Annotated in this window: 51 protein-coding genes and 16 pseudogenes (1 of these 67 running past the window's edge); 34 read left to right on the forward strand and 33 right to left on the reverse strand. The window is 68.0% G+C overall.

The window, feature by feature from the left end; genetic code table 11:
* Positions 1-18: 18 nt before the first annotated feature.
* Together AAFF41_RS50395 and AAFF41_RS50400 are read right to left on the reverse strand one after the other, a co-directional pair.
* Positions 19-153 (reverse strand): annotated as a pseudogene (locus tag AAFF41_RS50395) (cob(I)yrinic acid a,c-diamide adenosyltransferase); the annotation flags it as partial.
* Positions 153-420: pseudogene (locus AAFF41_RS50400) on the reverse strand (vWA domain-containing protein); the annotation flags it as partial. The pseudogenes AAFF41_RS50400 and AAFF41_RS50395, both read right to left, overlap by 1 nt.
* A 575-nt stretch (positions 421-995) precedes the next feature.
* Here AAFF41_RS50400 and AAFF41_RS50405 point away from each other — a divergent pair.
* The 3 genes and pseudogenes from AAFF41_RS50405 to AAFF41_RS50415 all read left to right on the forward strand — a co-directional run.
* Positions 996-3,379 (forward strand): annotated as a pseudogene (locus AAFF41_RS50405) (helicase associated domain-containing protein).
* Between the two features lie 717 nt (positions 3,380-4,096).
* Positions 4,097-4,618: a hypothetical protein gene (locus tag AAFF41_RS50410; RefSeq protein ID WP_343326509.1), complete on the forward strand. Its 522-nt coding sequence runs from the start codon at positions 4,097-4,099 to the stop codon at positions 4,616-4,618.
* A gap of 34 nt (positions 4,619-4,652) precedes the next feature.
* A pseudogene (locus tag AAFF41_RS50415) lies at positions 4,653-5,172 on the forward strand (integrase core domain-containing protein); the annotation flags it as partial.
* An 81-nt stretch (positions 5,173-5,253) separates the two neighbouring features.
* On the opposite strand, the gene AAFF41_RS50420 reads toward AAFF41_RS50415, so the two are convergent.
* Positions 5,254-6,429, reverse strand: a complete 1,176-nt coding sequence (locus AAFF41_RS50420; protein ID WP_319753429.1) for an acyltransferase family protein — start codon at positions 6,427-6,429, stop codon at positions 5,254-5,256.
* A gap of 145 nt (positions 6,430-6,574) precedes the next feature.
* Here AAFF41_RS50420 and AAFF41_RS50425 point away from each other — a divergent pair, with 145 nt between their 5' ends.
* Positions 6,575-7,033 (forward strand): hypothetical protein, encoded by a 459-nt coding sequence (locus AAFF41_RS50425; RefSeq protein ID WP_319753430.1) that lies wholly within the window; start codon positions 6,575-6,577, stop codon positions 7,031-7,033.
* A 397-nt stretch (positions 7,034-7,430) separates the two neighbouring features.
* On the opposite strand, the pseudogene AAFF41_RS50430 reads toward AAFF41_RS50425, so the two are convergent.
* The 3 genes and pseudogenes from AAFF41_RS50430 to AAFF41_RS50435 form a co-directional block, all read right to left on the reverse strand.
* Positions 7,431-7,523, reverse strand: a pseudogene (locus tag AAFF41_RS50430) (telomere-protecting terminal protein Tpg); the annotation flags it as partial.
* Between the two features lie 22 nt (positions 7,524-7,545).
* Positions 7,546-7,776 (reverse strand): annotated as a pseudogene (locus tag AAFF41_RS52120) (IS3 family transposase); the annotation flags it as partial.
* A 214-nt stretch (positions 7,777-7,990) separates the two neighbouring features.
* Entirely contained in the window at positions 7,991-8,884 is an 894-nt protein-coding gene (locus AAFF41_RS50435; RefSeq protein ID WP_343326510.1) for a LysR family transcriptional regulator, read from the reverse strand.
* 102 nt (positions 8,885-8,986) lie between these two features.
* Between AAFF41_RS50435 and AAFF41_RS50440 the strand changes: the two genes are divergently transcribed.
* Genes AAFF41_RS50440 through AAFF41_RS50450 form a run of 3 tightly spaced genes read left to right on the forward strand, consistent with a single transcriptional unit; the run spans position 8,987 to position 10,528 of the window.
* Positions 8,987-10,075, forward strand: coding sequence for an alcohol dehydrogenase catalytic domain-containing protein (locus AAFF41_RS50440; protein WP_343326511.1), 1,089 nt, complete (start codon positions 8,987-8,989; stop codon positions 10,073-10,075).
* 8 nt (positions 10,076-10,083) lie between these two features.
* On the forward strand, positions 10,084-10,329 hold the full coding sequence (locus AAFF41_RS50445) for a hypothetical protein (RefSeq protein WP_319753433.1): 246 nt from the start codon (positions 10,084-10,086) through the stop codon (positions 10,327-10,329).
* Positions 10,322-10,528, forward strand: a complete 207-nt coding sequence (locus AAFF41_RS50450) for a hypothetical protein (protein ID WP_319753434.1) — start codon at positions 10,322-10,324, stop codon at positions 10,526-10,528. Before AAFF41_RS50445 ends, AAFF41_RS50450 begins: the two co-directional genes overlap by 8 nt.
* A gap of 132 nt (positions 10,529-10,660) precedes the next feature.
* Here the strand turns inward: AAFF41_RS50450 and AAFF41_RS50455 are convergent, their stop codons facing one another.
* Complete coding sequence (locus AAFF41_RS50455) at positions 10,661-11,638, reverse strand: GlxA family transcriptional regulator (protein ID WP_319753435.1); 978 nt, start codon at positions 11,636-11,638, stop codon at positions 10,661-10,663.
* Positions 11,639-11,775: 137 nt separating this feature from the next.
* Between AAFF41_RS50455 and AAFF41_RS50460 the strand changes: the two genes are divergently transcribed.
* From AAFF41_RS50460 to AAFF41_RS50490, 7 genes and pseudogenes are all read left to right on the forward strand, one after another.
* On the forward strand, positions 11,776-12,414 hold the full coding sequence (locus tag AAFF41_RS50460) for an HD domain-containing protein (protein ID WP_319753436.1): 639 nt from the start codon (positions 11,776-11,778) through the stop codon (positions 12,412-12,414).
* A 34-nt stretch (positions 12,415-12,448) separates the two neighbouring features.
* Positions 12,449-13,711, forward strand: a complete 1,263-nt coding sequence (locus tag AAFF41_RS50465; RefSeq protein ID WP_343326512.1) for an MFS transporter — start codon at positions 12,449-12,451, stop codon at positions 13,709-13,711.
* A gap of 165 nt (positions 13,712-13,876) precedes the next feature.
* Positions 13,877-14,767: an RNA polymerase sigma factor SigJ gene (sigJ, locus tag AAFF41_RS50470; RefSeq protein WP_343326513.1), complete on the forward strand. Its 891-nt coding sequence runs from the start codon at positions 13,877-13,879 to the stop codon at positions 14,765-14,767.
* Between the two features lie 387 nt (positions 14,768-15,154).
* Positions 15,155-15,628 carry a cupin domain-containing protein gene (locus tag AAFF41_RS50475; RefSeq protein ID WP_343326568.1) on the forward strand — a complete coding sequence of 158 codons (474 nt, stop codon included), beginning with the start codon at positions 15,155-15,157 and terminating at the stop codon, positions 15,626-15,628.
* A gap of 125 nt (positions 15,629-15,753) precedes the next feature.
* Positions 15,754-16,212 (forward strand): carboxymuconolactone decarboxylase family protein, encoded by a 459-nt coding sequence (locus tag AAFF41_RS50480; protein ID WP_319753439.1) that lies wholly within the window; start codon positions 15,754-15,756, stop codon positions 16,210-16,212.
* 300 nt (positions 16,213-16,512) lie between these two features.
* A pseudogene (locus AAFF41_RS50485) lies at positions 16,513-16,797 on the forward strand (transposase); the annotation flags it as partial.
* A 53-nt stretch (positions 16,798-16,850) separates the two neighbouring features.
* Complete coding sequence (locus tag AAFF41_RS50490) at positions 16,851-17,492, forward strand: IS5 family transposase (RefSeq protein ID WP_343326514.1); 642 nt, start codon at positions 16,851-16,853, stop codon at positions 17,490-17,492.
* Here AAFF41_RS50490 and AAFF41_RS50495 read toward each other — a convergent pair.
* A pseudogene (locus AAFF41_RS50495) lies at positions 17,449-17,984 on the reverse strand (hypothetical protein). The gene AAFF41_RS50490 and the pseudogene AAFF41_RS50495 sit on opposite strands and share 44 nt — an antisense overlap.
* A 283-nt stretch (positions 17,985-18,267) precedes the next feature.
* On the opposite strand from AAFF41_RS50495, the gene AAFF41_RS50500 reads away from it, so the two are divergent.
* From AAFF41_RS50500 to AAFF41_RS50520, 5 genes and pseudogenes are all read left to right on the forward strand, one after another.
* Positions 18,268-18,510, forward strand: coding sequence for a hypothetical protein (locus AAFF41_RS50500; protein WP_319753441.1), 243 nt, complete (start codon positions 18,268-18,270; stop codon positions 18,508-18,510).
* A 50-nt stretch (positions 18,511-18,560) separates the two neighbouring features.
* Complete coding sequence (locus AAFF41_RS52125; protein WP_425526278.1) at positions 18,561-18,932, forward strand: PAS domain-containing protein; 372 nt, start codon at positions 18,561-18,563, stop codon at positions 18,930-18,932.
* Positions 18,826-20,886 (forward strand): SpoIIE family protein phosphatase, encoded by a 2,061-nt coding sequence (locus tag AAFF41_RS50510; protein ID WP_425526279.1) that lies wholly within the window; start codon positions 18,826-18,828, stop codon positions 20,884-20,886. The genes AAFF41_RS52125 and AAFF41_RS50510 overlap by 107 nt, the downstream gene beginning before the upstream one ends.
* A 102-nt stretch (positions 20,887-20,988) precedes the next feature.
* Positions 20,989-22,953, forward strand: coding sequence for a SpoIIE family protein phosphatase (locus AAFF41_RS50515; RefSeq protein ID WP_343326517.1), 1,965 nt, complete (start codon positions 20,989-20,991; stop codon positions 22,951-22,953).
* A gap of 313 nt (positions 22,954-23,266) precedes the next feature.
* Positions 23,267-23,414: pseudogene (locus AAFF41_RS50520) on the forward strand (phosphate signaling complex protein PhoU); the annotation flags it as partial.
* A 134-nt stretch (positions 23,415-23,548) separates the two neighbouring features.
* On the opposite strand, the gene AAFF41_RS50525 reads toward AAFF41_RS50520, so the two are convergent.
* Together AAFF41_RS50525 and AAFF41_RS50530 are read right to left on the reverse strand one after the other, a co-directional pair.
* Positions 23,549-24,022, reverse strand: a complete 474-nt coding sequence (locus AAFF41_RS50525) for a carboxymuconolactone decarboxylase family protein (RefSeq protein ID WP_319753444.1) — start codon at positions 24,020-24,022, stop codon at positions 23,549-23,551.
* A 498-nt stretch (positions 24,023-24,520) separates the two neighbouring features.
* Complete coding sequence (locus AAFF41_RS50530) at positions 24,521-25,510, reverse strand: nitrilase-related carbon-nitrogen hydrolase (protein WP_319753445.1); 990 nt, start codon at positions 25,508-25,510, stop codon at positions 24,521-24,523.
* Positions 25,511-26,371: 861 nt separating this feature from the next.
* On the opposite strand from AAFF41_RS50530, the gene AAFF41_RS50535 reads away from it, so the two are divergent.
* The 3 genes from AAFF41_RS50535 (at position 26,372) to AAFF41_RS50545 (ending at position 28,743) form a co-directional block, all read left to right on the forward strand.
* Positions 26,372-26,887 (forward strand): allene oxide cyclase barrel-like domain-containing protein, encoded by a 516-nt coding sequence (locus AAFF41_RS50535; protein WP_319753446.1) that lies wholly within the window; start codon positions 26,372-26,374, stop codon positions 26,885-26,887.
* A gap of 97 nt (positions 26,888-26,984) precedes the next feature.
* Complete coding sequence (locus tag AAFF41_RS50540; RefSeq protein ID WP_101406431.1) at positions 26,985-27,458, forward strand: VOC family protein; 474 nt, start codon at positions 26,985-26,987, stop codon at positions 27,456-27,458.
* Positions 27,459-27,621: 163 nt separating this feature from the next.
* On the forward strand, positions 27,622-28,743 hold the full coding sequence (locus AAFF41_RS50545) for an alpha/beta fold hydrolase (RefSeq protein ID WP_343326518.1): 1,122 nt from the start codon (positions 27,622-27,624) through the stop codon (positions 28,741-28,743).
* A 301-nt stretch (positions 28,744-29,044) separates the two neighbouring features.
* Here AAFF41_RS50545 and AAFF41_RS50555 read toward each other — a convergent pair whose 3' ends face one another.
* Positions 29,045-29,497: a MarR family winged helix-turn-helix transcriptional regulator gene (locus AAFF41_RS50555; protein ID WP_319753449.1), complete on the reverse strand. Its 453-nt coding sequence runs from the start codon at positions 29,495-29,497 to the stop codon at positions 29,045-29,047.
* A gap of 1,038 nt (positions 29,498-30,535) precedes the next feature.
* On the opposite strand from AAFF41_RS50555, the gene AAFF41_RS50560 reads away from it, so the two are divergent.
* The gene (locus tag AAFF41_RS50560; RefSeq protein ID WP_319753450.1) at positions 30,536-30,952 is read left to right on the forward strand and encodes a hypothetical protein; all 417 of its coding nucleotides are present in this window, start codon (positions 30,536-30,538) and stop codon (positions 30,950-30,952) included.
* Positions 30,953-31,136: 184 nt separating this feature from the next.
* Here AAFF41_RS50560 and AAFF41_RS50565 read toward each other — a convergent pair.
* Positions 31,137-31,427 (reverse strand): annotated as a pseudogene (locus AAFF41_RS50565) (transposase); the annotation flags it as partial.
* Positions 31,428-32,367: 940 nt separating this feature from the next.
* Here AAFF41_RS50565 and AAFF41_RS50570 point away from each other — a divergent pair.
* Positions 32,368-33,288, forward strand: a complete 921-nt coding sequence (locus AAFF41_RS50570) for a hypothetical protein (RefSeq protein ID WP_319753451.1) — start codon at positions 32,368-32,370, stop codon at positions 33,286-33,288.
* A 187-nt stretch (positions 33,289-33,475) separates the two neighbouring features.
* Here AAFF41_RS50570 and AAFF41_RS50575 read toward each other — a convergent pair whose 3' ends face one another.
* Positions 33,476-33,715, reverse strand: a complete 240-nt coding sequence (locus tag AAFF41_RS50575; protein ID WP_343326519.1) for a MarR family transcriptional regulator — start codon at positions 33,713-33,715, stop codon at positions 33,476-33,478.
* Positions 33,716-33,814: 99 nt separating this feature from the next.
* Positions 33,815-34,044: pseudogene (locus AAFF41_RS50580) on the reverse strand (IS5-like element IS4811 family transposase); the annotation flags it as partial.
* Positions 34,045-34,220: 176 nt separating this feature from the next.
* Here AAFF41_RS50580 and AAFF41_RS50585 point away from each other — a divergent pair.
* Positions 34,221-34,580 carry a hypothetical protein gene (locus AAFF41_RS50585; RefSeq protein ID WP_319753453.1) on the forward strand — a complete coding sequence of 120 codons (360 nt, stop codon included), beginning with the start codon at positions 34,221-34,223 and terminating at the stop codon, positions 34,578-34,580.
* A gap of 107 nt (positions 34,581-34,687) precedes the next feature.
* Here the strand turns inward: AAFF41_RS50585 and AAFF41_RS50590 are convergent, their stop codons facing one another.
* The 4 genes from AAFF41_RS50590 to AAFF41_RS50605 all read right to left on the reverse strand — a co-directional run bounded on the left by AAFF41_RS50590 (position 34,688) and on the right by AAFF41_RS50605 (position 37,534).
* Positions 34,688-34,996, reverse strand: a complete 309-nt coding sequence (locus tag AAFF41_RS50590) for an SCO5918 family protein (protein ID WP_095851756.1) — start codon at positions 34,994-34,996, stop codon at positions 34,688-34,690.
* A gap of 49 nt (positions 34,997-35,045) precedes the next feature.
* Positions 35,046-35,453 (reverse strand): CBS domain-containing protein, encoded by a 408-nt coding sequence (locus AAFF41_RS50595; RefSeq protein ID WP_343326520.1) that lies wholly within the window; start codon positions 35,451-35,453, stop codon positions 35,046-35,048.
* Between the two features lie 45 nt (positions 35,454-35,498).
* Positions 35,499-36,992, reverse strand: a complete 1,494-nt coding sequence (locus tag AAFF41_RS50600) for a DEAD/DEAH box helicase (protein WP_319753455.1) — start codon at positions 36,990-36,992, stop codon at positions 35,499-35,501.
* A 338-nt stretch (positions 36,993-37,330) separates the two neighbouring features.
* Positions 37,331-37,534 carry a cold-shock protein gene (locus tag AAFF41_RS50605; RefSeq protein WP_003973099.1) on the reverse strand — a complete coding sequence of 68 codons (204 nt, stop codon included), beginning with the start codon at positions 37,532-37,534 and terminating at the stop codon, positions 37,331-37,333.
* 625 nt (positions 37,535-38,159) lie between these two features.
* Between AAFF41_RS50605 and AAFF41_RS50610 the strand changes: the two are divergent.
* Positions 38,160-38,378 (forward strand): annotated as a pseudogene (locus AAFF41_RS50610) (DUF2267 domain-containing protein); the annotation flags it as partial.
* Here AAFF41_RS50610 and AAFF41_RS50615 read toward each other — a convergent pair.
* The 4 genes and pseudogenes from AAFF41_RS50615 to AAFF41_RS50630 all read right to left on the reverse strand — a co-directional run.
* A complete protein-coding gene (locus AAFF41_RS50615; protein WP_319753456.1) occupies positions 38,326-38,460 on the reverse strand; it encodes a hypothetical protein in 135 nt (44 codons plus the stop codon). The pseudogene AAFF41_RS50610 and the gene AAFF41_RS50615 sit on opposite strands and share 53 nt — an antisense overlap.
* Positions 38,461-38,660: 200 nt before the next feature.
* Positions 38,661-39,329, reverse strand: a complete 669-nt coding sequence (locus tag AAFF41_RS50620) for a peptidase E (RefSeq protein WP_319753457.1) — start codon at positions 39,327-39,329, stop codon at positions 38,661-38,663.
* Positions 39,330-39,672: 343 nt separating this feature from the next.
* Positions 39,673-39,843, reverse strand: coding sequence for a hypothetical protein (locus AAFF41_RS50625; RefSeq protein ID WP_054229772.1), 171 nt, complete (start codon positions 39,841-39,843; stop codon positions 39,673-39,675).
* A 136-nt stretch (positions 39,844-39,979) separates the two neighbouring features.
* Positions 39,980-40,458: pseudogene (locus AAFF41_RS50630) on the reverse strand (transcriptional regulator); the annotation flags it as partial.
* A 952-nt stretch (positions 40,459-41,410) separates the two neighbouring features.
* Between AAFF41_RS50630 and AAFF41_RS50635 the strand changes: the two are divergent.
* Entirely contained in the window at positions 41,411-41,893 is a 483-nt protein-coding gene (locus AAFF41_RS50635) for a hypothetical protein (protein WP_343326521.1), read from the forward strand.
* A 144-nt stretch (positions 41,894-42,037) separates the two neighbouring features.
* On the opposite strand, the gene AAFF41_RS50640 is transcribed toward AAFF41_RS50635, so the two are convergent.
* The 4 genes and pseudogenes from AAFF41_RS50640 to AAFF41_RS50650 all read right to left on the reverse strand — a co-directional run bounded on the left by AAFF41_RS50640 (position 42,038) and on the right by AAFF41_RS50650 (position 43,939).
* Positions 42,038-42,712, reverse strand: a complete 675-nt coding sequence (locus AAFF41_RS50640) for an IS630 family transposase (RefSeq protein WP_343326569.1) — start codon at positions 42,710-42,712, stop codon at positions 42,038-42,040.
* Positions 42,624-43,022: a helix-turn-helix domain-containing protein gene (locus tag AAFF41_RS50645; protein ID WP_319753461.1), complete on the reverse strand. Its 399-nt coding sequence runs from the start codon at positions 43,020-43,022 to the stop codon at positions 42,624-42,626. The genes AAFF41_RS50640 and AAFF41_RS50645 overlap by 89 nt, the downstream gene beginning before the upstream one ends.
* Before the next feature lie 105 nt (positions 43,023-43,127).
* Positions 43,128-43,280 (reverse strand): annotated as a pseudogene (locus tag AAFF41_RS52130) (IS630 family transposase); the annotation flags it as partial.
* A 92-nt stretch (positions 43,281-43,372) separates the two neighbouring features.
* A complete protein-coding gene (locus AAFF41_RS50650; RefSeq protein WP_319753462.1) occupies positions 43,373-43,939 on the reverse strand; it encodes a GNAT family N-acetyltransferase in 567 nt (188 codons plus the stop codon).
* A 541-nt stretch (positions 43,940-44,480) separates the two neighbouring features.
* On the opposite strand from AAFF41_RS50650, the gene AAFF41_RS50655 reads away from it, so the two are divergent.
* Complete coding sequence (locus AAFF41_RS50655) at positions 44,481-44,981, forward strand: allene oxide cyclase barrel-like domain-containing protein (protein ID WP_319753463.1); 501 nt, start codon at positions 44,481-44,483, stop codon at positions 44,979-44,981.
* Here the strand turns inward: AAFF41_RS50655 and AAFF41_RS52135 are convergent.
* Positions 44,959-45,324 carry a helix-turn-helix transcriptional regulator gene (locus tag AAFF41_RS52135; protein ID WP_415926030.1) on the reverse strand — a complete coding sequence of 122 codons (366 nt, stop codon included), beginning with the start codon at positions 45,322-45,324 and terminating at the stop codon, positions 44,959-44,961. The two genes, AAFF41_RS50655 and AAFF41_RS52135, sit on opposite strands and share 23 nt — an antisense overlap.
* 295 nt (positions 45,325-45,619) lie before the next feature.
* Here AAFF41_RS52135 and AAFF41_RS50665 point away from each other — a divergent pair, with 295 nt between their 5' ends.
* On the forward strand, positions 45,620-46,354 hold the full coding sequence (locus AAFF41_RS50665) for a hypothetical protein (protein WP_319753464.1): 735 nt from the start codon (positions 45,620-45,622) through the stop codon (positions 46,352-46,354).
* 205 nt (positions 46,355-46,559) lie between these two features.
* Here the strand turns inward: AAFF41_RS50665 and AAFF41_RS50670 are convergent, their stop codons facing one another.
* From AAFF41_RS50670 to AAFF41_RS50680, 3 genes are all read right to left on the reverse strand, one after another.
* Positions 46,560-46,937 carry an HIT family protein gene (locus AAFF41_RS50670; protein ID WP_319753465.1) on the reverse strand — a complete coding sequence of 126 codons (378 nt, stop codon included), beginning with the start codon at positions 46,935-46,937 and terminating at the stop codon, positions 46,560-46,562.
* A gap of 197 nt (positions 46,938-47,134) precedes the next feature.
* Positions 47,135-48,178, reverse strand: coding sequence for a sensor histidine kinase (locus tag AAFF41_RS50675; protein WP_343326522.1), 1,044 nt, complete (start codon positions 48,176-48,178; stop codon positions 47,135-47,137).
* On the reverse strand, positions 48,175-48,849 hold the full coding sequence (locus tag AAFF41_RS50680) for a LuxR C-terminal-related transcriptional regulator (RefSeq protein WP_343326523.1): 675 nt from the start codon (positions 48,847-48,849) through the stop codon (positions 48,175-48,177). Before AAFF41_RS50680 ends, AAFF41_RS50675 begins: the two co-directional genes overlap by 4 nt.
* Positions 48,850-49,066: 217 nt before the next feature.
* On the opposite strand from AAFF41_RS50680, the gene AAFF41_RS50685 reads away from it, so the two are divergent.
* The 4 genes and pseudogenes from AAFF41_RS50685 to AAFF41_RS50700 all read left to right on the forward strand — a co-directional run.
* Entirely contained in the window at positions 49,067-49,852 is a 786-nt protein-coding gene (locus AAFF41_RS50685; protein ID WP_343326524.1) for an alpha/beta fold hydrolase, read from the forward strand.
* A complete protein-coding gene (locus AAFF41_RS50690) occupies positions 49,849-50,127 on the forward strand; it encodes an alpha/beta fold hydrolase (RefSeq protein ID WP_343326525.1) in 279 nt (92 codons plus the stop codon). Before AAFF41_RS50685 ends, AAFF41_RS50690 begins: the two co-directional genes overlap by 4 nt.
* A 291-nt stretch (positions 50,128-50,418) precedes the next feature.
* On the forward strand, positions 50,419-51,240 hold the full coding sequence (locus AAFF41_RS50695; RefSeq protein WP_343326526.1) for a maleylpyruvate isomerase family mycothiol-dependent enzyme: 822 nt from the start codon (positions 50,419-50,421) through the stop codon (positions 51,238-51,240).
* A gap of 76 nt (positions 51,241-51,316) precedes the next feature.
* Positions 51,317-51,846, forward strand: a pseudogene (locus tag AAFF41_RS50700) (DDE-type integrase/transposase/recombinase); the annotation flags it as partial.
* A 217-nt stretch (positions 51,847-52,063) separates the two neighbouring features.
* Here the strand turns inward: AAFF41_RS50700 and AAFF41_RS50705 are convergent.
* From AAFF41_RS50705 to AAFF41_RS50715, 3 genes and pseudogenes are all read right to left on the reverse strand, one after another.
* Positions 52,064-52,630, reverse strand: a complete 567-nt coding sequence (locus AAFF41_RS50705) for an HAAS signaling domain-containing protein (RefSeq protein WP_343326527.1) — start codon at positions 52,628-52,630, stop codon at positions 52,064-52,066.
* Positions 52,627-52,960, reverse strand: a pseudogene (locus AAFF41_RS50710) (PadR family transcriptional regulator). Before AAFF41_RS50710 ends, AAFF41_RS50705 begins: the two are co-directional and overlap by 4 nt.
* Positions 52,961-53,229: 269 nt before the next feature.
* The gene (locus tag AAFF41_RS50715) at positions 53,230-53,652 is read right to left on the reverse strand and encodes an AfsR/SARP family transcriptional regulator (protein ID WP_343326528.1); all 423 of its coding nucleotides are present in this window, start codon (positions 53,650-53,652) and stop codon (positions 53,230-53,232) included.
* A 728-nt stretch (positions 53,653-54,380) separates the two neighbouring features.
* Between AAFF41_RS50715 and AAFF41_RS52140 the strand changes: the two genes are divergently transcribed.
* Positions 54,381-54,503, forward strand: the 5' end (the start) of a protein-coding gene (locus tag AAFF41_RS52140; RefSeq protein ID WP_487007387.1) for a GAF domain-containing protein. It continues 396 nt past the right edge of the window; 123 of the gene's 519 nt are visible here — the first part of the coding sequence; it begins with the start codon at positions 54,381-54,383; its stop codon lies off the right edge, out of view.

Genomic DNA, 54,503 nt, shown 5'->3' on the forward strand with positions numbered 1-54,503 from the left:
TCCTCCCGATCAGCACCTGCGCAGCGCCAGCCCGAAGGCGGCGGTGGACTTGCCCTTCCCGATCCCCGTGTGCACCACGACCAGCGGCCGGTTGCGGCGCTGACGCGTCGTCAGTCCGTCCTCGGGTACGACACTCGGCTGCCCCTGTGGCATTACGCGGCCCTCCTCGAAGTCCCCTGGACATCGCGCACGAGCCCGGCGATCGCGTCGGCCCGCAACTCGTCCAACGTCACCGCCGTGCCGCCCAGTTCGCCCGCGAGCCGCCCCGCGAGTCCGAGCCGCACGGGGTCCCGCCTCGCAGTCGACGACCACGGAGGCGACCTGGTCGGCCGCGAACAGCCGCGCCGCCCGTTCGGCGAGCGCGACGGGCTCAGGGCCACCGGTGGCCCGCCCGTCGGTCACCACGACGACCAACGGCCGCCCGGAGCGGGCCACTGCCGCAAGCCGGGGCATAGAGTCCGAATTGCGCAAGCGCAATTTGGAATTCCCGCGTAAACGCGGGAATAGAATTCCGTAAACGGAATTCTGATGGAATGTCAATTCGCGCAAGCGCGAATTGAGGGAGTCCCGCAAGCGGGCCTCCTGGGGCTGGCTACAAGGGGTGGTGCATCAACGCTGGGGTCTGTGTAGCGACTAGGGATCCCAAGCTACCACCCCCACAACCGATGTGACGGAACGTCAGTCTGACGGGTGCCGGCCCACCGCGGTGACGGGCTCCGCTGCGCTCCACCCGAACCCCTCCCCCACCCTCAAGTGCCCGTCGAAAAAGTCGAGCAGTCCGATGACACTCCGTCAGCATGCACACCAAACGAACGCGACAGGGCGAGAATCGGTCACGTGTCACCCTGGGGTCGGAGCTTAATGTGAGAGTGATGCATCATGGTGATGTACTGTGTAGAATCTGGGATCAGACAGCATCACCCCGGAACCCTTCTCCGCTCCGGACTTCCCTTTCTTGTTGCGCGCCAACATTCCGCGAAAAGGAGCACACGGGAATGGCCTTGAAACTGCGTGACCACCAGATCGAGGCCGTTGCCGCCATTGTGCGCGGACTCGACATCCCGCCGGGCGGCATTCCCTCCAATGGCCTGCGCGGGCAGGTGCACGCCGCGTGCGGCACGGGAAAGACCATCATTGCTGCCGCGTCGGCAAAGCGGCTTGTGCCCAAGGGCCGCGTTCTCGTCCTGGTGCCGACACTGGACCTTCTGTCCCAGACGGTGCAGGCGTGGCACGCGGCCGGGCACACGGGGCCGGCGGTTGCGGTGTGTTCGCTCCAGGACGATCCGGAGCTGCGGGGCTTCGGGTGCGCTCCACCACGAACCCTGTGCAGCTGGCGCTGTGGCACGGCTCCGGACCGGTGACCATCTACGCGACGTACGCCAGCCTCGGTGTCCTGGCGGAGGCGTTCGAGGGCGTCTACGGGCAGCAGTTGGCGCCGGTGGACCTCGCGGTGGTGGATGAGGCGCACCGGACTTCTGGGTCGATGGGCAAGGCGTGGGCGGACATCCATGACCAGAGCGTCATCCCGGCACACCGGCGGCTGTACCTGACGGCGACGCCGCGGATCTGGCAGGAGCGGCTCAACCGGGAGGTTGCCGAGGGAGTGCGCGATCCGCTACCGCGGGAGATGGCGGCTTCCATGGACGACGAGAACGTCTTCGGGCCCGTCCTGTACAAACTGTCGCTCGCATCGGCCGTGTCCCGCGGGCTGCTTGCCCGGTACCAGATCATCGTCCTGGAGCTCCAAGACCCCCTCGTCACCCCGGAACGGCTGATGGGCGAGGACCGGCACACCGAAGAAGTACGCGGGCAACGCCTCGGAGCCTTGCAGGCCGCGCTCCTGCACACCATGAGCCAGCACGGGCTCCAGACCTGCATCACCTTCCACCACCGGACCATAGAGGCACAGGCCTACGCGGAGGGCCTGGAACGCGTCGCGGCCAAACTGCACGCGGACCAGCCGGAGACGTACCCCGCTCGGATCTGGGCGGACTGGCTGTGCGGCGAACACGTACCCGCACACCGGCGGGGCGTCCTCGGCTCGTTCGGCACCACCGCCCGGCGTGCGATCCTCTCCAACTGCCGCGTCCTGGGCGAGGGCGTCGACATCCGCGCCGTGGACTCCGTCGCCCTCCTCGACCCCAAGGGCGCACCCCACGACATCGTCCAAGCCATCGGCCGCGCGCTCCGGCAAAAGCCAGGACAGGGGAAGCTCGCCTCTTTGATTGTGCCGGTATTTCTCCAGCCCGGGGAAAAGCCCGAGGACATGTTCACCTCCGGCTCTTACCGCCCATTGGTCAAGGTTCTTGAAGGGCTGCGGGCTCACGATGAAGAGGCCGTGGAACTGCTCGCCATCCCGCAGGAGCCCCAGAAGGACGTCGCCCAGCCGTCCGAGTACATCGGCGCGGCACCTGAGGAAGGCGAGGAAGAATCCCGGCTGCTGCTGCGGTTCGCGGCCCCCAGGGACCCCGTGATGGTCGCAGACTGGGTCTCCTTCAACGTGATCGACACCGAGAAGCAAGACTGGGCCCGCGGCTGGACTTCACTCAAAAAGTTCACCGAACGTGAAGCACACGCCCGAGTTCCCTACGGACACCGGGAGGGCGCGTACCCTCTCGGACAGTGGGTCGCAGAACAACGACGGGCCTACGGCGCCGGACAGATGACCGGGCTACGGGCGCAGCGGCTGGAGAAAGTCGGCATGGTCTGGAGCCTCGCCGATGAACGGTTCCAGGAGAACCTGGAAGCCGCGAAGGCGTACCACAACCAACACTGGACACTCTGCGCACCCCGCTCCGCGACGATGCTGGACCGGCCCGTAGGACAGTGGCTTTCGAATTTGCGGCGGCCGGGTGCGCTGGCCGAACGCCCCGAGTGGGAAGCGGCGCTGGAGGCCATCGACGCAGACTGGAACCCGTCGTGGCCGGCGGACTGGCAACGGCACTACGCCGCACTACACGAACTGGTACGCGACGAAGACGGCCAGGCCGACGTCCTGCCCGGCTTCACCATCCACGGCATGGACATCGGAAAGTGGCTCGCCCGGCAGCGGAAAGCGGACGTCTGGCAGGCCCTGGCGGACGGGCAGCGCAAACGCCTCGAACAACTCGGCATCGTGCCGCCGGCACCCCAGCCGGAAGCACCCGCGAAGCCCTCCACGACGCCCCTGAGCGCCTTCGAGCGGGGCATTGCGGCCCTCGCGCAGTACAAGGCCCGCGAGGGCACCGTGACCGTCCCCAGAAGCCACGTCGAGACGCTGCCGGACGGGACCCAGGTCCGACTCGGCGTGTTCCTCTCCAACACCAAGAGCAGACGCGGGAAGTTGACCGCCGACAAGCTCGCCGCGTTGGCCAGCCTCGGACTGGCATGGGCTGCCTGACGGATCAGCGACAGCGCCCGCTCACACCACCCGCACCGAATCGTTGACACGACATCGCACGCCCCACGGATAGGCACGCGATCCTGTGAGGGCCCGAGCCCCGCCCGGTCTCCGGCCCTCACCCACGTACATACTGCCGCCAACCGGGACATCGGTGGCCCCGTCGACCCGGTCAAGGTTGGAGATATCGGATCGAGGCCGGGCGCATCCTCGGCGCCAGCGGGGCTCGGTGAGCGGGACGCCGTGCGCAGCCGTCACGGAGCGGGGGGCGGGCGGCCGCGCACGGCAGGAGCGCCCTGTGCTGTGCGTGGCAGGACGCCTACCGGAATGCTGACACGGGGAACCTACCGAACCGACGGACAACGCGCGGCTGCGTAGCGGCTGACTCACCGCCGGCGGTATCGACCGCAGCTGGCAGGGCGCCGTGAACGAGGCCCGCGCCGTCTACGAGCGCGAGCAGTCGGCCGAACCCGGCACATCGCCCCGACATCCGTCCCCGCTGTTCATGGGGTTCTCATCGGCGAGGCCACAGCCCCGAGCCGCCACGCCATCGGGTGATGCGGCTCAGCCAGGCGAGTGACAGCGGCCACCGCAGGCCGCTACCGGGCGGGCCGGTGTTCCAGGATCGGTGCCGCCGCTGTCTTCGGCGGAATGTGCAGCGACAGCGTCTGTGCGGTGCGATCGGCTCGACCACGGCTGTTCGAGGAGTCCCATCCCATGCATTCACGCGTCATCGCTGTCATGGCCGCCGCGGTTGCGGCCACTGCCGCACTCGCGCAACCCGCCTACGCCGCCCCGCTCGTCGACGGGGTCTACCGGTTCGCGGCTCTCAGCGACGGCAAGTGTCTGGTCTGGCCCAAAACGCACGCGAGTATCGGCATGGTGTCGCTGGGCGCCTGCACGGACAACGGGTCCACCTCGGCGAACTGGCAGGTACGGCAACGCCCCAACGGAACGATGGAAGTCTCCACGCCGGGTTCCAACCCGCGCACCTGCCTGAAGTTGACGACGGACTACAGAGTGATGGTCAACGATTGCGCTGACAAGTACGCCGAGTGGACCGTCTCCTACGGCTCCGCTGGGCCCGGCAGTGTGGTGTGGGCCGACATCGAGCACACCCCCGGCGACCAATCCAACTCGTGGGGGAAGCTGGTGGACAGTCCCGACGTAACCGGTCGAATTATGGTGAGGAAGGTCCCCATCGAGCCGCACTACTGGGCATTGCAGCAGGTCAGCTAGTCTAGGACCAGAATACGAAACAGCAGGTCAGGACACCGGGGCACGCCTGTACGTCTTTGCCGTCATCGAGCACTCCACCCGGCGCATCCGGGTCCTGGGCGTGACCACGCACCCCACCGCGCAGTGGGTCGTGCAGGTCGGACGCAATCTCCTCATGGACCTCGAGGACGCGGGCAGCAGACCCAGGTTCTTGATCCGCGACCGCGACTCCAAGTTCACGCAGGCCTTCGACGCCATGCTCGCCGACGCCGGACTCAGGATCATCAGAAGCGGCGTACGGATACCGCGGATGAACTCCATCATGGAGCGCTGGATTCAGACCTGCCGACGCGAACTCCTGGACCGAACGCTGATCTGGAACCAGAGCCACCTTCTCCACGCGCTCCGCGAGTTCGAGACCTTCTACAACGAGCATCGACCGCACAGAACGTTGGAGTACGCCGCTCCGCCCGATACCCGAGCCGATCAGCGCGCCAGGACACATCAGCCACCTGGAGGTCCACCGCCGAGACCGCCTCGGCGGAACCCTTCACGAGTACCGACATGTCGCTTGACCAGGCCGGGTAATTAATCGGCACCCGCAGCCGCTCCGCGTTCACCGTTTCAGGCAGCGGGCAGGACGGGGCACCGTCTGTTCAGCGGCGCGGCGTCGGCGGCTGCAGACCGAACGCCGCGGTGTTCAGCCAGCGCCGCATGGCCTGTGCGATCGGCCGCTCGACGAACCGGTGCACGAGGTACGCCAGGACGATCAACGCGCTCACCGTGACCCCGACCAGGGCCCAGGGGGCGACCCGGTCGCCGTAGTAGTGCGCGATGGTCATGCCGACGGTGTCGTGCAGCAGATACAGCGGGAAGGTCATGGTGCCGGCGACGGTCAGGCCGCGCCAGCGGATCCAGCGGGTCCAGCCGAGTGCGATGGCGGCGATCAGCAGGAAGAACACCGTGGTCACCACGATCAGCCAGCCGCGCCAAGGCGCCCAGGTGTCCCAGTTGTTGCGGCCGCCGACGGGTGCCAGCAGGAAGTGCAAAGCCAGCAGCCACGACATGGCGACGATCCCCCACAGCAGTGGCGTCGGCCGGTAGCGGTGCATGAGGTAGAAGGCCATGCCCGCGATGAAGTACGGGGCGGACGTCGGGTTGACGATCAGTGAGAGCAACGGGATCTGGGCGCCGGGCGCCAGCACCGCGGCGACCGTCCACAACCCGCAGAAAATCACGACCCGTTGGTACGTGAGCCCCTTCCACACCACGACCGCGAAGGTGAGGTAGAAGCAGAGTTCCGGCCAGAGCGTCCAGTAGACCGAGTCCAGGTTGTCCACGCCGAGTGGGGTCTGCAACATCGTGAAGTTCGCGAACAGCAGCCGCGGGTTGGGGTGCCCGAACGGGCTGTCGGTCAGGTAGATGACGCACGCCGACACCACGATCGCGATCCAGTACATCGGGTACAGACGGGTGACGCGCGAGATGAAGAAGTCGCGCGGGGTGCGCGCCCACGCGCTCATGCAGATGACGAACCCGCTGATCAGGAAGAACAGGTCGACGCCGAGCCGGCCGTAGGCGAAGTACCCGTGCGCCTCGGGGAACGTGCTCCGATACGGGCGGCCCCAGATCGTGATCATCGCCCAGGGGGTCTGGCCGACGAAGTGGAACAGCACTACCGCCAGCGCCGCCAGGAACCGCAGGCCGTCCAGCGCGGCGAGCCGGTCCCTGTGGACGGCCGGCCTGGCCACGATCACCCGCCCCGCAGGCGCCGACCGCAGGAGCGGCACATTGGGTGCGACCGCCCCCTCGTTCCCACGCCTCGTGGCCACGTCGACCCGTCCCCTGTGCTCCGCCTGGGTCATGCATCCCCATTCCAGGGTTGTTCTTTGCTGTCAGGGCCCTATGAACCCCGATCACATGACCAACGGGCAGACGGAATGGTTGCCGAGCACACGATCTCCTGTTGCGGGACGCGTGAGCGAGCGGGACTTCACCCTCGTCTTCGCCATGGCCCACGACGCGGGGATCTCCTACAACCGGATCGCCGAAGCCTGCGCGCTCAAGTCCGAGCGCGTCAGCCAGATCGCCCGGGGCACCACAGCTGTCACCGCCCTCGCGACTGTCGAGCGAATCGCCGGCGGACTGCGCTTTCCCCGTGCCCTCCTGGGACTTGCTGCGCAACCCTGGGAAGACACCGCCGTTCTCAGCACGGAGTCCCGCCATGGAGAAGATGATCCGATGAAGCGCCGCAACCTGCTGCGCGGCGCGCTGGCCGCCGGCCTCACCGCTCCGGCCCTCGCCGCGCTCACCGCCGCCCGGACCGACGTCGACCAGACCCTCTCCCCCGACGCACCGCAGGACCCCGCGAGCGGGAGCATCCTGCGGATGCGAGGAGTCACCCGGATTCCTTTCCAGGCACGGGTGACGGCATGACGGAATAACCTCTGCAGCCCCCCGGTGCACGTCGCCATCGCGGCCAGTCAGCTGCCGCTTGGCGCGTACCGGCGGCCATGCCGACTTCTGCCCTACTGGGAGCAATGGCATCAGGTTCCGCGGTCGCCGCCAACCGTCTGCTGTGGGAAGGGTCGGCCGGGCGCGGCCGGACGCTCGTGTTGACGGCGCTCGCCTTCGCCGACGGCGCCGCCTGCGACCGTGCAGCGCGGAGGGTGGGCTTCGGGGGCGCGGCTGAGCTGCTGAGGAGAACGGGCGGCCAGCAAGCAGACCGCGGCCGACGTGCGGAGGGCCGCTTACCTGGTCTTGCAGCCGCCCCGCTCGTGCGCTGCTCCGATCCGGCCGTCGTCACCGCCACAGAGACTGAACGGGGTCGGGCGCGGTCGGCGTAGACGGGCGGCAGGGCCTGGGTGATGTCGCGGATCCGGGCGTCGTCGGTGGTGCCGGGCGCCGCGGTGAACCCGAACCTCGCGCATCAGCGCGCGGACCAGTTCCGCTCCGGCCTGCACGTTCATCCGCTGGAGCGCGGCGTGAACACGCCGGTAGCCGTAGGTCTCCTGAGAGTCGGAGAAGACTTGGAGGATGACAGCCCTCAGTTCCGCACCGCGCTTCGCGGTGGCCGACAATAGCCTCGATCTCCAGTGGTAGAAGCCCGACGTGGATACTCCCGCCCAGGTGCACATCTGCTGCACGGGAAAGTTACTGGCCTCGCCGGATCTGGCCATCAGTGCACCACTGCCGGGTACCAGTGGCCAACACGCACCGTAACCGGTCCTCGAAATCTGTGCCCGAGCCCGAGTTCTGACGTCACCGGGGTACTTGCGCGGGCAGCAGCGGGGTGCTCCTGCTGAAAGGGCCCTGGTCAATGCCGAGGTACACGTGATGGTGTGCGCCCTCGGCAGGCTACGGCACCGAATCTGACGGTCTCGGCGGCACGTATCAGGTGGTCGAGGCAATTGCTCGGGTGACGGCCGTGATCGCCGGGGTGGCGTGGCCGGGGAGTCGCGCCACGAGAACCCGGCGGATCTCGGGAGGTGCGCCTTTGACGTGCAGCAGGCTCACCCCAGGCGGCAGCACCGGCGAGAGCCGTGAGGGCACCGTTGTCACCCCGAAGCCGCCGGCGACCAGCTGAAGCTTCGTCAGCCAGTCGCGCGCGCAGTGGACGATGTCCGGCCGTCCGGGCAGGCCGGGCCAGACCCCGAGCAGTGGCTCGGCGTTCGACGCCGGGGCGGCGATCCACAGGGCGTCGACCAGTTCGTCGACGTGCACCGCGGTGCGGCCGGCGAACTCTCCGGTCGAAGGCACCGCCACGACCAGTTCGGTGTCCGCAACGGTCTCGACGTGCAGGCGCGGCGACTCGCCGTCCAAAGGCCGGTGGGGCGGGCGGGACGTCAGCACGGCGAGGTCGATCGAGCCCGCGCGCAGTGCCCGGATCAGGGAGGGTGTGGTGCCCTCGGTGGTCGTGACCGTGATCTGCGGGTCGGTCGCCGCGAGGCGGGTGAGTGAGAGAGGCAGGATGGCCGCGCCCGCGCTCAGGAACAGCCCGAGCCGCACCAGTTCGGTACGCGAGGCGGTGCCGGTGAGGTCACGCTCGGCCGCCGTCAAACAGTCCAGGATCGTGCGAGCGTGGCGCAACAGAGTCAGACCCGCGGGGGTGAGCCGCACTCCGTCGGGGCGGCGTTCGAACAGGGCAGTGCCCGCGCTTCGTTCGAGGGAGGCGGCCTGGCGTGAGACCGCCGACTGGGTGTAGCCGAGCCGGGTGGCTGCTGCGGTGAAGCTGCCGGACTCGGCGATCTGCCGCAGGACCCGTAGGCCTGTGCTGGAGATGTCCATGCGGTGTACGCATACCACAGGTGCTTGATCGTCGCTTCCCGCATGCCCGTCGGGTTCCTAGTGTCGATCCCGACGAACACGGACGAACACGGAGGTCATCACGTGCGAGCAGCAGTTCTGACGCAGTTCGGTGCCCCGCTCACGGTGCGGGAGGTACCCGACCCCGAGGCTGGCGGCGGCGAGGTGGTGGTCGAGGTCCTCGCCGCCAGCGTGGCGCCCTACGCGGCCGAGGTCTTCAGCGGCGAGCGGACCTACCCCCTGGTCCCGCCCGTCGTGCCCGGGATCGGCGGCGTGGGACGGGTCGTCCACGTGGGCCCGGACGCCACCCGGCTGCGCCCCGGCGACCTGGTGTGGTGCGACTCGACGGTGCGCTCGCGGGACGACGCCCTGACGCCCGACATCACGCTCCAGGGCTGGAGCTCCCGCGGCGAGGGCGGCGCGCGCCTCGCCCGGTACCTGCATGACGGATCGTACGCCGAGCTCATGCGGGTCCCGACGGAGAACGTCTTCCCGCTCCCCGCAGCGGCGGGGGACGACCCGGCCCGCTGGGCCGCACTCGGCGTGCACGTCATCCCTTACGGCGGGCTGCTGGCCGGCGGGCTCGCAGCCGGTGAGACGCTGCTCGTCAATGGGGCCACCGGCAATCTCGGCAGCAGTGCGGTCGCGGTCGCGCTCGCCATGGGGGCGGGCCGCGTGGTCGCCCCAGGCCGCAACCAGGCCGCGCTCGACCTCCTCGCCGACCGGTTCGGTCCGCTCGTGCGCCCGGTCCCTCTCACCGGGGACGAGGCCGGCGACCGCGCGGCGATGTCCGCGGCGGCCGACGGCCCGATCGACATGGTGATCGACCTGCTACCGCCGAGCGCACCCAGCTCGGCAGCGCGCATGGCAGCCATGACCGTGCGCGAATACGGCCGCGTCGTTCTCATGGGCGGCGTCGGCATGCTCGGTGGCGACGACCTCGCACTCCCGTACCCATGGATCATGCGCAACTCGATCACCGTGCGCGGCCAGTGGATGTACCCGCGTACAGCGATCGTCGGCATCATCCGGCTCCTCGCTTCGGGCACCCTGGACCTCGCCCCCGAACGGGTCCGGTCGTTCGGCCTCAGCGCCGTCAACGACGCCGTCACGTACGCCGCCTCACATGGTGGCCCGTTCGACCGCACCACCCTCACCCCACCGGCTCGCTGAGAAGCTGTATGCATACCGATCAGCGGGCTCGGGATTCGAACAAGAATCCTGATCGGATGATGCCGCCCGGCCTCGGCGAGGTCAGTGGTGCCGGGAGGGTACGTCTCGACATCGGCAAGGGTGGCCGCGCCGGCCGCGACATCGACGATGCTGTGCGGCCGGCACGTTTCGCACGCCTCGGTGACGTGCACGACCGCATCGCAATGGGTAACCCGGGGTCGGGTCGGAACTGGTGGACGGGATCGAGTGCCTGACGGTGAACTTGTCGGCGCCGATACGGACTTCCTTGACCACCGCGCGCAGGACGCGCTGACGTTCGAGGACCGAGGTGGTCCGGGCGCTCTCACGCAGCCGGGCCAGGAAGCCCTCCAGGTTCTCGGCGAGCCTGAGGTAGGCCTGCTGGTCGACGAGCTGGGCGGCCAGGGCGTCCGGCTGGCCGTGCAGGTTCTGTGAGCGCGCCTGGGAAGGCTGTGCTGTCGCGAGGTGTCGCGGATGTGGTGGACGAACCTGCGTGTGGAACAAAATCGCACCCGGGCAGCGCAACCGCCTGTGACGCATTGGTGTCCGTGCAGCGACAACTTCGCCTTACCGCTCCTTCGCGTTGGCTGGGCGCGCTGTGCTGAAGCGGCGCTGATAGGCGGCGGGGCTGAGCGACAATTTCCTCACGAAAACTCTCCGCATACTTTCGTAATTCGGGAATCCGGCAAGGGATGCCGTCTGCGTCGCGGTATGCCCTTGGTCGAGTAGAGCTTTGGCCATGTCGAAGCGGATCATCTCCACGTACCGGGCCGGCGTGGTGGACAGCTCGTCGCGAAAGAGCCGCGTGAGATGTCGAGGGCTCACATTGAGGTGCTTGGCTAGTTCGCCGAGTGAGTGGTTTCCCCCGGGATTCGCCGTGATCAAGTCGGTGATTCTGCGGAGGGCCGGAGATCGGGGCGGCGGTCCTTGCAGCGGCGCGGAGAACTGTGACTGGCCGCCCGAACGCTGCAAATAGACCACCAGGGCGCGGGCGACGTCGCGGGTCAGATCAGGGCCGTGATCCTCCTCAACGAGTGCCAGTGCCAGGTCGATTCCGGCGGTCACACCCGCCGAGGTGTAGATGGTGCCGTCACGGACGTAGATCGCGTCGGGTTCGACGCGGCTGGCCCGGCAGCGGGCGGCGAGCTCGTGCGCGACCTTCCAGTGCGTGGTGGCGCGCTTGCCGTCCAGGAGGCCGGCGGCGCCGAGGATGAATGCTCCGGTGCAGATGGACGCGACCCGGCCGGCCCGGCCCGCCAGCGTTCGCGTGGCCTCGATCAGATCACGGGGCACAGGTGTGCGCGGGTAGAGGTCTGCGCCGGCCACCAGGAACGTGTCAGGGGCAGACTCCGTGGCGGCGGCGTCGACCGCGATCCGGATCCCGATGGACGAGGTGACATCGGCACCGGTCGGTGACACCAGCACGATCTTGTAGTCGGCACCGAGCCGGTTCGCTTCCCCGAATACCTCCGCGGGGCCGACGACGTCCAGGAGTTTGACCCCGTCATAGACGAGGATCGCAACCCGATGCGTGGCGGAGCCCACAACCCCGCTGCCCGCCTGTCCGGATTCAGGTGACTCCTGGCCGGACCGAGGGAGCGCCGGACGCCGGGTGGTTGGCAGTGTGGAAGACGGACGCACCGTCCATTCGTAACACACCGATATCGGAAGGAGCAGAGGTCATGAGCGAGATCATCGCGGGGGTAGAGATTCCTGAAACGGCGGCGGTCGCCGAGGCCACCCGCCTCATGCAGGAGATGACCAGCCCCCTCATCTACCACCACTCCCGGCGCGTTTTCGTCTTCGGCGCCATGCATGCTCACAGGCTCGGCCTGGAGCCCGACCCGGAGCTTCTCTACCTGTGCGCCATGTTTCACGACACCGGCCTCTTGACGCCGTTTTCCGACGTTGAGCAGCGCTTCGAGGTCGATGGAGCCGACCACGCACGCAAGTTCATGCTCGACCGCGGTTTCCCGGCCACGGCCGCCGACGTGGCGTGGACGGCGATCGCGCTGCACACGACCCCGGGAATTCCCGGGCGGATGGGCCCGGAGATCGCCATCACGAATCTGGGGGTTCTGACCGACGTGCTCGGCCTGGGCCTGGATGAGCTGGATCGCAGCCAGGTGGACGAGATCACCGCCGTTCATCCGCGGGGTGACTTCAAGAACGAGTTTTTGCAGGCCTTCGTCGAGGGACTCAAGCACCGCCCGGAGACCACGAACGGAACCGTGAATTCGGATGTGCTGGAGCATTTCATTCCCGGCTTCCAGCGCACAACCACGGTCGAGCGCATCATGGGCGCTCCCTGGCCGAGCTGATCAAGGCGCCGTAAAAGGCAACGTGATGAAACGTGTGAGTGGCCCTCGCGAGGGGCGTCGTCTCGGGCGAGGTGCGGCCTTCGCCGTGCTGGCCTGCGCCAATGTGGTGATGATGGCCACGGCAAGCGCACCGTCACCAATCTACCCGCTGTACCGGGAGCGTTGGGGCCTGTCGGTCACGATGCTGACAGTGATCTTCGCCGTGTATGTCGTGGGTCTGCTCGGCGCCCTGCTGATGGTCGGATCGCTGAGTGACCAGCTGGGTCGCCGCCCGGTGCTGGTCGCCGCCCTTCTGGTGGCGGCGACCAGCACGGCGATCTTCTGGACGGCCGACGGCGTCGTCTCCCTCCTGATCGCCCGGGTGGTGCAGGGCATCGCCACGGGGACGGCCACGGGCACTCTTGCCGCCGGACTGGTCGAGCTCTCACCCAAGAGACGTCCGCATCTGGGGCCCACGACAACAGCGGTGGGCACGAGTATCGGCATGGCCACCGGCGCCGGTGTGGTGGGGCTGCTGGTTCAGTCGACCTCACGCCCCGATGCGTATGTCTTTCCCGTTCTGACGCTGACCTTCGTCGTTCTGGCCGCGGTCGTCCTCACGATCCCTGAGACACTCGTCCCGCGAGCGGTGGGACTGGCGTCGTTGCGACCCAGAGTCCGGGTTCCTCGGGAAGCCCGGCCGGAGTTCTTCGCCTCCGTTCCCGCCCTCGTCGCGGGGTGGTCCGTCACGGGCCTGTTCCTCGCGCTCACTCCGTCCCTGGTGAGCAATGTCCTGCATGTGCGGTCCGGCGCTGCGGGCGGGCTCAGCATCGCGGCGCTGTTTGTGGCCAACAGCGTGGGCGGGTTGTGGTCCGTTCGGCATGCGGCTCGGCTCGCCACCTTGCTGGGGGCGGTTCTCCTGACTCTGGGTGCGTCCGGGCTGGCGGTGGCCATCGCTGTTGCTTCGCCGGCCGTATACGCGGGCGGATCGGTCGTCGCGGGGCTGGGCGTCGGCCTGACGTTCAACGGCAACCTCCGCGCCATCAGCGCGGTCACCACCGTGAAGTCGCGGTCGGAGGTCTTCTCGGCCGTCTACGTGATCAGCTATGCGGCGTTGAGTCTTCCGGCCCTCGCGGCCGGGCTCGCGGCGCCCTCATGGGGGCTGGAGACCACGGGCTATCTGTACGTCGGCTTCGTCGGGGCGCTGTCCTTGGGTGCGGCCCTGCGCGCCGGACGATCACGTGCTCACAGGCCCACCGGCGATCCGATACGCGCGGGCTGGGAAAGCGGACCTCGCAGCGAACGGTCCCGCTGCTGAGCGCGCCGCACGCCCTACGTCGGCACCATCCCCAAAGCAGCTTGATCAGGACTTACGGCTGTCGTGTCGGAGCGGGTCGGCTCGCTTCTGCGGAGCTGTCTTCGAAGATCCTGAGATCGAAATAGCTGCGCTACATCCGCAAGCTGGAGGAAGGTTGCGATCTGTATGGGTGACGGGCATGGGCCCGGACGGTGTAAGCAGGAGGACCCGCTCGGAGCCGAATGGGAGAGGCACCGGCCCGCGGTCTTCGGTGTGGCCTACCGACTGCTGGGGACTGTGGCTGATGCCGAGGATGTCACCCAGGACGTGTGGCTGCGGGCGGCCGGAGCGGATCTGCAGGACGTCGATGATCTGCGGGCCTGGCTGGTGACGGTGGCCGCGCGACGAGCGTACGACATTCTCAAGAGCGCCCGCTTCCGCCGGGAGACCTATGTCGGGCCGTGGCTGCCGGAGCCGCTGCTGACAGGGCCGGACGCGTCGCAGCCGGTACTCGTCGACGAGTCCGTCAGCTCGGCGATGCTCCTGATCATGGAAGAGCTGAGCCCGCCGGAGCGGGTGGCCTTCGTCCTGCACGATGTCTTCGGCCTGGAGTTCGGCCGGATCGCCGAAGTGCTGGACGTCTCCGTGCCGGGTGCCCGGCAGCTCGCCTCGCGGGCACGACGGCGGGTGGCCAAGACAAAGCAGTCCACGCCGCAGGCGTCGAAGGCGGAGCGCGAACGGGTCCTCACGGTCTTCCGCGCCGCCTACGAGGCCGGGGACCTGGCCGGCCTGGTCAGGCTCCTCCACCCAGACGCCGTCTACGTCACCGACGGCGGCGGCAAGGCCTTGGCGGCACGCAAGCTCATTCACGGCGGCGAGCGCGTCGCCGAGGTCATGGTGCGTACGGGGCGCCAGTGGCACCCGGACCGCATCGATTTCGCCGAGGTCGGCGGCGAGCTCGCGTTCGTTTTCCACCGGGAAGGCCGGGTCTACTCCGTCGACACGGTCCAGATCACAGGCGATCTGATCACCGCGTACCGCAGGGTCCTCAATCCCGACAAACTCGTGCACGTCTGAGCTGTCACACACGTGGGGGTCACCTCGTCTCCCTGGTGAGAACGCACAACGGGCGACGAAGGAAGACGCCAGAGCAGGTGAGATCGATCATGCGGCACGGCATACATCCACCTGCAGCCGCTATGAGCCCTGCGCGCGAGCGCTGTGCGCTCGGGTCGCCCCTCCGTAGTAAGGACCTGTATGCAAGCCATCACTGTGCGAGACCGTGACTCACCGATCTCGCAGCGCGGCTGAGAGACGGCCGGCTCAAGCCGTTCGTCGGTGCTGTGCGGCCGCTCGCCGAAGCGCCCTCCGCCTTCGCCCCCGGCAAGCGCACCCCAGGCAAGACGATCATCCGCGTCACGGCAGGCAACGGAAGGCTGAATCAGGAGACCCATCGTGATCGGAATGCGGATCGCCGCCGGCCTCCTGGCCGGCGCCACGCTGACGGCGGCCACGGCCTGCTCGACCTCCAACCAGCCCGCCCACGCCACGCGGCCGGCCACCGCCGTGGCATCACCTGCGGCCATGGCATCGACACGCCCCGCCGAAACCCTCAAGCGGCTGCTCCAGCAGGCCCTTCCGAATGTGAAGGGCAAGACGTTCATCTCGGTGATCGTCGACTTCCCGCCCAACACACGCGCGATGCCGCACCGGCACGGCCAGGCGTTCGTCTACGCCTACGTCCTGGAAGGCACCGTGCGCAGCCAGCTCGCAGGCAAGCCGGTGAGTACCTACGACCAGGGCGACAACTGGGTCGAGCCGCCGGGTGCGCACCACCTCCTCACCGAGAACACCAGCCGGACCAAACAGGCCAGGCTCCTGGTCGTCTTCGTCTCCAACACCGGAGAAAAGCTCAAGGTCAACGACCCGGCGTGGTAGCCCGGGGCACGCAGCGGACGGCAACCGCCCCGCCCAACACTCGGCCCCTGCCAAACACACCCGACCGGCCACCCCCACGCACGCCAAGTGCGCGGCGCAGGCCACCCGAACGAATCGAAGGAGTCATGACCGACCCCCAGCGCGTCAACATCGGCAAGCAGCACCCGGCCGCCTACAAGACCCTCATCGCCCTGTCGTCACAGGTGGAAGAGGCCGCCGCCGCAGCGGGCCTCGACCCGCTCCTGGTCGAGCTGTTGAGGATCCGCACCTCTCAGATCAACGGCTGCGCATTCTGCCTGCGCATGCACACCCGCGACGCCCTCAAGAAGGGCGAAAACCCCGACCGGATCGCCGTGCTGCCCGCCTGGGCAGAAACCGGCTACTTCTCCGAGACCGACCGCGCCGCCCTCCGCCTGGCCGAGGCGATCACACGCGTGCCGGACGGACACGTCAGCGACGAGGACTTCAACGCCGCCGCGTCCATACTCGCCCCAGACCAGGTCTCGGCAATCGCCTGGCTGGCAACAGTGATGAACGCCTTCAACCGCGTCGCGATCACCAGCCGCTACCCCGTCGGCAACTGACACCGGCGGTGATACGGGCCCGCGAAGCCTCCACCGTCGTGAAGGTGATGGCGGAATCACTCGGGCAGCTTGTGCGAGCTGCCCCGGCCCACACAAGCGCGGAGGCGTCCGACGGCGTACGCGCACGGGGAACGGCCAGGGGAGCCAGGCTGAGCCGCTCGTCCATGTCGAGGCGGAAGGTGCCGTACGAGTTGACGAGGTATCAGAACAGAGCGGCCAGGCCGCGCCGGTCCATCCGATCTTGAGCAGTGATAGTCGAACGTGGTTCCCGGTGGGGTGATCCTCGTCGGACGAGAGCACATGGAGAGGGGGCCTCCTGAACAGCTCGTGGGTGTCGAATCCATAGAGCGTCAGGAGACCCCTGTGCTGCAGTCTTCAGTGTCGGCGGCCGGGCGGTCCAACCCGGCTCCTCCATCCTGTGATTGCCTCGCGCATGTGTACGGCAACGCGGCTGACTGGCCCCAGCGGCCGCGTCGGTATCCGTCGGACTTGACGGATACCGAGTGGGCGGCGATCCGGCCGCTGCTGCCGCTGCCGGGCTGGCTGCGCGGCCGGGGCGGCCGGCCGGAGGGGTACTGCCACCGGGCCATGCTCGATGCCATCCGGTATCTCGTGGACAACGGGATCAGTGGCGCGCGATGCCCGCCGACTTCCCGCCGTGGAACCGCATCTACGCATTCTTCCGCCGCTGGCGGGACAACTTGCTGGTCAAGGAGTTCCACGACCGGTTGCGCGCGAGGGTCCGCCAGGAGCTGGGGCGGGATGCGGAGCCGACAGCCGCAGTGATCGACTCGCAGTCCGTCAAAGCGGATGCTGTCGTCGGCTCCGACAGCCGCGGCTTCGACGGCGGCAAGCTGATCAACGGCCGCAAGCGGCATGTCGTGGTCGACACGCTCGGCCTGCTGCTGAGCGTGATGGTCACCGCCGCGGACACCGGTGACCGCATCGCCGCCCAGGTGCTGCTCGGGCAGGTCGCCGACGTGCACCACCGGCTGGAACTGGTCTGGGCCGACGGCGGCTACACCGGCCCCCTCGTCCAGTACTGCCTGGCCACGCTCGCCCTGGACCTGGCGATCGTCAAACGCAGCGACGACGTGCGCGGCTTCGTGGTGCTGCCCAAGCGGTGGCTCGTCGAGCGCCTGTTCGCCCACCTGATGCGCACCCGCCGCCTGGCACGCGACTACGAACGCCACACCACCAGCGCCGAGGCGATGATCTACTGGTCGATGACCCTGCTCATGACCCGCCGCCTGGCCCGGCCACACCCGCAGCGAGCGTGAACCGGCCCGGCTGCCGCTCGGCCAGCCAGCCCCGCGCGACCAGACGTTTCGCCTTCGACCGCAGTGCCTCCACCCGTGCCGGCACCACGTCCATGCCGAACACGGCGGCCATCTCCTGGCAGGTCAGCGGCCCTTGACGGAGCCGGTTCCGGTCCGCGAGCGCCTGCAGGATGCGCTGGTAGTCCACCAACAGCACCGACCAGGCCAGCCCCTGGCGCCACATGGGCACCTGCGACTTCGGCTTCACCGCATCCCGCGGCGCCGAGGGCGCATCCGCACCCCGCACATCCGGCGTGACCTCCGTGCCGGCGGTGCCGCAGCCGTCCGGAGCCAGCACCGCATCGACCCGCCTGCGGGCGATCACCCACTCCTGGCATTCCTGCTCGGCCGCGGCCAGTCGGCCTGGATACGGTCGGCCTCTTCCCGCAGCCCGTCCACACGACGGCAAGCACCCAGCTCACGCTGTTCCAACAGCCCAATCACCGACGGCACCCACGACCTCCCGGGGAGCGACAGCCCGACAGGCCACTACTCCCACGGCGCCGCCGACCCTACGCCCGACCAGCGGAAACGCAGCCCTCAAGCCCGGAAAGACAACAGCTTCTCACCCATATGCCGCGCTGGCGCTGAGGGCAGTCACCATGGCGCCCCACGGTGGGCACGTCGCCCGCCGAGTGATCCAAACGAATCGGCTTAGTCGGGATTGAGGGGGGACTGCAGGTTGACGGCCAGGGTGTGCAGCACAGGAATGTCGGGGAGGGAGACGCTCACCGTCATGATCACCACAGACATGACGAACATTCAGCTGGTGAAGTCGTTGGAGCGGTACGACGGCAATGTGGGTGAGAGACCGGCTGCCACCCTGCCCTGGGTGGTTCTCGATGGGGCGGGGCGGGAGATCACGCCGACAAGCGAGTTCCTAGGGGAATTACTGGCGTGCGGCAACACTCCGGCTTCCTGCCGCTCCTATGCCTTTGACCTGCTGCGCTGGTTCCCTTCAGTACGACATCCCTGGTGAGAGGCGGGCTGAGCCGATCGGCGTGACGATGAGGGCGGAGGTGTTTTCGCATGCCCACCGGTGACGTGCTCCTACTCCTCGATGAGAGTGGCCGGGTGATCGAGTGGGGGCGTCCGGCCGAGGAGCTGTTCGGTTGGTCCGCCGAAGAGGCCGTCGGCCAGTCCGTGACCGCACTCATGCGTGAGCTCGCCGCTGACGGCAAACATCGGGGAAAGCTTCTCGGATGCGGCCGCGGTGCTGGTCAAGCCGGTGTTGCGGGGTACTTCCGTGGTGTGGCAGATGCTCGCAGCGGGGGACACCATGTCGGGGCAGGACGTGGCGATCTTGAAGGCTGCGTTCACCCATTCCCCGGTGGAACTGCACGTCCTCGACAATCAGCTGCGCGTGGTCCACATGAGCACCGCCACCGGCGGGATGCCTGACACACCAGTGAGGCACCTGCTGGGCAAGCATTTCACCGAGGCGTGTGAACTCGCAGACTCCGAGGAAGAAACCGCTGTGGCGCAAAGGGTCCTGGAGAGCGGAGAACCGGTCGTGAACCGGATCGTCCATTGCATCAAGGCACCAGGCCGGCCCGCGCGTCGTATCCAGTCCGTGTCCTACTTCCGTGTGGAGGACTCTCACGGCAATGTGGTCGGGCTGGTGGCGTCCACGGTCGACGTCACCGAGCGGGAGAACGCACAGAACCGCCTGGCCCTCCTGGACACGGTCCGCACACAAGTGGGGCACCGGCTGAGCGTGATGGATGTCTGCTGGGAACTGGTGGAGGCGGTAGTGCCAGCCTTCGCCGGCATCGCCGACGTCGAGGTGATCGAAGACGTCGTCCGCGGAGAGGATCCTCCCCTGGTACCCGTCCACGGGGACGTTCCACTGCGCCGTGCAGCATTCCAAGGCCCAATCGCGGGTCACCCCGTCGGAGTCGTGCGACACCTGCCAACCGGCACCCCCTTCTCGGACGTCCTGTCCGACCTTCGGCCGCGCCTCGTGGCGATCGAGGAGGACAGCTCGTGGCTGGCCGCCGACCCGGCCCGAGCCGACGTCATCAGGCGATCCGGTGCCCACTCCCTGATCGTGGCACCGCTGGCGTTGCGCGGTCATGCCCTGGGCGTGGTCAGCTTCTACCGCCACCAGCAGGAAGACCCCTTTGAAGAGGAGGATGTCGCGCTGGCGTCTGCCGTGTGTACGCACGCTGCGCTCTGCATCGACAACGCCCGTCAGTTCATGCGCGAGTGGATCATCGCGCGCACCGTCCAGCGCAGGCTCCTGCCCCACCAACCGGCCACACATGCCACCGTGGAGATCTCCCCACTGCACCTTCCCGCTCCGGAGGGCGGCGGCGCGTGGTCCGACGCGATCGCACTGCCCGGTGCACGGACCGCGCTGATCGTCGGCGACGTGGCAGGGCAAGGCATCGCCGCAGCCATCACGATGGGACTCCTGCGGACGGCCGTCCATACGCTCGCCGCCCTGGATCTGCAGCCCGACGAGCTGCTGGCCCGCCTCAGCGACACCGCAGCCCGTCTCGTGACCGCGCGCGCAGCGCTTCCTCCCATGGATCCCCTCAATCGCGAGCCGCTCACCGCCGGCTGCATCATCGCGATCTACGACCCGGTCGAGCTCACCTGCACCATCGCCCGCGCCGGCCTCCCCGAACCGGTCGCGGTCCTTCCCGACGGCACCTCGGCCACCTTGCCCGTTCCCCCAGGCCCCCAACTCGCCGAAGCGGGCAACGCCCCCTTCCCCGCGACCACCGTCAGCCTCCCCGAAGGAAGCACTCTGGCGATGGGCACGTCCGCGATCGCGGACGCGGTCCTGGCGCCATCGGGTCCCCTGCGCCCGCTCCTGGACGGCGCCAGCACAAGGCGCCTGCCGGACCTGTGTGACGACATCGCGCACGCGCTCACAGCCGGCCACCCGACCGGCGAGAGCCAGATGCTGCTCGCCCGCACGAAGGCGCTGCCCCAAGACCGGGTACTGACCCTCGCTCTGCCTGCGGACCCCGAGGCCGCCCCGATCGCCCGCGCAGCGGCCCGCCGCCAACTGGAAGCCTGGGACATGGACGAGGAGACGGCGTTCACCACCGAGCTCATCGTCAGCGAACTCGTCGGCAACGCTGTCCGCTACGGCGCTCCGCCCCTGCAACTTCGCCTCGTCCTCGAACGGATGCTCACCTGCGAGGTCAGCGACACCGCGGCCAGCGCTCCGCAGGTGAAACATGCCCGCACCATCGACGAGACAGGCCGAGGACTGTTCATCATCGCGAGCGTCGCGGAACAGTGGGGCACGCGCTACCAAGCCCAGGGAAAGACCGTCTGGGCAGAGCAACCGCCAGGGGTGTCAGCGGAGCGCCGAAACGGTGCCGGGCGCCCTGCGTGAGCGCGGCAGGGGCTGCCCGCCGCGCCATCTCAGCGAAAAGACCGCAATACGATGGATAAGGATCGTTTGGGCCATCGCTCGAGGATTGTCAGGGAGCGGCAGATGGACACCTGGGACGAATTCCTTCGCTGGGCTACCCCATCGGCTCTTCTGACGCCAGACGGCACCGTCCACTCCCTCAACGCCCCGATGGCCGCCACGCTGGGCAGGCCGGCGCAGCAGTGCGTAGGTTATGACTTTCTCGACTTGCTGCCCGAAACCCAGCGAGCCTCGGCCGAGAGTCTGCTCATACACGGGGCCACGACGAAGACGGTCGCGATGCGTGTGCTGGAGTTCTCGGGTGCGGGCAGAGCGTCCGTGGTCAGCCTCATCGAGGCCCGGCCAGTGAAAGATCCCGCAAGTCGCGAGCGGCTGGTGTGGGTGCATTCGGTGGACGCGCGAAACGATCCGGGCGGCCTGCTGATCCCGTTCCGGCTGGCGGCCGCAGCCGCGGACCTCGGCCTGTGGATGTACGCACCCCGGATGCACCGGCTGGACTGGCTGGGTGGCGCACCCGCGCTGGCCTCGCTGTTCCCGCATGCCTCGACGCCCTTGGCCAGGGTGGTCCGGCGAGTTCACCCGGATGACCGGGTGGCCCTGAGACGGCTCGTGCGCTCGACCGCAGCCCAGTCCCCCTGGATCAGCCTGCGGTTCCGTACCGAGAACGATGGGTGGGACCACATCGCCTGCCAGATCCGTCGGATCCAGCTGGGCTATGGCGGCCCTGAACAGGTCTTCGGGGTGATCCGCGACGACACCCTGCTCGAGGAGGGCCGACAGAAAGCGCTGGCCACGCTGGCTGCCGAGCGGCAGCGTGCCGACGAGATCGCCGCCTTCTCCGCCGCCCTGATCACCGCCGCCACCGAGCAGGAACTGCAGCAGGTCGTCCTGACACGGGTCGCCGCGACCTTCGGCGGCACGGGCGCCATGCTTGCCCTCCTCGACAATGAAACGGGGCTCCTGCACGCCTCCTCCGATGCCAGGGTCGACCCGCAGCAGATCGACGCCATGGAAGGCCTGTCTCTGGCTGAACCGCAACCGCTGACCTGTGCGATCCGAACCGGCACGCCGCAGTTCATCCCCAACCGCGAGGAACTCATACGCGACTGGCCGCAGCCAGCCAGTATTCCGCGGCTTGGCTCCTTCATCGCCATATCGATCGCCCCCCTCAGCCCGGTCGGCGACCAGCCGCTCGGGGCCTGGGCGGTGATCTACGACAGCGAGCACCACTCGCCCCCGGACGAGCGTGCCCTCATGAGTACGCTGGCCGACCTGGCAGGCCAGGCACTCAGGCGCATCCGATTGCAGCAGGCCCGCGTCGAGCTGGCCGCGGCGCTCCAGCAGAGCATGCTGCCCACGCTGCCCGAGCATCTTCCGGGCCTGGAGGTCGCCGCCCGCTACCGGCCCAGCCGCGACGGGCTCGACATCGGCGGGGACTGGTACGACGCCTTCGTGATGCCCGGCGGGGCGGTGGCCCTGGAGATCGGCGACAGCCAAGGGCACGACGTGGATGCCGCTGCCTTCATGGGACAGGTACGCACCTCCATCCGCGCGATCGCCCCCCACGAACCGGCGCCGGCCACCGTGCTGACGCGCACCAACGAACTGCTTGTCACGATGAACGCGGCACGATTCGCCAGCTGCACCATGCTGTACATCGGCCCACGCGCAGGACAGGTCATCGGCACCAGCGCAGGCCATGTGCCGTTGCTCTGCATACGCGAGGACGGCAGCAGCGACATCCGCGAGCTGCCGGGCGGTCCGGTGCTGGGAGTCCTGTCAGGCACCGACTACCTCGAGGAGACCTTCACGCTGGAGGAGGGCACCGCGTTGGTCATGGTCACCGACGGTGTGGTCGAAGGGCCGGGCCTGCCGCTGGACGCCGGCCTGGAGCGGGCCGGAACACTGGCCGCCCAAGCCCTCCACGACGGGCTGAACGCCGAGGCGATCGCTGACCGAATCCTCGACGCCGCGGTCGCGGTGGACCACCTCGACGACGTGGCCGTGCTGGTCATCAGGCGCATATGACGACGCCCTTCGTGAACGCGCGGGTGTCTGCACGGGGCATGCATCCGTTATGAGCCTGCGCGACATCGCTAAGCGGCTCGTCATCACCACGGGTGCGAAGAGGGGGCAACACCTCTCGCCCGCCACCGTCGGCCGAGACCACCGCGCGGTCTCAGGGCTTCGTCCGAAGAGGACTTGGCGCAGAGGCGTGCTCTGCCGGCTGACAGATCCGGGTGGCGCCGCTGGCGGTTTGGCGGCCACTGCCCTGTGCGCGATGTGTGAGGGCCTGGCCGCGGGCGAAGGCCGGCACCCACGACTGGACAGTGAGGACACGATGCGGGACGCCTATCACGAGGAGCTGGTCGATCAGTGACGGCCTGGTGGAGATGGCGAACGTGGTCGGCTCGGCCATCGGCCTGGCCACGACCGCTCTCCTGGATGCCGATATGCAGCTTGCCGAGAGCGTGGTCTCCGCCGACGAGAACGGACCGGCCCTCCGTATACATGGGTGCTGGGAGTGTCCTGCATACCCAACGCCATCAACGCATCGGGGCGACCTCGAAGAACTCGTCCTGGGACGACAGCACTCGCATGCCCGCACGGACTACAAGCTGGTTCAGTTGCCGGTGACCGGGTATCGACTTGTAATCGCGACGCGGTTGAAGGCGTTCATCAACGTTGACAGCCAGGCCACCGCCGAGACCTGATCTGCGGAGAGCACGGCTGCTGCCGCGTTGTAGTCGTCGTCGCTCACGTGCCCCTCGGACACGTGCGCGATGGCCTCTGTAAGGCGTAGGGCCGCGCGGTCGGTCTCGGAGAAGTAATCGGTTTCTTCCCACGCGGGCAACACTGCGATCCGGTCCGGGTTCTCGCCCTTCTTGAGCGCGTCGCGGGTGTGCATTTTGAGACAGAACGCGCAGCCGTTGATCTGGGACGTGCGGATCTTCAAAAGCTCGACCAGAAGCGGGTCAAGACCTGCCGCGGTGGTGGTGTCTTCCACTGCCGAGGACAGGGCGATAAGAGCCTTGTAATTGGCCGGGTGCTGCTTTCCGATGTTAACGCGCTGCTTCTCAGTCTCTGAATCAGTCATGGGTTCCTCCTCTTCGCGTGGCCGGACGCACCCCGCAGGGGCATCCTCAGCCTCACCTAATCTGTGGCATTGTTACTAGCGGCGGGTGATACGCAATGGGAATTGCGACTTAAACCTTCTCGCCGCGCTTTTGTTCCCGTCTGGCGCCGATCAGGTACCCGGTCCCATCCGGTGCGTGGGGCATCTTTCGGCCGGCCTCCGGAATCCGGTCAAAATGGAACTCCTCCACAAGACCAGCAGTCCTGGTAGTCGGCGAGCTTGAGGATGGCATCGGCGTCGTCGACCGGGGCCATATCCCTTCGGCTTTGATCCGACACTTGCCGCTCAGCCGTTCACCCGGGCACTTCCCAGGCGAGGTGGGAAAAACAAGAAGCGGATTCGCGACGCCACGACGCATCAGGCGCATGGGCGACATGAGACCGCGCGCCGAACTTACGAGCATCAACTCCTCCTGTCCGGTTCGAGCCCCCGGGAGGGCCTCCAGGCTCGGCAAACAGCTCACTGGGCTTCGACGGGGCGGCCTTCTTCAGCCGCCCGGCCAGTCTGGACCGGCAGGAGAGTGCTGCGCTCACGGACGTGGGGCGCCGGCGTTCGTTCGATCTGCAGGCTGACCAGTTCCGGGCGGCTGTAGTGGCCGCGCGCATCCATCAGGCGCTTGCGCAGGTCGATCTGCGCGAAGTCCAGGTCGGCGATCACTTCGCCTTCGCCGGATGTGAGCGGCTCGCCGATGATGCGGCCCTCGGGATCGATAATGGCGGTGAAGAAGCCACCGGAGATCGCGCCAACGGGGCCGCCGGTGTCCTTGGCGATCTGCGCCTGCTGGTCGGCCTCGAGCCAGGCGGTGGCGTTGACCACGAAGCAGGCCGATTCCAGCGCATGCTGGCGGATGTTGACCTCGATCTGGTCGGCGAACTGCTGGCCGCCGAAGGAACCGGGGTACATCGCGGCGTGGATCTGCTCGCCGTCGGCGATCAAGGCATAGCGTGCTAGCGGCAGGTAGTGCTCCCAGCATGCGAGCTGTCCGATGCGGCCGACGGCGCTATCTACCGCGCGCAGGCCCGAACCGTCGCCCTGGCCCCAGATCATCCGCTCGTGATAGGTCGGCGTGATCTTGCGGCGGCGCTGGATCAGTGTGCCGTCCGCGTCGAACAGCAGCTGCGTGTTGTAGATGGTGCCGCCGTCACGCTCGTTGACGCCGATCGAGACGACCATGTGGGCTTCCCGGACGGCTTCGGCGATCGCCTCGGTCTCGGCGGACGGTACGGTCACCGCCTGATCGAGCAGGCGCAGGTGCCCCTCGGCCATGGTGTAGGGCGGCTGCACGAAGGAGAAGTAGGGGTAGTAGGGAACGATGGTCTCAGGGAAGACCGCGAACTGGACACCCTGCTCACCCAGGTCGCGGATCTTTTTCACGACCTTCTCTACGGTGCCCGCGCGGCTGTAAAGCACGGGACTGATCTGGACTGCAGCGGCTTTTACGACAGTCATGGTGATACTCCTTGCAAATGTACGGTCGGTAAGACCTCGCGATGCTGCGCGAGCCCGGACGGGCACGCGATAAAAAGGCAGCCAAGGCGGTCCGGGAGGGATGGGGCCCGGCCGAGCGGACAACTTCAGCTCCGCTACGTGACTATCGACCGATAGGAGCATATGCTCCTATCGGTTCGATGGCAAGGAGCAGATCCCCCCGAACCCTTTCGCGGCTCGGCGACGCCGAGTCGCCCGGACACCCGTCACGGCGTCCCGAAGGGGCGGCCGCGCCCGCTCCCCCTTTGGCGACATGTCGCACCTGCGACGCCTGACGCCGGTGACCTACCGGCATCACCGCGACCGCCTCCAAATGGGCAACAGGGAAGGCGCGACGGGGTGCGCGTCGCATCCGGCGTCCGCAGCGATGAGGACGCCCGGGCCGCGGATGGATCACCGTCCGACCGAAATGGGCCGGGGGGCGACTCGGCCATCGCGCGCCCGCGCCCCGGCGATGGAGCGGGGGTCACGGCGGGTGTCGCCCAAGACCCGCCCCTTGCCATTTCGATAATAGGAGCATATGCTCCTATTGCCGGTGAGCCGCGTCGAGACGACATGGCCCCGACGCGGGCGGACCTCGTCGACACATGCAACAACCTGACACGCGCAAGGTCCGCACCAGCAAGAGCATGGCTCGGCATCCAGGGCGGTCACCACCTGATTAACCGTCACCCCCTTGGCAGGTGACATAGGTTGTGTGAGTGTCGAAATGCCGCCCCAACAGAGGTTGTTCACAAGTCGATCGGAGCAGGCGTCGGCCCCCGTGCATCCGGGCCGAGGTTCTGCCGCCACCGAATCGACACCACAGAAAGGAGCGGCAAGTTGCCGACCACATTGAAGATCAACAAGCTGCGTTACCTGAGTGCAGCCGCCGGCCTCGCCACTGTCGTCGCCGGTGGCGTCGCCATCGCCCCGCTGGCGTCGGCCGGCACGTCAACTTCCGCCAGTGCGCACGTCGTTGACCACCGCGCGAAAACTTTCGAGCTGGTCGGCAAACAGACCTCGCTCGAAGACCTCGATCTGGGCCGGGCAGGAATCAGCCCGGGTGACCAGCGCGTCATCCACGAAGACCTCTACCGCGACGGCGAGAAGGTCGGCGATCACAGCGTCGTCTGCACCTATACCCGCGTCAATCCGGCCGCGCTCCAGTGCCTGGGCACCTTCTCTCTGCCTGAGGGACAGTTCGCCGCGCAGGCGCTGCTCCACCTGCCCGCCCCGTCCTACGTCGACGTCGGCATCACCGGCGGATCAGGCGACTACCGCAACGCCCGGGGCTTTGTTCGCACCGTTCCTGCCGGTGACACCGAGAGGCACTTCACCGTCCACCTGAAGCGCTGACGGTTGGCTGTCATACGCCCACGCCGCCACAGCCCGCCCATCTGACACCTATGCAGGTCGGGTGGTCGCACTCGACCTTAGAGAGAAAGACCCCTACATGTACATGAAGCTCGAAGTCACCGTGCTGCCTGTCTCCGACGTCGATCGGGCCAAGGCCTTCTACGAGCAGGTGGGATTCCGTCTGGACATCGACATGGCCGCCAGCGAGAACTGGCGCGCGGTGCACTTCACGCCGCCCGGTTCCGAGTGCTCGATCATGTTCGGCACGGGGATCACCTCCGCCGCACCCGGCTCGGCCCAGGGCCTGTATCTCGCCGTCTCCGACATCGAGGAGGCCCGCGCGGAACTCGTCGGTCGCGGCATCGAGGTGGGCGAAGTCTTCCACGACGCCGCAGGACTGCTCTACCACGGCCATGAGGCCGGAGAGGTCACCCACCGGGTCGAGGGACAGGGGCGGCTTGCCGGCCTGCACCCCGGCCGCGCCTCCTACGGCTCCTTCGCCACCTTCAGCGACCCGGACGGCAACGGCTGGGTGCTCCAGGAGATCACGCAGAGGTTCCCCGGCCGCTGACATCTCACCAGCCACCCGGGAATGACGGGCGACGCCCCCCTGAACACAGCCCCGGCACCATCAGTCGGATCCCGAAGCCGACCCAAATACGAGCATATGCTCCTTAGTCTCGAGATCCTGACTTCGCCCTGGCGCTCGAGCAACGTTCGAAGGGAAAATTTTCATGACCATGTCTCCCATGGAGCCGCCCGCGCAGGAAGGCCCCGGATCAAAGCCGCTGTCACACCGTGCCCGGCGCGGGCTGTCCCGACGCGGCTTCGTCGGCGGCGCGGCTGCTTCTGCTGCTGCCGCAGCCGGTATCTCGCTGATAGGCGGATTGACCCCGTCCGCCGCTGCCTCCCCCGCCATGCGCAGGCCGAGGGGTTTGGGTTCGCTCTCCACGGCTCCGGGGCTTCCGGCCGGGTTCACCAAGACGTTCACCAGCCGGTTCATCCAGGCCGGCGGACTGCGCCAGCACGCGGTCATCGGAGGCGACGGCCCGCCGCTGCTGCTGGTACACGGCTGGCCGCAGAACTGGTACGCCTGGCGCATGGTGATGCCGGAGCTCGCCCGGCACTACACGGTCATCGCCGTCGACCAGCGCGGCATCGGTCTGACCGAGAAGCCCAAGAGCGGGTACGACACCGCTACCCTCGCCAACGACCTGGTCGCCCTGATGGACGCCCTCGGTCACCAGCGGTTCGCCGTGGCCGGCCATGACACCGGCCTGATCATCAGTTACGCGCTGGCGGCGGACCACCCACAGCGTGTCGCCCGCGTGGCCCTCCTGGAGGTTCCCGGGCCCCCGACACTGAAGGCCTCGCCGCCCCTGTTCATCGATGAGGACCACAACAACAGGCTCTGGCACATCCCCTTCAACCGGGTCAACCACAAGCTGACCGAGAAGCTGGTCAGCGGCCGGGAGGAGATCTTCTTCGGCTACGAGTTCGACATCCAGGGCGGACAGAAGCTGCCCGACTACGCGCGCGAGTATTACTTCCGTCTCTTCTCCGACCCCGAGACCCTGCGCGGCAGCTTCGGTCTCTACCGCGCCTGGGACGCCACCACCGCGCAGAACGCGACGCGCGCCGAGAACAAGCTGACGATGCCCGTCCTGGCGATCGGCGGATCGGAAAGCTGGGGTGACCTGGTCGGGAAGGCGATGATTCCCCTCGCGAACGACGTACAAGGTGTGGTCATCCCCGGTGCCGGCCACTGGATCGCTGAGCAGGCCCCCCGGCAGCTGCTGTCGGAACTGACGCGCTTCCTGGCCCCGTACCGCCGCGCCACCGGCCCGTCCCGCTAGCGGACGGCCACACGCATGTCGGTGCAGAAGCCTCAGCCGTTGATCTGGCCGGCCCGGATCTTCATCAGCTCCTGCGTCGCGGCCGACAGAGTCGACTCCGTGATGACCTTGCCTGTCCAGGCTGCACAGCGAGTCCCTGCCGTCGATGCCCGATCTCACACACCCTCGACGACTCCCCCCATGCGCCCCTCCTTGGAAGCAGCCGCGTCAAGGGGTCCGTCACGCCCGGCGTGTTCACGGGCACTTCGGTGACGTCAGGGCGGCCGGCGCCAGCCCTCAGTAGCGCCAGAAGCGTCGTGTCCTACTCGGCCCAGGGCTCGAATCCGGTGTGAAGGACGGCGTCGAGGTACGCGCGCAGATGGGCTGCCTCGTCGGCGCCGAAGTTCTCCTCGAACTGGGCCTGCACGGCATTCCACAGTGGTAGCGCCGCCTTCAGTCGGGCGAGGCCGTCCGGCGTGATGGCGGCGATCCGTGCGCGGCGGTCGGCTGCCGATGACTCGACGGTTACCAGACCCTCGCGGGCAAGCGGCTTGAGGTTTGAGGCCATCGTCGTGCGGTCCATGGCGATCACGTCGGCGAGGCTGGTGATCGTCATTTCTCCGTGCCCGCTCAGCTTCTGCAGGATGCTGAGCTGCGTCGCACGAAGACCGACGGGGGCCAGGGCCTTGTCGTAGGTCGCACCGAGGTACCGGGCCGCCTTGCGCAGGGCCAGGTTGTTGCACGAGTCGGCGGGATCCGTCGGCGCAGTGGTCATTGTCTCCTCCAGAGCTTCACCCACCCATGATACGAGCAGATGCTCTCAAATGCGACAGTCACCCTGCGGTCAACGGTCGGTGACGGGCCGGCGGGTCCGCCCCGAACCACCCGCTCTTGCCGTCAAGGCAAATATGAGCATATGCCCACAACTGTGGGGTGATGCCCCTCCTGGCCCCTCCAGCGAGCCTCGCGCCCCTCCACTCGAAAGCCTTGCCTTGTCATGGAAACCCCCATCGGATCCGCTCCCGTGCGTGAGCCGACACTCTCCGCAGCGGCCGAACTCTTCCCGAGGCTCCGCCTCACCGCCCGCCGGCCGCCGCCCGCCCGGTTTGGCTAGCTGCCGAAGCGAATCCTCCCCGAGGAGATGATCGAAGAACGGGCGGCCACGATGCCGAACCCGGCAACGAACACATACAACGCCGACAAGCGGCTCGTTCGGTACTGCCTGTGAGCCACATCAGCCCGAACAATGGAGGATTCCCATGCACGTACCCAAGCCCCTCATGGCAGTCTCGCTGGCGGTGCTCTCGATAGCTGTCACCCTGGGCTGCTTCGCCCAGGTCTTCTGACCGCCGGACAAGGCCTGGAGGCCGCCGGCACCGGCGTCTCCCGCTCCTCAGGGTCTGCGGGCTCAATGAACGCCGTCCCGGCCCCTTCACAGGCGTGGGCCACCATCCGGCGGAGGCCGACGTCAAGGAGCTCGTCCAGGCGCCGCCCAGGCCGGCGAGGAACCTTGCGGACGACACCTGGCGGGGCCGATCCGGGGAGCGGCGTCACACCGGAGTGCGCGCGTGGGCGCACATCAGGCGGAGCCTGGCCAGCCTGGCCGCCCGCGCCCTCGGCGACCTGGAGACTCTGCTCCCGTGTACTCGCAGCTTGCGGCTATGACGAGGCCAGCCTGCCCCTGGTGGCGCCACGCCGGCCGGACGCCAGGCTTGCTACCGGGAAAATAAGAGCATATGCTCGTATCTGTTGCTGGACCGGTGTCCGGTCCATACGTAAGCGGCCAGGGCCGGATCTCGGAAGTAGGCATGACATGACGAACGCGGAAAACAGCGCCAACGGCCGCCAGGGACTCGGCTACTACCCATGGTGGCTGGACAACCTGGCCGACGACGTCACCCTGGAAGGCGCCGCCATGAACGGCACCGCCCGTGGCGCGGAGGCGGTCCGCGCCATCGTGGTCAAGGCCCGCGAACTGTACGAGTTCCAGGACTTCAGCTTCACCGGAGACTTCGGCGACAACGGCTTCCTCGAGATCTACGATGCATCAGTCCTCGGCGAGCCCATGAAGGTTGTCGTCACGGTCACCCGCAACGCCGTCGGACAGGCCCAGGAACTCGCGGTGCTCCATCGGCCACGCAACACGCTGCTGCTCTTCTCCCGCGAGATGAACAAGAAGTTCGCCGGCACCCCCCTCGCCGAGCACTTCCTCGCCGCCGACGAGTCCTGAGACGACGATTCCGGGGCAGGCCTTACTGCCCAGCCCAGGCGCCGCCTCTTCTTTAAGCCTGCTAGGTGCGTGGATTGGCCGCTGGGCCAGTCCAGGCGGGGGTCGGGCGAGACGTCTGGCTGCAAGCAGCACCGGGAGTGCTTCGACGAGAGGGACGCTGTTCCGGCCTCTGCCGCAATCGAGCCCGCAGCTTCTTCAACAGCACCAGGTGCGGTGCCTCCCACACACCGGCCTCGTTCCACGCGGCCAGACGCCGCCAGCACGTCATCCCCGAACCGAAGCCCAACTCCTGCGGCAGATACTCCCACTGGATACCGGCATGCAGCACGAACAGGATTCCGCACAAGGCCTGCCGATCCGGTATCCGCGGTCGTCGCCCCTCCACCAGCTTCGGACCCGGCTCGGGCAGCAACGGCTCGATGAGCGACCACAGTTCATCCGACACGATCCACGGCCGCGACTGACGTTTCCCCACGACCAGACCAACGACCACCCAAGCCGAAAGTCACATGATCAACGACTTCCGTTAGGACCTCTTATGCCGGAAGCGCACCAGTAACCCTCGAGTCCGGCAAGAACCGCCACGTCACCCACCGCCGGATCAAGAACAGCCGGCTGGCCGCAACCGGCCGGCATCGGGCGTTCGCCACGCTGACGGCCTCGCCCGGCGCACATGCCCACTACAACCGCCGCCGGAACACCGGCGACCGCTATCACGCCGCCCTCCGTAATCTGTTCAACCGCACGCTCGGCCGGCTCCGCCACTGCCTGACCAACCATCAGAAGGTCGACGAAGCGATCACCTTCAGAACTCCCGCACCAGCCCACTAGCGGCAGCAGCTTGACCTGACAGCTGTATGGGGTGTCTTGTCCGCGATGACCTGGTCGGGCCTGCAGCGCGGTCGGCCAAGGCCGGTGCGAGGAACGCGGATCCGTTCCATCAGGGGCCGCGCGCAGACACTGTTGTGGCGGTGCCCTGGTGTCACCGGGATCGCGAGCGGGCGGCCTTGGCCGATCACAGGTGAGGTGGGTTTTGGTGGTCAGTCCGTTCTTTGAGCTCGTGCCGGTCCGTGCCGTGAGAGCGATGGTTCGGCAGCCGCACGGTGACCATGCGGGGAATGTACTTGCCGTATGCAGAATACGAGCATATGCTCTTAAGTGTCTTGAGTGCCCCTGCCGCATGCCTGCGCGCGATTGCCCGCAATATCAGGGGCCTGTAGCGGAGATCTGGCCGCCCTGCTGGCCCCCGCCTGCTCCCCCTGGACGACCCCCGCGTCCCTCAACCAGAAGGCCCGGCCTTGGAAACCCCTATCCGATCAGCCCCCGAAGGCCAAGAAGCGTCCGCAGGAGCCGAACTCCTGCCCAGGCCGAAAGAGGCCCCCCGCGCGCCAATACAGATCTGGCTCCAGCCGATTGTGATCGCCCTGATCGTCGTATCGGCCTTCATCGGCTGCTACGTCGGCCTGCAGCGTGACCCCCAGCCACATCAAGTCCCCATCGCTGTCACAGCGCCCCACCACCTGCCAGACAAGATGCGCCAGGCCCTTGGCGGCAGCGTCGAGGTGCACCTGGCCGCTGACGCCGAGGCCGCGCGCGAGGCAGTGGAGCACGGCGACGCTGCCGCCGCGCTCAGCGCCGACGGCGCAGGGCGGCTGCGTCTCGAGATCGCCGGGGCGGATGGTCCATCCACCACAGCGGCGGTGAAGAACCTCGTCAGTGTCTACGCCAACGGCGCGGGCATGCATGTCACCACAAAGGACGTTGTTCCCCTGGCCCGCTTCGACGCCCGCGGCTTGGCCGGCTTCTACGTGGCCTTCGGTGTGACCCTGGCCGGTTTCGTCCTCGCCTCGAACGTACTCGGCCTGGCAAAGCTCCTGCACCTGCGTCACCGGTTTTGGCTGCTCGGCGGCGCTTCGACGGCCATCGGCACCCTCGCAGCGATCATCGCCGGCCCCCTTCTGGGTGCTGTCCCGGCCCCCGTCATATTCTTGGCCCTCACCCTCACCTTGCTGGCAGCCGCGGCCGCCTTCACCACCAAACTGCTTGGCGCCTACCTCGGCCCGGTCGGCCTCCCCATCGCCACCCTCGTGCTGCTCACCGTCGGCAACGCCACCAGCGGCGCAGTCATAGGCGCCGATCTGCTGCCCAGCTCCGCCCGAGCCGTCTCGGCGCTGCTACCGCCTGGCGCAGCCGTCCGCGCAATCCGCAGCCTGAGCTACTTCGGGGGCGCGCACGCGACGGGACCCATCGTCACGCTCGCGCTCTGGGCCGTCATCGCTGCACTCCTTGTCGCCCTGCGCCCCCGCCTCATGCGGCGTGCCGCAGCCGACAGTTGACGTGTGGTCTGTGTGTGGCCCCATGCATCGAGGACGGAAAACCCAACGTTGGCGGCGTTCCGGTCAAACTGGGTGGGTTCCTCGACAATACCCGCCGCAGGGTCGCGAAACTCACCCTCGAGCGCCGCACGGAACTCGATGCTCTCGGCATGCGCTGGTAGGGCGGCCGGGCTGGCAGGCGGTCGCCCTAGTGAGGGAATGACAAGGCGACGGCTGGATGGCGGAGGGTGCCGTCCATGCGGAGGATGTAGCGCGAGCGCCTTCCGTTGCGCTCGCGGCGCATGTAGCCGGCCTGCTCGAGGTCGTGGACGATGTTCTGAGCGGTGCGTTCGGTGATGTGGCAGGCCGCGGCGATGTCGCTAAGGCGGGTGGCAGGGTCGTGGGCGACGACGATCAGCACGCGGGCGTGGCTGGTGAGGAACTCCACTTCCCGGCCTGCTCGTTCACGATCTGCCCCGTTCTTCGATCACGATCTGCCCCGTTCTTCGATGCTGACCAGCTGGGATACCACAGTGAGTTTGATGGCCATCACTATCAGCGGCAGGCCCCGCGGATGTCGACCACGAGATGTGCTTGCGGTCGCTGATCCTTTCCCCGACGCTCGATGCCACTTTGGCTGACTGCGAGTCGATTATCGTGGCGACGGCATTGGTCCTTCGTCCGTCTCCCGGCGGATCCGCCGGGTCAGCGCGGCCCGGACCTGGCCGACGACACCGGCAGCCGCCCAGCGGGCCATGAACCCCGGACCGTCCGCCACCGGTACGCCCCTGACCTGAACGGCGCGGCGCCGGCTTCGGCGACCCTGATTGATCGCCTCGCACGCGCCACCCCGGTCACCATCTGGGCCTTCCGCGCCAAGTCCGTGAACGCCCTTCGCGTCCGCTGTCGCCATCGCTCAGAGAGCTGGATGGCCAGTAAATATAATCTGCCTCATGTCGAAGCCTGACGAGCTGCTCGTTGACGTCGCCGCCCTGGTGGAGTCCGGGCAGAGCAACCAGATGTCCCTGACCGTGGTCACCGGTGGTGCTGTCATCACCGGTCGGCTGGCTCCCGAAGCAGTGTGGAGGCAGAGGGTGTCGGATGTGCTGACGGATTCCGCCCGCTTGGGAGAGTTCTCGGCCGTCTTCGACGCCCCCGCGAAGAAGGACGGGCCGCCCACTCATCTGCACTTCCATGTCGCCCGGATCCTGCAGGGCACGGTCGGCATCCCGGAGACAGGCGGGATGTACCGTGTGGCGATCGCCGACGTCAGCGCCTGGACCATGGGCGACTTCAGCTATTCCGACCACTGAGCGACCACTGCGACGGAACCCCGTCGCAAGCAGTGTGGGCCCGACCGGCGCTCACCGGTCGGGCCCACACTGCTGTTCAGGCGTCGGCTCGTTGCCTGTCCCGTCGGTCAGACGGACACGGGAGTACCGAGCATCGCGGAAGCTTGCTGGAGCGAGCTGAGGATGCGTACGGGTGCGGCCGTGGGGAGGGTGCGGCAGGTGAAGCCGAGCTGAGTCATGGCCCGGAGGACTTCGGCGGCGCTGAAGTCACGGCGGTCCTGGCGGGTGATGACCTGGCCGACTTGCTTGACGGGGTAGTGGCGGCGGCCGATGATCACGGATTCGCCGGTGCCGGGTTCGGGCTTGATGCCCTTCATCGATTCCAGCACGCCGTTCTTGGTGAGCTCGAAGGGGAAGCGGGCGATGACGCAGCGCATGTGGCCTCACAGGGAGAAGGGGAGAACGGTCCGACCAGGGTGAGGCGGTTCAGAGGGAGAGGGCGAGGACGCCCAGGCCGCTGCTGCCTTGTCCGTCGACCACCGGCAGGGCACCGAGCCAGCGGGAGCGCATCGCGTGCTCGGCTTCGGCCATCGTGGTCACGGGTGAGGTGAACGACCTGTGGTCGCCGAGGATGTCGCGCAGGCGGACGCGGTCCGTGTAAGCGGAGCTGTCGCGGACGGCGGTGAGTTCAATCTGGGTGACCAGTCCGGTGCACTGGCCGTCCTGGTCGCAGACGAGCAGTCGGCCCGTGCGGGCGGCGGCCATGACGGACAGCGCCACCTCGACGCTCATGTCGTCACAGACCTGCGGTCCGGCCGCGTCCATGACCTCAGCCACCGTCCTGCGCACGGGGCTGGCGATCGCCGGGCGGGGCTGCATCTGAACCAGCGTCAAAAGGTGCCTCCTGCAGAGAGGGGTCAGCTTCCTGATCACGAAGGTCTAGGCCGCCGCGTCGAAGACGGACTTTCGTACGGGCGCGCGCCGGGTTGCCGAAGCGGGGCGGCGTCGGCCTCGGGAGGAGGCGCTGCGCTTGGGGCGTTCGACGACCGGTGCGGTGATGACGACCGGGATGCCGGAGGGGGCCTGGGCGCCGGTGATCCGGCTCAGGGCCTCGTCGCCCGAGCGGATCTGGGTGGTCTGCGGCCGGATCCCGGCGTCCGACATGAGGCGCACCATATCGCGACGCTGGTTCGGTGTGACGAGGGTGACGACGCTGCCGGACTCACCGGCGCGGGCGGTACGTCCGCCGCGGTGGAGGTAGTCCTTGTGGTCGGTCGGCGGGTCGACGTTGACGACGAGGTCGAGGTGGTCGACGTGGATGCCGCGCGCCGCGACGTTGGTCGCTACCAGCACGCTGACGTGCCCCGTCTTGAACTGCGCCAGCGTGCGGGTGCGCTGCGGTTGCGACTTGCCGCCGTGCAGCGCGGCGGCCCGTACCCCGCTGTCGAGGAGGTCCTGGGTCAGCCTGTCGACGGCGTGCTTGGTGTCCAGGAACATGATCACCCGACCGTCGCGAGCGGCGATCTCGGTCGTGGCGGCGCGCTTGTCAGCGCCGTGGACGTGCAGGACGTGGTGCTCCATCGTCGTGACCGCACCGGCCGACGGGTCGACCGAATGCACGACGGGGTCGGTCAGATAGCGGCGCACCAGCAGGTCGACGTTACGGTCCAAGGTCGCGGAGAACAGCATCCGCTGCCCCTCCGGACGCACCTGGTCGAGCAACGCGGTGACCTGCGGCATGAACCCCATGTCGGCCATCTGGTCGGCCTCGTCCAGCACCGTGATCCCCACCTGGTTCAGCCGGCAGTCGCCACGGTCGATGAGGTCCTTGAGCCGGCCCGGGGTCGCGACGACGATCTCGGCTCCGCCTCGCAGCGCGCCGGCCTGCCTGCCGATCGACATCCCGCCCACCACTGTGGCCAGCCGCAGCCTGACGGAGCGGGCGTATGGAGTGAGCGCGTCGGTCACCTGCTGCGCCAGTTCACGCGTCGGTACGAGGATCAGCCCCAGCGGCTGGCGGGGCTCGGCACGCCGCCCGGCGGTCCGGGCCAGCAGCGCCAGCCCGAAAGCCAGCGTCTTGCCGGAACCGGTGCGTCCGCGGCCCAGGACGTCACGGCCCGCCAGGGAGTTCGGCAGCGTCGCGCCCTGGATCGGGAACGGTGCGCTCACGCCCTGTTTGCCGAGCTCAGCCAGCAGCTGCTCGGGCATGCCGAGATCGGCAAAGCACTCAACAGCGGGCAACGCGGGGGTGATCGTCCTGGGGAGCGCAAACTCCCCCTGCACCGCGGCGGGCCGACGGCCGTAACCACCGGAACGGGCCGGCCCGCCGGAACGGCGCGGTGCCGGCAAGCCGAAGCGACTGCCGCCCTTCCCTGCGTCGGCACCGCCCTTACGGGTGCGGGCGGAGCGGTCGTTCGTACGTGTGCGGTTCATGCGGAACCTTCCTCGATGTGGCACATATCAAGGAATTCCCGCAGGCGATGAGCAGCACGGAATTACAAGTATGGACCGATGTCAAAGCAAATCCGGCCGACGGGAATCCGCGCGGGCGGAGATACTGAAATAGGTGACGCAGTGGGGACGTGAAATCCGGGCGTCGACTGCGGTGCAGCTCTTCAGGATGCGCCTGCATCCCCGAAGGAGGAGTCGCGTGTGGTGAGACTGCGGATTTCTCCGAGCCGTCCCGCGGGTGAAACCGCTGCGGGAAATGGGTGCAGCTGGGGCCCGCACCCCGAAGGATGCGGGCCCCAGCTACAAAGTGTGCGTCAGCGTCAGGCCGGAACGATGTTCTCGGCCGTCGGGCCCTTCTGGCCCTGCGCGATGTCGAAGTTCACCTTCTGGCCTTCGAGCAGCTCACGGAAGCCCTGGGCGGCGATGTTCGAGTAGTGGGCGAACACGTCAGCGCCACCACCGTCCTGCTCGATGAAGCCGAAGCCCTTTTCCGCGTTGAACCACTTCACGGTACCAGCAGCCATGTCATATCTCCTTTGGGGCAGTACATCGGAATCCGCACTGTGCGTACGCCGTGTCGCCGCGATGATTACCCCGCCCGGAAAATGACCGGAAATACAAAAGCGCTCCACCCGGCAGGAGCCGACTGGGGGCACTTGAAGTTTCGGGAACCAAAACTGCAACTGAGATGGACAGTAGCACGCCGCAACGGCCCGCGTCGGTTAAGTAATTCCACTCCGCTCGTCGCGGCAAAAACTCTCACTGCATCGTCCGTCAAACCCTCACGGCATGATCCGTCAAACTCTCACCTCAAGAGCACAGATATTGACTCACTCGCAGTGCAAGGTTCCAAGAAAAGGGAGCGGAGTCGTCAGCCGCTACCATGGCCGCCAGGGCGCTATGACGTGTGCGGCCGTCCGAAAGATCGCCTTCAACGCACGCGGCGGACGATCAGCCGCATGCACTCCGGCCAGCCGTCGCGGGTGTTCAGGTAGGTCAACTCCGCGACCTGGTAGCCCGTTTGGAGGTCGCCGTCCTGCTTCAGCGAGGTCTCCCAGGCGCTTTCGGGAAGCCTCGCGATCGCCGACTCGTCCTCGGGCGTGATCTTCCAGCCGACCGTGTAACGGACCGTGCGCCGCTTCGTGTTTCACCTGGGAGCGCGCCGAGGACGTCACACGCGCCGTGCTGAGGGCCCTGGGCCGCCAGCTCACCGGCGACGAACGCGTCGACCTCGCCACCTGCCTACCCGCTGAGGCCGCCCTCGCCTTCACGAGCCAGATCCCCGACCCTCAACCACTCACCGGCTGGAGCTTCGTCAAGGACCTCGCCACCCGCACAGGTACCCCTCCGCGGTGGCCCGCTGGGACTGGTTGAGGATGCGGTCCAGGAGGGCGGTTCCGACGAGGTGGCAGATGACGGCGAGGACGGCTCCGGTTCGCCGTGCAGCCATCTCCCGGCTATCTGCCAGGCCGCTCCGTAGGTGGCCCGGTACACCGTCAGCTGACGCGCCCCGGGTTTCCGGGAGGCATCAACAACGCTACGAGAAACGGCGGTTCCTTCGAAGACCGATGAAGGCTCCTGACGCCGGTGCTCACCCCGGCAGCTCCGCATCAGCGCGGCACTGCCCTGTCCGGAGCTCCACGCGTTGCGTCACGGATGGAACCGCCACCGGCCTTCAGAAATGACATCCACCTTGCCGTCCCTGACGCGAACGGCCGTCTCGTCGTCGATGAAGTAGATCGGGAAGTCCGCCCGCGCAGCGAGGCGATCAGCCCAGGCGTCGTCCCGCTCAGGGAAATCCGGCGAGTACAGGTGGGGCTTGAGATACCAGTCGAAGAGGCCGAACGGCGGCTCCACGGTCGTCGCGCCGAGGACGTGGAGGTCCGGGGTGTCCCCGATGACGTCGGCGGAGTGTCCGGTGAGATTACGGCTGAAGATCATTGATCCGGCGCTGACCCCCACATAGACCCGGCTCTCCAGCGCCTCCAGGAAGCCGTCGGCCAGGTCGTTGCCGGTGATGCTGCGCGCGAGGTGGTAGTGGCTGCCGCCCTCGACATAGATGACGTCGGCGTGGAGCAGCCGGTCGAGCACCATCTGCCGGGGCAGGCCGTTCAGCTCCAGGACGTCGAACTCCCGCCAGCCGAGGCCGTGCAGCCGGTTCATGTCCGCGACGAACCACCCGTGGTCCCCGGGCTCGGCGACTGACGCCGTGGGAACGAACACGACGTTCGCCGATCCGAACGGCTTTCCCAGCATGTCCCGCAGCGCATCCCGCAGTGTCTCGTTGCGCAGGCCGCTCGCCGTCAACAGAAAGTTCATCGGGCGAGCCAAGCACGGCTGACGGGCGCGCGCAACGAACCCAGGGTCGGTGACCTGGACCGTCGCCGCATCCGGCTCGCCCCAGGTCTCCGGCCACTGCGGCGGCAGAGCCACGCTCTGCCCGAGGCGTGCGGCCGGGTGTGTCCGGGAAGTCCGCCGTGTTGGAGGTGCGCGGTTCCGGGCGCGCACAGCGGGCCTCCCGGCCACACCGCTCTCCTGCCCCGCTCCCCCACCACCCGCGCGTCGGCGCCGGCATCTTCACCCAAGAGTCACATGCGTGCGGGGCGGCCCCGGACGCCTGCGTCCGGGGCCGCCCCGCATCAGGGGGTGGGACTGCCGTGCGCTACCAGCGGTACCAACGGCCACGGCTGCCGCCGGTTCCGGCGGAACGCATGACGAAACCGAGCAGCCACACGGCCAGCACGATCACCGCCACGATCCACAGAGCCTTCAGCGCGAAACCCGCACCGAAGAGAACCAGGGCCAGCAGAAGAACGAGAAGCAGGGGAACCATAGTTATCAACCTCCGAAGCAGCGAGTTCCCCGGCAACACCCCGCCATGCACCCGAAGTTTATGGGTTTCTTATCCTTCGACGCGGGAATGCGCCACCGCCCCGAATCCATCACCCGGCCGACAGGCGGCCCAGTGGACCTGCGGGTCGGGCCGCGACGATGCGGTCCCAGTGACGGACGTTGAGGGTGCGGAACTCGACGACGCGGTGGTGCGGCCTGGTGACCTGGGACTGGTTGAGCGGGTGGAACTCCACGCGGGTCCCGCGGCCTTCCCGGCTGAGACGGCCGAGCGGGTATCGCGCGACATTGCGCCGGCGCACCGCCGGCGCACCTGCAGGTACGCGTTCTCGATGTTCCGCAGGTTCTTCCTGGAAGGACTACGCCTGTCGTCCAGCCAGGCCCTCAGCGCCGGTCGGTGACCGTCAGGCCCCGCCTCCCGGGCCGCCGCGCGGGCACGCTCCGCGCGGGTGAGGTAGCGGAGCCGGACGAGGAGGCCGCGCCGGGGGGTGACCGGGCTGGCGACGAACCCCGCGAGCGCGTCGAGTTGCCGGGCAACGGCCTCGTGGCCCTTGATGCCGCGATCGAATTTGCCGAAATCGTTGTTCCTTTCCGGCATTTCGCCTCCTCGCCTTCCCGGCAGCCCGACTTGACGGGGCCTCATCGACCCGCATTTCAGGGTGAGTCAGGAATAGAGGATCCGGGGACGGCAGTGGGCTTTGGTGAATTCCGGCATCAGTGGTCCGGAATGGTTCTTCTAGTACTCCACCGCGGTTCTCCATTTACGCTGTTCAGAGTGCCTGTTTGGAGTCTAGAGAACTTCAACGGCTGAGGTTATTGATCAGAAACTCAAAGGGTTCTTGTGACTGAGCGCCTCAGTTAGCCATTGGGGGCTTCAGCTTGCCGCTCCGTGCTCAGCCCCAAACCCAGGACGTGCCTGCCGGGCCGTGCGGCATGATTGCGACCATGCGTAGAGGGGTGGGCGGGGGGCTCCGCCGATTGTGGCCATGGCGGGGACGCGACGAGTCGGCGCTCTCCGAGATCGAGGCCGAGATCACAGCCTTCGGTGAGGCTCTGGACGTCCATTCCTTCAGCCCCGGCCAGTCCGGCGCCACCGATGAGATGCGGGCCGAGCTGGCGCGTGCTCTCGACGCATACGACCAGGCAAAGCGGGACGTCGCCGGCGATCGGATGCGGGCGGACACACTCGATGTCCTGCGCACGCTGGACGAGGGCAGGCACGCGCTGGCTTGTCTGGATGCCCTGATCGCCGGCCGACCTCTGCCGGATCACATGCCGCTGTGCTTTTTCGACGCCGGCACGGTCGGGCCGCCCGGAAGGTCAGTTGGGCGCCTCCCGAGGGTGCCGCCCGCAACATTGCCGTATGCGCAGCGGACGCGGTCCGCCTGGCCAAGAACCCGAGCCCCAGCATTCCGAGACAGCCGGGACCAGGCAGCAGAGTCCGCACACAGCCACGCGAGGCCAAGCCTCGCCCAACGACGCCGACGCGTGTCCCCCAGCCGCAGGTCAGCGGGAAGGGAGGCAGCGGCGAGCAGACCCATCAGCTGAAAATGCCGTCGTACCGCCCGGCCGTGATGGTCTTCTCGACCAATGGGCATGCACGGGTCCACCTACGGTTCGAGGGCGGCAGGAAGGGGCGTTCCTCACGCCTGTACCGGCTGTCCGGCGACGGCACTCCGATCACCGCCCGGATTCCGCTGCCGGAAGGGAACAAGGCAATCGCCTTCCGCGTGTTTACCGCCGGCGAGCGGGAAGCGTGGACGGCAACTGCGGCCCCGCTGCGAGAAGTCCCGCGCTTCCACGACGAGATCAACGGGACCGGATCGGATGTCGTGCACTACCGAGGGGAACCGGGCCCGGGCGTCCTGCACTACGCGGGGCCGAGCCTGATCCGGTTGGAGGCGCTGGACGACCGCCTCGCCTACTGGGTGACGGTGACCGAGGGTCGCGCCGGGGACCATACGTTCAAGTGGCCGGGCCGCGGCTACTACCAGGTGCGCTCGGCCGGAGCATGGAGCCTGTCCGCTACGTGACGAAGCGCGGACCTCTGGGGTTGAACCGGGACCGGTCCGGCTCCCGAGCCCTGCGGCAGACGCGAATCGAACCACCATCAGCTACCCGAATCGGTCGCTGTCCCCACGGCCGACTGTGACGCTCACAGTGGCCACCTGAAGCGCTCAGTCACAGTTCTCTTCGAGGATGTAGCGGACGTGCGAGCCGCCGAAGTAGCCGCGGACGATGTGTGGCTGGCGTTGGCGGCGGTGGAAGAACCTGCGGGTCTCGGCGGCGAGTTGGGCCTGGTCGCGAGCCCGGCTGTGCATCGGAAGGCTCCGGTTGAGGTCGGCGTTGACCAGCTCGTCAGGGTTCAGCTCCGGCGAGTACGACGGCAGGAGGTGCAGTTCGATGCGGTCCGGATGATCGGCCAGCCAGGCGCGGACCTTGCGGGAACGGTGCGCGGAGTGGCCGTCCACGACGAGGTGCACCTTACGGTCAAAGTGGCCCGCGATCCGGTCCAGGAAGCGGCACATGACATCGGCGTCGAAGGTCTCGGGGAACACCATGAAGTGCATCCGGCCTTTCGTGCTGATCGCGGACATCGCATTGACTGAGAACCGGTTGCCCGTGCGGCGGACGAGCGGGGTGCACCCTTTGGCACCCCAGGTGCGGCCGGTGACCTGGTCAGAGCGGATGTCGACCTGGTCGGCGAAGAGCACCTCACCTCCCTCGGCCTTCGCTCTGGCCTGGATTGCCTGCCAGCTCTCCTCATTGCCAGACGCCGACCGCTTCCTCGTCCTGCTCCATGGCCCGCTTATCCGGACGCTGGAACGACAGCCCCCACCGGCGCAGGTAATTGCCCACGCCCTGCTCGGTCAGCCGCACCCGGTACAGCTTCGCGATCAGATTCCCAACCCCGGCGCGGGTCCACAGCTGCCCAGCCAGCCCCAGATCGCAGGGGCGATCCAGCACGGCCTGCCGGATCGCCTGCTGCTCGACCGCATCGAGAACCTGATGTTCGCCGACCCGGCGTCCGCGCGGCCGGCCCACCAACGCCTCGCGCCCGCCCGCCAGCCACTTCCCCCACCAGTTGTCCACCGCCTTGAGCGAGACCTGGAACACCACTGCAACGTCCTCGCGGATTCGGCCCGCCACCAAGGCGGCCACCGCCCGCAGCCGAAGGGCCTCCTGCGCGACGGCGACAACTGCCGTGCGTCCTTCACCAGTTCACTCACACAGGGGTCAACGCCCCGGAACCCCTACCGTTTCGGATCAATACGGCGGTTGGAAATCAAGTCCGGTCTTGGCGAGGAGGCCGTCGATGAGGCCGGGTCGGTACTGCATCCGTTTGAGCTGCGTCTTCACCAGCGCGGTGAGCTGGCCAAGGCTGTGTTTGGTGAGGTTGGCCAGGGACCGTTTCAGGTGGGGACTTGCTCACGCCGAGCCCGTTCCTCGGCCGTCAGTCCACCACCATCGGGATACTCATCCTCCCGGCATAGCTCAGCCCACGACGGCCGTCACGGGTCGTGCCTCGCCCCGTGGTGCAAGTCGTGAGCATCTCGGGGGATCCGGTACAGCACGCACTGGCGAAGCGCCCCCTCGGGCACGCTCGGATCCTCGAAGTCGTCGGCCGGATCCCGGGCCATGCCGATCCGCCGCATCACTGCCTGGGAACGAAGGTTGTGGACAGTCGTCGACGCCACCACTTCCGGCAGCGCGAGGGTCTCGAAGCCGAAAGCCAGGCAGGCCAGGGCGGCCTCGGTGGCGTAACCGTGACCCCACGCCGAACGCATCAACCGCCAACCGATATCCACCCCCGCGAACGGCATGTCCTCGCCCACCTCGTCCAAGCCGACACGGCCGATGAACTCACCAGTCTCCCGCGCTTCGAGCGCCCACCACCCAAAACCTCGCTCGTCAAACTCCGTCTGCATGAGTGCCACCGCTGCATCGCTTTGCTCTCGCGTCAGCAGTGCTCCCAGGTGTTCTCGGACTTCAGGATCGGCGTTCATAGCCGCCCACGGTCCGAGGTCGGACTCCCGCCACCGGCGGAGCAGAAGACGATCGGTTCGCAGCTCTGGCATGCCACCCAGCCAACCCGATCATGATCAGGGTGTCGATCGGTTATATCGAACCCTACGGTCCTCGTCCATGCCAGACCCGCTGCGCAGATCCTCACGGCCTACACCACCCGGCGGGACACCATCCCGTCACGACCCGAAGTAACCCGCACCATTAAAGGTCTCTAGCGGGCTGATATCTCGTCAGGTTGGCGGTCGTTCGTTACTCACCTGATCGGGATGCGTGCGGCGTTGGTAGTGACGGTGGCGGGCAATGGCTGGGTGGCGTCGGCGCCAGTAGGACCAGTGGAGCCGGTGTGAGGGTGGCTGGAGCCGGGTCGTCGGGGAACGGGCAAGATCCAGGAGCCAATGTGCTGCACCAGCGTCAACCCGCCCGCGCGACTCGTCCGGTCGGGCGGGCCGTCCCTCGTTCCGGGTTGGTCCGATTGGTCGGATCTGCCGGTGGGTCGCGCCGGGACGTTCCGGGCGGCGGCAGAGCCGAGGTTATGAATGCGTCACCTGACCATCCATGAGCATCAACCTCAGGAGCCACACGATGCGCCCCATGAGAGCAGCCTGTCTCGGCACGGCCACTGCGCTGGTTAGCCTTCTCGCCTGCGCCCCTGTCGCGGCCGCCGCCGCGACGGGCACCGATTCCGCCTACGCCAAGGGCGGAGACCGGGTCATCACACTCATCGGCCGGCTCGCGCAGCAGACGCGCTTCCCCGTCAACCCCGGCGGCGCCCCCGCCCAGGGCGATCGGACCGTCTTCCACTCGATCCTCTTCGACCAGTTCGGCAACCAGGTCGGCGACACCGACGGTACCTGCACCACCACCCGGGTCGACAACAGCGGAGCGGAGGAGTGCGTCGTGACCTACAACCTCCCGGGCGGCCAGCTCTCCGTGCAGGGAATGGTCTTCGGCATTCTCAACCCGGGCCCTCCCCCTTCGTTCGACAACGGGATCACCGGCGGCACCGGAGAATTCGACCGGGCTCGTGGCTGGGTCCACGCCGACACGATCGCTCCGGGCACGAGGCGCTTCACGATCGACCTCGACCGCTGACTGGCCCTGCCCCCGCCCGGTGAGAAGGCTGACCCGTCCACCTGCTCTTCGTGGTGCGGGTCGGCTCGGAGGCAGTGGTATCGGGGCCGGTGGTGTCACGGGTACTGATCTTCGCGTCGGCGCCCTTGAGGAAGTAGGCGTACTTCTCGCGGGTCTCACCACGGGGGTCGCGGCCGGATTCCCAGCCGGCGACCGTGAACGGACTCACGCCCAGGGCGCGGGCGACTTCGGCGCGCGAGAGACCAAGGGCCGCGCGCAGGGCCCGTCGCTGCTCGGCCGGCGGAAGGGGGACGGGTTCGGCGGCGGCCGCGAGCAGTTGGCCGATCGCCTCGAAGTCGTTCATGCCGCTCCCGGGCCCCGGTGCGCGGTGCCGCTCCGGGACACCTTCTCCAGTTCTTCGAGGTGCCCGGTGCCGGCGGCGGGACGCCGGGCTTGGGTGGTGGCGGTGCCGTCGGCCCGGTGGCGGTGACCGTCCAGGAACAGCCGCGGTCGGTGCTGGTCCGGAGGGCGTGCGTCAGAGGCGGCAGCATGTGTCCTTGTGCTGGTGCCGATGCCTACTGGTGGGGCTGGTCGGCATCGGCGCCACGTGTACCGGTGCCCGTTCGAAGGGGCGGGCACCGCCGAGGACAATCATCGCCATGAATGACGGTACGGGTGATGCCGAGAGCCGCCTGGCGCGGATCGAGCGGCTGCTGGAGAGCGGTGAGCGTGAGGTGGCGCCCGCGTGGCGGCGGGCGACGCGGGGTGAGCCGCGCTGGGCGGTGACCGCGGTGATCCTGGTGGCGGTCGCGCTGCAGTGGATGCTGCCGCACCGGCTCGCCTTCCATCCGTACTGGGCTTTGCCGGCCCTGGAGTTGGTGCTGCTGGCCGGTCTGGTCGCGGCGAATCCCCGGCGGGTCGAACCCCGCACCCCGTGGCTGCGGTGGTGGGGGCTGGCTCTGACCGGTGTGATCAGTCTGGCCAACGGCTGGTCGGCGGTCCGGCTGGTGTCGGGTCTGGTCAACGGCACCGCGGCGACGGAGGCCGGGCCGCTGCTGCTGACCGGCGGCGGTATCTGGCTGACGAACGTCATCGTGTTCGCCCTGTGGTACTGGGAGTGGGACCGCGGCGGGCCGATGGCACGGGTCCGCGGCCAGAGCCAGTACGCCGACTTCCTCTTCGTACAGATGCAGAGCCCGCAGACCGCGCCGCCGGACTGGGAGCCGGCGTTCCTGGACTACCTGTATCTGTCGTTCACCAACTCCACCGCCTTCAGCCCGACCGATGTGATGCCGCTGTCGCGGTGGGCCAAGATGCTGATGATGCTGCAGTCCTCGGTCTCCTTGGTGACGGTGGTGCTGGTGGTCGCCCGGGCCGTCAACATCCTCAAGTGACCGGGTCGCCTGGCCGTGTGCGGGCGGGTGGCGGCCGGTGCGTGTGTGCCGTGCAGGGGCGGCGCGCCATGGTTCGGGCCGATCCGGGCGTGTCGCGGCTGAGCCTTTTCCCACCTCACGTTGAGGGTGCGCGGTGGAGAAGACTGCGCTGCTTCCTGGCGTATGCTCGCCCGACTGCGCCGTGGCGTCGGCCCGGCACCGGTGATCAGCTGCGTTCTTCGATGCTGCTGTCGGTGATCGCTCGGAACAGCTCGCGAGCCCGCTCGCAGAACTGCTCGACATCCGTGATGTCCGGCTCGTCACCGTCCGCCAGCATCCGGGCCTGGAGTTGCTCAGAGCGCAGCCCGCCGTAGCGGGCCCGCACCTCCGCAGTCACCGGCTGGACCGCGATGTGCAGGTGCTTGCGCGCGTCGCGGCCGTGCGACCACATGCAGACGTAGGTCTGCTCAGGCCGGCACAACGTCTCCACGACACGGGCCGTATCGCGCAGCAAGGGGCCGAGTTCCGCCGCTGCCGTGTCGTCGAGCTCCGCGACGGCCACGACATGCTCCCGCGGACCGACGATCAAGGTGCCGAGATTCATCGGCCCGACGACGTGGTTCACCGCCCAAGCAGCGGTTTCGTGCAGGACGCCCCCGGGCAACTCCCGGCGCCCGGTCAGAAGGTCACGCCCAAGACAAACGCCGTGCTCGCCTTGTATCCGGCACCCACTCGCGCCCTGCATGGTCAAACCAGGCGAACGCGACTCTCCCCTGGGCCCTGCGCGCGGAGGCGGGAGTGCTACCGCCTGGCGCGTCGCTCGGCTTGGCGGGGTATCCGGAGGGTGACGCATGCTCCCTCGCCGGGGGTGGAACCAACGCTGAGGTGTCCGTTCACCAGGTGGCCGCGCTCGCGCATGGCCGGCAACCCAGTACCTGTGGAGACCACCGTGCTGAGTGCGGGCCGGTTGACCGGTGCGGAAGGTTGCTGGGCTATCCCGCGGCCGTTGTCCTTGACCGCCACGCTGATCGTGTGGTCGTCGCTGTCGAGTTCTACAAGAAGGTGGCTCGCCTGAGCGTGCTTGACCGCGTTGTTCACCGCTTCCTGCACGATGCGGTAGATGTGGGCCTGGGCCTCCGGCGACAGTTCGTCTCCGAGCCTGTTCCACTCCGCTCCGACGCGCAGTTCCGCGTCCAGCCCGAAGGTTTCCTTGGTGCGCCGGCACAGCGCCTCAAGAGCGGGCTCGAGTCCGAGCTGGTCGAGGGCGAAAGGCCGCATTTCCACGATCAGGTGCCGCAAAGACGTGATCTGGTTCGCGATCAAGCTCCGCGCCTGGTTGACGGCGTCGTTCATGGCGGCAGACTGGCCAGTGCCGACGGCGGCGGACAGAACGATCTGAACAGCGGCCAGTTCTTGAAGGGTCCCATCGTGCAACTCGCGGGCCCAACGCCGACGTTCTCGTTCCTCGCCGTCGCTGCGGGCCTGAGCCCGCTCCCGCGCGAGACTGCGGCGGCGCGATACCGCACTGCGGCCCAGCATGGCGGCGCAGCCGATCAGCAGGAGAGGCACGATGTTCAGGCCGTTGAGAAGCGGCTCCTTGGTCATGCGTACCAGTTGTGACACGGCGAGTATGAGTGCGAGCCCGCCCAGGGAAGCCAGCCATGCCCGCCGGACGGCGGTGCTCAGTGCCGCTGCGGTGATGAGGACGACGGCTGCGCCGAGGGAGAACCTCATCTCCCAGCGAGGCTGCTGCTGGAGGACCTCGATGGCGAAGGCGATGACGAGCAGCGCGGCACCGGTGGCCTCCATGATCGGGCCGGTCTTGGCTCGCAGCCTGCTGTTCATCTCAGCAGCCCGCGCTCGCGAGCCGCGGCGATGAGTTCCGCACGTGTCTCGGTCCCGAGCTTGTCCCGAATCCTGGCGCGGTGGGTCTCCACTGTCCGAACGGAAACGTAGAGACGTCGCGCGATCTCCTGGTTGGTGTGGCCCAAGGCGAGCAGCGAGAGAACCTGAATCTCGCGCGCTGTCAGAGAGGCATCCCCATCGGTGCCGGGAGCGCCGGTGTCCGCGATGGCCAGTCGGGCGCCCATGGCAGGCTGAAGGTACGTGGCTCCCTTCGCGACCTGGCGAGCCGCGCCGACCAGTTCTTCCGCCGCCGCTTCCTTGAGCAGATATCCGGCTGCCCCGATCCGCAGGGACGCGCGGGCGAACGCGGGATCCTCCTGCATCGTGAGGATCAGAATTCGGGTACCGGGTGACGCCGCGAGCAGGTCAGGGATCGAGGGCAGGCTGGATTGGCCTGCCATGGTGAGGTCCAGGACCAGCACGGACGGTTGGTGCTTTGTCACGGTCTGCACGGTCCCCGGGACCGTGGAACTCTCGGCGACGATCTCGAAGGACTCGTCCTGGGACAACAGCATTCGCATGCCCGCACGGACCACAGGGTGATCGTCAGCGATCACCACGCTGAGGCGTGACACAGTCTCCACCCCCTGTTCAGCGCGGTCGGCATTCATGGGAGCAAAGGTACTGCGTGAGGCCGGCCGGTCCGGCCCCCAGGGGATCGACGGAGCGATCGGGCGGGTAGCCGAAGCGGCGGGTGCGGGAAACCCGAAGGATGCCTGCGGACGGACACTGAGGTCCCGAAGGCATCAGAGCACAAGTATGGCTGGTCAGAGCCCTCGGCCGGGCGTGAAGCGCCCGGCCGGCCGACACGGACAGAACGGTTCACGGATGATCGACAGGCGCACCTTCGGCAAGGTCACCGGCGCGGGCGCAGCGGGAGCAGCTGCGGCATCACTGATCGGCCTGAGCCGCCCTTCGGTGGCATCGGCCTTGTCCTCTGGGCCCAGCGCCGAAAAGGCGGCAACGGCGCCGACGCCGGGCACGGGCGGCGGGTCCTTCCCGGCACTGAAGCAGGTCAAGGCCGGCGAGCTCACCATCGGCTACGCCGAAGCCGGCCCGGCCCACGGACCGGCCGTCATCCTCCTGCACGGGTGGCCGTACGACATCCACAGCTACGTCGACGTCGCGCCCCTGTTGGCGGCCCAGGGCTACCGAGTCATTGTTCCCTACCTGCGTGGACACGGCACCACGAGCTTTCTCTCACCCAGCACCTTCCGCAACGCGCAGCAGTCGGTGATCGCCCTCGACATCATCGCCCTGATGGACGCCCTGAGGATCGAGAAGGCCGTGTTCGGAGGCTTCGACTGGGGATCGCGGACGGCCGACATCATCGCCGCACTCTGGCCAAAGCGCTGCAAGGCGCTGGTCTCCGTGACCGGCTACCTCATCACCAACCGGGACAAGAACAAGCTGCCGCTGCCCCCGGCTGCCGAGTGGGCGTGGTGGTATCAGTACTACTTCGCCACGGACAGGGGGAGCTGGGCCTCCAGGAATACCGGCACGACTTCGCGAAGCTCATCTGGCACCACGTCTCCCCGACGTGGGCCTTCGACGACGCCACCTTCGACCGCACCGCCGCGGCCTTCGACAACCCGGACTACGTCAGCATCGTGATCCACAACTACCGCTGGCGGCTGGGCCTGGCCGAAGGCGACCCCCGCTACGACAGCATCGAAGCACGACTCGCCGCCGGGCCCGGCATCGCGGTGCCCGCCATCACCGTCGACGGGGAGCTGGACCCCTTCACCCCAGCCGGCGACGGCGCGGCCTACCGGGCCAAGTTCACCGGCCCCTACGACCACCGGACGCTGCAGGGCATCGGCCACAACGTGCCGCAGGAAGCACCCGAGGCGTTCGCCCGAGCCGTCCTCGACGTCGACCGGTTCTGACCAGCGGCGCTCTGCCGCCGCACAGGTCGTCCGACAACGGAAGGCGAAACCCACCACCCTGCCCGATGCCGAGCCGGGTTCGACCAGATGATCCAGGGCACCGTCGGCAGAGGCCATGTCCCGCCACCTCAGCGTGATCTGGGACCGCCGAGACGAGCGTGTGTCACGGGCTTGTCGCTGCCTTTGCCACCTGGTCTTCTGTACGCCGGGTGTTCCGTGACGCGTGTTCGCCCGCCGGCTGCGGGCAAAACCGGGCACCGGAACGGGAACGAAAAGTGAGGATGAGGCGGCATGGAATCAGTGGCGGGACCGGACGTACGGGGTGCGGTGCCCGAGGGGCTCGGTGCGGCGATACGGGATACGGCGGAGGAGATCGCCGCACTGCTGCGGGCGGGCGCCGGCATGGAACGCCGGGTGCCGCAGTCGCAGTGGAGCGTCGGGGAGGCGGCCGCGCATCTGGCACTGGCCAACGAGCTGATGGCGGACGTCGCGGCGGGCCGTGCGCGCAGCTACGGGGACGGCACGGCGCAGAGTCTGGCCGCGGCCAACGAGCAGGCGCTCGCGGCGTTCGGTGAGCGCGGGGCCGAGCCGCTGGCCGGGATGATCGTGGAGCAGGCCGGTGCGTGTCTGAGGGCGTTGGAGGAGCGGAGCGCGCAGGGGACGGTGGTCACTCCGCTGGGCCCGATGGGGCCGGATGTGCTGGGGTCGTATCTGCTCACGCACATGCTGGGACACGGTTACGATCTCGCCCGTGCGCTGGGGCGTGCGCACATGATCGACCGGGAGCGGGTGCGGCTGACGCTGCCGTTCTTCCTGACGGTGATGCCACGGGTGACCGACACGGCCGGCACGGCCGGGCTGAGCGCCCGCTATGCGATCCGGTTGTGGGGTGGCGGCCGGTTCGGGGTGCGGGTGGCCGGGGGTGCGGTGTCGGTCGGTGAGCGGCTGCCGGGGCGTGCGGACTGCACCATCCTCATCGAGCCGGTCACGTTTCTGCTGATGGCGCTCGGGCGCCGGGGCCAGTGGGGCGCCCTCGCTCAGGGCCGCATCCTGGTCGGGGGGCGCAAGCCTTGGCTTGCTCCGCGTTTCCCGGCTCTCTTCAAGGCGCCCTGAGTGCGGCGGCCGGGCGGGGGCCGGCTGCCTGTGGTCGTAGGGGCTTGATGGTCGCTCGGGCTCGGGGGCGGTGACGGCCGGGGCGGCGCCGAAGAGGGTGTCGCGGTGGAGGGACTTTGCTGCCCAGGAGCCGAACATCAGGTGTGTGGGAGACATCGCCTGTCTCCCGATCGGCAGCGGTCAGTTCCTTTATCTGGCGACGGTGTTGGACTTGTGCTCGAAATGCCTGACGGGCTGATCGCCGACCGCATGCGGGCCTCGCTGGTCACCGGTGCTCTCAGGGCCGCAGCGAGGGCCCTCGGTGGGGACGGTCTGCGCGGGGCGGTAGTTCACAGCGACACGGGGCGCAACATGTGTCGAAGGAGTTCGCCCAGGTCTGCTCGGGGCTGGGCGTGACCAGATCACGTGGCGGGGTCGGCACAAGTGCGGACAGCGCCGCCGCGGAGAGTCTGAACGCGACCATGAAGCGCGAGAGCTCCAGGGACGCGAGCGGTGGAACGGGCCGGCGAGGGCCGCCTCGTGGTCTTCCGTTGGACGAGCCGCTACAACACCCGCCGACGGCACTCCCGCCTCGGCCAGATCAGCCCGATCGCCTACGAACAGTGATCAACTATGCTGGCCACCGCCGCATGATGACTCCTGTGCACAGTCGGATCAGGTCGGCTTCGGCACGCACCAGTGACATGGTCCGACTCTGGTTGGTCGGTTGCAGGGACCAGTGACCTCAAGCTTGAGAAGCGGAACAAGCTCACGTCGTCTCCCCTCTGAACTGGTGGACAAGTGCTGTCCGTTCTCGACAATGTCGCGGCGGCATGTGGATCGGTCACCGCATCACGAGGTCGGTCCGGTGCCGCGTGTGCCACAGCCATGCGCAGCCGCCGAGGTAGAGGAGGGCGATCACGGTATTGGTCACCAGCATCGCCGTCGATGTCCACGGCAAGGTGGCTTGGATCAGTTTGATCAGGCCGTAGGGCACGAGGTGGACCGCCAGGGTGCCGACTGCCTTGTGTCGCGTCGTCCACCACCAAGACCGCCACAGCAGCACAAGTCCGGTGATGCGCAGGGCGGCGCCGACCAGCTCGTGGGCTGGGCTCGGCAGGACCAGGGCCAGGATGAAGGCGACCTGCAGGAGCACCACTGTGGCCGGTCCAGGCCGCGTGCGGTGGGGGGCCGTGCCCGTCTCGTTGAGCGCGGTGGCGGCGATGGTGCGGGGGTCGCCGAGTTCGCACAGGATCGTGTCGAGGTTGCCGGGGCGTTCGGCGAGGGCGACGTCGATGTGCTCGGCGAGGTCGGCGAGCAGCTCCTGGCGGCGGACTGGGGGGAGCCCGGAGGTCTCGCGTTCGACGGCCTTGAGGTACTGCTGGATCGTGGTGTCGTCGGGGGTCTTCATGCGTTGTCTCCTGCGGTGCGCGTTTCGCGTGGTTCTTGGGGCTTGTGCTGGTGATCCGTTGGGCGCGACGGGGTCAGGGAGTGGTCCACGGTGTCGCGGGAGCCGGATCAGATCCGGGCGAATTCGGCGAGTGCCGCGCGCCCGGCATCCGTCAGTTCGCAGGAGCGTCGCGCCGGTCCGGGGGCCGACTGCTGCCATGTGGCGTCGACGAGTCCGTCACGCCGCAGCCGTGACAGGAGCGGATAGGCCGGTGCCCTGGCTTGCTGCGAGCGCCCCCGACTCCTGCAGTTCGCGCAGCAGCTCGACCCCGTGCCTCGGCTGGTCCCCCATCAGCGCGAGGACGCAGTATTCGAATACGCCCCCTCCAAGCCGGCTCTCGATGTCGCTCACGACCGCCTCTCGGTCTTACCTGGTCCCTTGCAGCGCAAGGGACCAGGGGGTGTGTCGTGCACCGTCGCAAGGCCGCTCCGACGGCCGAAGGTGCACGGGCACTGCGGATCTCGGGCCCGCAACGGGGTGTGTCGCTGCACGGTGTGCGATGTCCTGGTCTGTGTCAGGGGTGTGTTGTGTTTCCCGGAACCGCCGATGTGCGGGCGCCGTCAGAATTCGAGGCGGGCAGCGGCATCCGCGAACGTGGGTTCGCCGGCGCGCAGGTGCCGCTCGGCCGCCCGGGTCAGGCGGGCCGCCTCGTCCACGTCGATCTGCCAGCCCGTGGTGTTGAGCCGGTACCCGGAACCTGCGCGCTCCAGGCAGGTGCCGGCCACCCTGCGCAGCCGGCTGACGAGGGAGGCGACCGTCTGCGGGGCGGTGGGAGGGGCGTGGTCGGGCCAGAGCGTGTCGATGATGGTGTCCATGCTCACGACCCGGTTGCGGTGGGTGGCCAGCAATGCGAACAGGAGTACCGCGCTTCCCTTGGGGATGCCGGGCGGCTTGTCGGGCTGTGACCTGAGGGGCCCCAAGGGCCCGATGAGCCGCAGTCGGACGGGCTCGCCCGGGATGAGTGCGGTCGTGCAGGACGGCATGCAGGTGGCGCTCTTTCGTGGTGCGAGGCAAACGACGGGCACCCAGCCTCGCCGCACCGCGGGCCTGCCCGCCAGCGGCTTGCGGGACAGCAACCCCTCGGTTCGGGCCCTGGCCACACCGCTCGCTCTGCCTTCAGGTCACCTTCGATGCGGCATACGCGTCGCCCGTCTTCTTGATCACGTGCTGAGTGGGGCGGCGGAGAACAGGGCTGTCCGCCCTAGCCGCTGGCCGAATCCGTGGGACATACGACCAGGGGGCAGCGATAGCGAACGCCGGTGAAACGGTTGTCACGGGTAAAGGCGTAATTCGTCGTCGCGCCGCTGTCCCTTCCGCCGTTTTGATCCGGAGTCATGAATGCAAAGTCTCCCTCCTTCCGAAAACCCCGTCCGGGAGGTCTCAGCAGGTCTCAGGACTGCGGCTGCCGTCATCAACGCGGCCGCCGGGGCCGGTGAACAGCTCGCCCTGCCAGGCACCGCCGGTCATGCGATCGGAACCACGCTGGATGTGTGCCAAACGGTCCAGGAGATGACCGCGGTCCTGGTTCCGGCGATGGCCGACTACAGCACGATCGACCTGCTGGGGTGACGATCCGCCCGCCTCCGGGTTGGAAGACCGGTCGGTCTGGCGTCGAGCGGCCGTGCATGGCATCGACCAGGGCCCCCTGCACGCACTGCGGGATGCGGTGCCGGAACTCGCCGCCGCCTGCCCGCTCTGCGAGCCCAGGCTGGTGGTCCGGCTGGACCATGGCGACACGTGGTCGCGCCCAAAGCGGCCCGGTGACGCAGACCTCGGCAGGCTCGGCCTCCACTCGATGATGGTCGTCCCCCTCGTCACACGGGGGCAGGTCCTG

The sequence above is a fragment of the Streptomyces mirabilis genome, from assembly GCF_039503195.1.
Lineage (GTDB): Bacteria > Actinomycetota > Actinomycetes > Streptomycetales > Streptomycetaceae > Streptomyces > Streptomyces mirabilis_D.

What these genes read in the sequence shown, in the direction of transcription:
- AAFF41_RS50410 (WP_343326509.1), top strand. Translation starts at nt 4,097, where the DNA reads ATGCATTCACGCGTCATCGCTGTCATGGCCGCCGCGGTTGCGGCCACT.
- AAFF41_RS50435 (WP_343326510.1), bottom strand. Translation starts at nt 8,884, where the DNA reads ATGGACATCTCCAGCACAGGCCTACGGGTCCTGCGGCAGATCGCCGAG.
- AAFF41_RS50445 (WP_319753433.1), top strand. Translation starts at nt 10,084, where the DNA reads ATGCATACCGATCAGCGGGCTCGGGATTCGAACAAGAATCCTGATCGG.
- AAFF41_RS50460 (WP_319753436.1), top strand. Translation starts at nt 11,776, where the DNA reads ATGAGCGAGATCATCGCGGGGGTAGAGATTCCTGAAACGGCGGCGGTC.
- sigJ (WP_343326513.1), top strand. Translation starts at nt 13,877, where the DNA reads ATGGGTGACGGGCATGGGCCCGGACGGTGTAAGCAGGAGGACCCGCTC.
- AAFF41_RS50475 (WP_343326568.1), top strand. Translation starts at nt 15,155, where the DNA reads ATGCGGATCGCCGCCGGCCTCCTGGCCGGCGCCACGCTGACGGCGGCC.
- AAFF41_RS50480 (WP_319753439.1), top strand. Translation starts at nt 15,754, where the DNA reads ATGACCGACCCCCAGCGCGTCAACATCGGCAAGCAGCACCCGGCCGCC.
- AAFF41_RS50490 (WP_343326514.1), top strand. Translation starts at nt 16,851, where the DNA reads ATGCCCGCCGACTTCCCGCCGTGGAACCGCATCTACGCATTCTTCCGC.
- AAFF41_RS50500 (WP_319753441.1), top strand. Translation starts at nt 18,268, where the DNA reads ATGATCACCACAGACATGACGAACATTCAGCTGGTGAAGTCGTTGGAG.
- AAFF41_RS52125 (WP_425526278.1), top strand. Translation starts at nt 18,561, where the DNA reads ATGCCCACCGGTGACGTGCTCCTACTCCTCGATGAGAGTGGCCGGGTG.
- AAFF41_RS50515 (WP_343326517.1), top strand. Translation starts at nt 20,989, where the DNA reads ATGGACACCTGGGACGAATTCCTTCGCTGGGCTACCCCATCGGCTCTT.
- AAFF41_RS50525 (WP_319753444.1), bottom strand. Translation starts at nt 24,022, where the DNA reads ATGACTGATTCAGAGACTGAGAAGCAGCGCGTTAACATCGGAAAGCAG.
- AAFF41_RS50530 (WP_319753445.1), bottom strand. Translation starts at nt 25,510, where the DNA reads ATGACTGTCGTAAAAGCCGCTGCAGTCCAGATCAGTCCCGTGCTTTAC.
- AAFF41_RS50540 (WP_101406431.1), top strand. Translation starts at nt 26,985, where the DNA reads ATGTACATGAAGCTCGAAGTCACCGTGCTGCCTGTCTCCGACGTCGAT.
- AAFF41_RS50545 (WP_343326518.1), top strand. Translation starts at nt 27,622, where the DNA reads ATGACCATGTCTCCCATGGAGCCGCCCGCGCAGGAAGGCCCCGGATCA.
- AAFF41_RS50555 (WP_319753449.1), bottom strand. Translation starts at nt 29,497, where the DNA reads ATGACCACTGCGCCGACGGATCCCGCCGACTCGTGCAACAACCTGGCC.
- AAFF41_RS50560 (WP_319753450.1), top strand. Translation starts at nt 30,536, where the DNA reads ATGACGAACGCGGAAAACAGCGCCAACGGCCGCCAGGGACTCGGCTAC.
- AAFF41_RS50585 (WP_319753453.1), top strand. Translation starts at nt 34,221, where the DNA reads ATGTCGAAGCCTGACGAGCTGCTCGTTGACGTCGCCGCCCTGGTGGAG.
- AAFF41_RS50590 (WP_095851756.1), bottom strand. Translation starts at nt 34,996, where the DNA reads ATGCGCTGCGTCATCGCCCGCTTCCCCTTCGAGCTCACCAAGAACGGC.
- AAFF41_RS50600 (WP_319753455.1), bottom strand. Translation starts at nt 36,992, where the DNA reads ATGAACCGCACACGTACGAACGACCGCTCCGCCCGCACCCGTAAGGGC.
- AAFF41_RS50605 (WP_003973099.1), bottom strand. Translation starts at nt 37,534, where the DNA reads ATGGCTGCTGGTACCGTGAAGTGGTTCAACGCGGAAAAGGGCTTCGGC.
- AAFF41_RS50615 (WP_319753456.1), bottom strand. Translation starts at nt 38,460, where the DNA reads ATGGCTGCACGGCGAACCGGAGCCGTCCTCGCCGTCATCTGCCACCTC.
- AAFF41_RS50620 (WP_319753457.1), bottom strand. Translation starts at nt 39,329, where the DNA reads ATGAACTTTCTGTTGACGGCGAGCGGCCTGCGCAACGAGACACTGCGG.
- AAFF41_RS50625 (WP_054229772.1), bottom strand. Translation starts at nt 39,843, where the DNA reads ATGGTTCCCCTGCTTCTCGTTCTTCTGCTGGCCCTGGTTCTCTTCGGT.
- AAFF41_RS50635 (WP_343326521.1), top strand. Translation starts at nt 41,411, where the DNA reads ATGCCGTCGTACCGCCCGGCCGTGATGGTCTTCTCGACCAATGGGCAT.
- AAFF41_RS50650 (WP_319753462.1), bottom strand. Translation starts at nt 43,939, where the DNA reads ATGCCAGAGCTGCGAACCGATCGTCTTCTGCTCCGCCGGTGGCGGGAG.
- AAFF41_RS50655 (WP_319753463.1), top strand. Translation starts at nt 44,481, where the DNA reads ATGAGAGCAGCCTGTCTCGGCACGGCCACTGCGCTGGTTAGCCTTCTC.
- AAFF41_RS52135 (WP_415926030.1), bottom strand. Translation starts at nt 45,324, where the DNA reads ATGAACGACTTCGAGGCGATCGGCCAACTGCTCGCGGCCGCCGCCGAA.
- AAFF41_RS50665 (WP_319753464.1), top strand. Translation starts at nt 45,620, where the DNA reads ATGAATGACGGTACGGGTGATGCCGAGAGCCGCCTGGCGCGGATCGAG.
- AAFF41_RS50670 (WP_319753465.1), bottom strand. Translation starts at nt 46,937, where the DNA reads ATGAATCTCGGCACCTTGATCGTCGGTCCGCGGGAGCATGTCGTGGCC.
- AAFF41_RS50675 (WP_343326522.1), bottom strand. Translation starts at nt 48,178, where the DNA reads ATGAACAGCAGGCTGCGAGCCAAGACCGGCCCGATCATGGAGGCCACC.
- AAFF41_RS50680 (WP_343326523.1), bottom strand. Translation starts at nt 48,849, where the DNA reads ATGAATGCCGACCGCGCTGAACAGGGGGTGGAGACTGTGTCACGCCTC.
- AAFF41_RS50685 (WP_343326524.1), top strand. Translation starts at nt 49,067, where the DNA reads ATGATCGACAGGCGCACCTTCGGCAAGGTCACCGGCGCGGGCGCAGCG.
- AAFF41_RS50695 (WP_343326526.1), top strand. Translation starts at nt 50,419, where the DNA reads ATGGAATCAGTGGCGGGACCGGACGTACGGGGTGCGGTGCCCGAGGGG.
- AAFF41_RS50705 (WP_343326527.1), bottom strand. Translation starts at nt 52,630, where the DNA reads ATGAAGACCCCCGACGACACCACGATCCAGCAGTACCTCAAGGCCGTC.
- AAFF41_RS50715 (WP_343326528.1), bottom strand. Translation starts at nt 53,652, where the DNA reads ATGCCGTCCTGCACGACCGCACTCATCCCGGGCGAGCCCGTCCGACTG.